Annotated in this window: 56 protein-coding genes and 1 tRNA gene (1 of these 57 cut by a window edge); 34 read left to right on the top strand and 23 right to left on the bottom strand. The window is 70.2% G+C overall.

Annotated features, from left to right (window positions below; all coding sequences use genetic code 11):
* The 3 genes from KMW22_RS06975 to KMW22_RS06965 form a co-directional block, all read right to left on the bottom strand.
* Positions 1–170, bottom strand: partial view of a VC0807 family protein gene (locus tag KMW22_RS06975; protein WP_221089317.1) — the 5' portion only. The gene continues 646 nt to the left of window position 1, outside the view; only the first 170 of its 816 coding nucleotides appear in the window; its start codon is at positions 168–170; its stop codon lies beyond the left edge, outside the window.
* A gap of 173 nt (positions 171–343) precedes the next feature.
* Positions 344–694: a YkgJ family cysteine cluster protein gene (locus tag KMW22_RS06970; protein WP_407928426.1), complete on the bottom strand. Its 351-nt coding sequence runs from the start codon at positions 692–694 to the stop codon at positions 344–346.
* Positions 691–1,758, bottom strand: a complete 1,068-nt coding sequence (locus KMW22_RS06965; RefSeq protein ID WP_221089316.1) for a pyridoxal phosphate-dependent aminotransferase — start codon at positions 1,756–1,758, stop codon at positions 691–693. The genes KMW22_RS06970 and KMW22_RS06965 overlap by 4 nt, the downstream gene beginning before the upstream one ends.
* Positions 1,759–1,928: 170 nt before the next feature.
* On the opposite strand from KMW22_RS06965, the gene KMW22_RS06960 reads away from it, so the two are divergent.
* Positions 1,929–2,525, top strand: a complete 597-nt coding sequence (locus KMW22_RS06960) for a TetR/AcrR family transcriptional regulator (RefSeq protein ID WP_221089315.1) — start codon at positions 1,929–1,931, stop codon at positions 2,523–2,525.
* On the top strand, positions 2,522–2,851 hold the full coding sequence (locus KMW22_RS06955) for a hypothetical protein (protein WP_221089314.1): 330 nt from the start codon (positions 2,522–2,524) through the stop codon (positions 2,849–2,851). Before KMW22_RS06960 ends, KMW22_RS06955 begins: the two co-directional genes overlap by 4 nt.
* Positions 2,852–2,919: 68 nt before the next feature.
* Here the strand turns inward: KMW22_RS06955 and KMW22_RS06950 are convergent, their stop codons facing one another.
* From KMW22_RS06950 to KMW22_RS06935, 4 genes are all read right to left on the bottom strand, one after another.
* A complete protein-coding gene (locus KMW22_RS06950) occupies positions 2,920–3,582 on the bottom strand; it encodes a DsbA family protein (protein WP_221089313.1) in 663 nt (220 codons plus the stop codon).
* Positions 3,583–3,772: 190 nt separating this feature from the next.
* A complete protein-coding gene (locus KMW22_RS06945; RefSeq protein WP_221089312.1) occupies positions 3,773–5,035 on the bottom strand; it encodes a cation:proton antiporter in 1,263 nt (420 codons plus the stop codon).
* 151 nt (positions 5,036–5,186) lie between these two features.
* Positions 5,187–5,486 (bottom strand): DNA-directed RNA polymerase subunit omega, encoded by a 300-nt coding sequence (rpoZ, locus tag KMW22_RS06940; RefSeq protein WP_107138482.1) that lies wholly within the window; start codon positions 5,484–5,486, stop codon positions 5,187–5,189.
* Positions 5,487–5,587: 101 nt separating this feature from the next.
* Positions 5,588–6,037: a GNAT family N-acetyltransferase gene (locus KMW22_RS06935; protein WP_221089311.1), complete on the bottom strand. Its 450-nt coding sequence runs from the start codon at positions 6,035–6,037 to the stop codon at positions 5,588–5,590.
* 74 nt (positions 6,038–6,111) lie between these two features.
* Here KMW22_RS06935 and KMW22_RS06930 point away from each other — a divergent pair, with 74 nt between their 5' ends.
* The 10 genes from KMW22_RS06930 to KMW22_RS06885 all read left to right on the top strand — a co-directional run bounded on the left by KMW22_RS06930 (position 6,112) and on the right by KMW22_RS06885 (position 17,326).
* Positions 6,112–6,753 carry a hypothetical protein gene (locus KMW22_RS06930; RefSeq protein WP_221089310.1) on the top strand — a complete coding sequence of 214 codons (642 nt, stop codon included), beginning with the start codon at positions 6,112–6,114 and terminating at the stop codon, positions 6,751–6,753.
* Between the two features lie 91 nt (positions 6,754–6,844).
* The gene (locus KMW22_RS06925; RefSeq protein ID WP_221089309.1) at positions 6,845–8,380 is read left to right on the top strand and encodes a phytoene desaturase family protein; all 1,536 of its coding nucleotides are present in this window, start codon (positions 6,845–6,847) and stop codon (positions 8,378–8,380) included.
* Between the two features lie 242 nt (positions 8,381–8,622).
* On the top strand, positions 8,623–9,012 hold the full coding sequence (locus tag KMW22_RS19305; RefSeq protein ID WP_235692740.1) for an NUDIX domain-containing protein: 390 nt from the start codon (positions 8,623–8,625) through the stop codon (positions 9,010–9,012).
* Positions 9,009–10,031, top strand: a complete 1,023-nt coding sequence (locus tag KMW22_RS06915; protein ID WP_235692739.1) for a carotenoid biosynthesis protein — start codon at positions 9,009–9,011, stop codon at positions 10,029–10,031. Before KMW22_RS19305 ends, KMW22_RS06915 begins: the two co-directional genes overlap by 4 nt.
* Positions 10,021–10,695, top strand: coding sequence for a lysophospholipid acyltransferase family protein (locus KMW22_RS06910; RefSeq protein ID WP_221089307.1), 675 nt, complete (start codon positions 10,021–10,023; stop codon positions 10,693–10,695). The genes KMW22_RS06915 and KMW22_RS06910 overlap by 11 nt, the downstream gene beginning before the upstream one ends.
* 26 nt (positions 10,696–10,721) lie before the next feature.
* Complete coding sequence (locus KMW22_RS06905; protein WP_221089515.1) at positions 10,722–11,774, top strand: glycosyltransferase; 1,053 nt, start codon at positions 10,722–10,724, stop codon at positions 11,772–11,774.
* Entirely contained in the window at positions 11,771–13,216 is a 1,446-nt protein-coding gene (locus KMW22_RS06900) for a phytoene desaturase family protein (protein WP_221089306.1), read from the top strand. Before KMW22_RS06905 ends, KMW22_RS06900 begins: the two co-directional genes overlap by 4 nt.
* Entirely contained in the window at positions 13,201–14,358 is a 1,158-nt protein-coding gene (locus KMW22_RS06895; protein ID WP_221089305.1) for a cytochrome P450, read from the top strand. Before KMW22_RS06900 ends, KMW22_RS06895 begins: the two co-directional genes overlap by 16 nt.
* A 222-nt stretch (positions 14,359–14,580) precedes the next feature.
* Positions 14,581–15,936, top strand: a complete 1,356-nt coding sequence (locus KMW22_RS06890; RefSeq protein WP_221089304.1) for a carboxypeptidase-like regulatory domain-containing protein — start codon at positions 14,581–14,583, stop codon at positions 15,934–15,936.
* Between the two features lie 175 nt (positions 15,937–16,111).
* A complete protein-coding gene (locus KMW22_RS06885; protein ID WP_221089303.1) occupies positions 16,112–17,326 on the top strand; it encodes a DUF418 domain-containing protein in 1,215 nt (404 codons plus the stop codon).
* Between the two features lie 45 nt (positions 17,327–17,371).
* Here KMW22_RS06885 and KMW22_RS06880 read toward each other — a convergent pair whose 3' ends face one another.
* On the bottom strand, positions 17,372–17,635 hold the full coding sequence (locus KMW22_RS06880) for a hypothetical protein (RefSeq protein WP_221089302.1): 264 nt from the start codon (positions 17,633–17,635) through the stop codon (positions 17,372–17,374).
* Positions 17,632–18,669 carry a hypothetical protein gene (locus tag KMW22_RS06875; protein WP_221089301.1) on the bottom strand — a complete coding sequence of 346 codons (1,038 nt, stop codon included), beginning with the start codon at positions 18,667–18,669 and terminating at the stop codon, positions 17,632–17,634. Before KMW22_RS06875 ends, KMW22_RS06880 begins: the two co-directional genes overlap by 4 nt.
* A gap of 166 nt (positions 18,670–18,835) precedes the next feature.
* Between KMW22_RS06875 and KMW22_RS06870 the strand changes: the two genes are divergently transcribed.
* Positions 18,836–19,420 (top strand): Jag family protein, encoded by a 585-nt coding sequence (locus KMW22_RS06870; RefSeq protein ID WP_221089300.1) that lies wholly within the window; start codon positions 18,836–18,838, stop codon positions 19,418–19,420.
* Positions 19,420–20,256 (top strand): peptide chain release factor N(5)-glutamine methyltransferase, encoded by an 837-nt coding sequence (prmC, locus tag KMW22_RS06865; RefSeq protein ID WP_221089299.1) that lies wholly within the window; start codon positions 19,420–19,422, stop codon positions 20,254–20,256. Before KMW22_RS06870 ends, prmC begins: the two co-directional genes overlap by 1 nt.
* 126 nt (positions 20,257–20,382) lie before the next feature.
* Here prmC and KMW22_RS06860 read toward each other — a convergent pair whose 3' ends face one another.
* From KMW22_RS06860 to KMW22_RS06850, 3 genes are all read right to left on the bottom strand, one after another.
* Entirely contained in the window at positions 20,383–21,744 is a 1,362-nt protein-coding gene (locus KMW22_RS06860; protein ID WP_221089298.1) for an MFS transporter, read from the bottom strand.
* Positions 21,741–22,631 carry a ChbG/HpnK family deacetylase gene (locus tag KMW22_RS06855; RefSeq protein WP_221089297.1) on the bottom strand — a complete coding sequence of 297 codons (891 nt, stop codon included), beginning with the start codon at positions 22,629–22,631 and terminating at the stop codon, positions 21,741–21,743. The genes KMW22_RS06860 and KMW22_RS06855 overlap by 4 nt, the downstream gene beginning before the upstream one ends.
* Positions 22,632–22,762: 131 nt before the next feature.
* Positions 22,763–23,857, bottom strand: a complete 1,095-nt coding sequence (locus tag KMW22_RS06850; RefSeq protein WP_221089296.1) for an acyl-ACP desaturase — start codon at positions 23,855–23,857, stop codon at positions 22,763–22,765.
* A gap of 232 nt (positions 23,858–24,089) precedes the next feature.
* On the opposite strand from KMW22_RS06850, the gene KMW22_RS06845 reads away from it, so the two are divergent.
* Together KMW22_RS06845 and KMW22_RS06840 are read left to right on the top strand one after the other, a co-directional pair.
* Positions 24,090–24,545 carry a peroxiredoxin gene (locus tag KMW22_RS06845; RefSeq protein ID WP_221089295.1) on the top strand — a complete coding sequence of 152 codons (456 nt, stop codon included), beginning with the start codon at positions 24,090–24,092 and terminating at the stop codon, positions 24,543–24,545.
* A gap of 2 nt (positions 24,546–24,547) precedes the next feature.
* Positions 24,548–25,549 (top strand): ParA family protein, encoded by a 1,002-nt coding sequence (locus KMW22_RS06840; RefSeq protein WP_221089294.1) that lies wholly within the window; start codon positions 24,548–24,550, stop codon positions 25,547–25,549.
* 95 nt (positions 25,550–25,644) lie between these two features.
* Here KMW22_RS06840 and bshB1 read toward each other — a convergent pair whose 3' ends face one another.
* Positions 25,645–26,373, bottom strand: a complete 729-nt coding sequence (gene bshB1 / locus KMW22_RS06835) for a bacillithiol biosynthesis deacetylase BshB1 (RefSeq protein ID WP_328774622.1) — start codon at positions 26,371–26,373, stop codon at positions 25,645–25,647.
* Positions 26,374–26,467: 94 nt separating this feature from the next.
* Between bshB1 and KMW22_RS06830 the strand changes: the two genes are divergently transcribed.
* From KMW22_RS06830 to KMW22_RS06775, 12 genes are all read left to right on the top strand, one after another.
* Positions 26,468–26,542, top strand: a tRNA-Thr gene (locus tag KMW22_RS06830).
* Positions 26,543–26,723: 181 nt separating this feature from the next.
* Positions 26,724–27,224, top strand: coding sequence for a hypothetical protein (locus tag KMW22_RS06825; RefSeq protein ID WP_221089292.1), 501 nt, complete (start codon positions 26,724–26,726; stop codon positions 27,222–27,224).
* Entirely contained in the window at positions 27,221–27,811 is a 591-nt protein-coding gene (locus KMW22_RS06820) for a nicotinamide mononucleotide transporter family protein (protein WP_221089291.1), read from the top strand. The genes KMW22_RS06825 and KMW22_RS06820 overlap by 4 nt, the downstream gene beginning before the upstream one ends.
* Complete coding sequence (locus KMW22_RS06815; RefSeq protein ID WP_221089290.1) at positions 27,804–28,799, top strand: AAA family ATPase; 996 nt, start codon at positions 27,804–27,806, stop codon at positions 28,797–28,799. The genes KMW22_RS06820 and KMW22_RS06815 overlap by 8 nt, the downstream gene beginning before the upstream one ends.
* Entirely contained in the window at positions 28,796–29,614 is an 819-nt protein-coding gene (locus tag KMW22_RS06810; protein ID WP_221089289.1) for a class I SAM-dependent methyltransferase, read from the top strand. Before KMW22_RS06815 ends, KMW22_RS06810 begins: the two co-directional genes overlap by 4 nt.
* 8 nt (positions 29,615–29,622) lie before the next feature.
* Positions 29,623–30,450, top strand: a complete 828-nt coding sequence (locus tag KMW22_RS06805; RefSeq protein ID WP_221089288.1) for a TM2 domain-containing protein — start codon at positions 29,623–29,625, stop codon at positions 30,448–30,450.
* 496 nt (positions 30,451–30,946) lie between these two features.
* The gene (locus KMW22_RS06800) at positions 30,947–32,110 is read left to right on the top strand and encodes an isochorismate synthase (protein WP_221089287.1); all 1,164 of its coding nucleotides are present in this window, start codon (positions 30,947–30,949) and stop codon (positions 32,108–32,110) included.
* Positions 32,107–33,738, top strand: a complete 1,632-nt coding sequence (locus KMW22_RS06795; RefSeq protein WP_221089286.1) for a (2,3-dihydroxybenzoyl)adenylate synthase — start codon at positions 32,107–32,109, stop codon at positions 33,736–33,738. The genes KMW22_RS06800 and KMW22_RS06795 overlap by 4 nt, the downstream gene beginning before the upstream one ends.
* A complete protein-coding gene (locus KMW22_RS06790) occupies positions 33,735–34,607 on the top strand; it encodes an isochorismatase family protein (protein ID WP_221089285.1) in 873 nt (290 codons plus the stop codon). Before KMW22_RS06795 ends, KMW22_RS06790 begins: the two co-directional genes overlap by 4 nt.
* Positions 34,604–35,908 carry a condensation domain-containing protein gene (locus tag KMW22_RS06785; protein ID WP_221089284.1) on the top strand — a complete coding sequence of 435 codons (1,305 nt, stop codon included), beginning with the start codon at positions 34,604–34,606 and terminating at the stop codon, positions 35,906–35,908. The genes KMW22_RS06790 and KMW22_RS06785 overlap by 4 nt, the downstream gene beginning before the upstream one ends.
* Entirely contained in the window at positions 35,905–36,672 is a 768-nt protein-coding gene (dhbA, locus tag KMW22_RS06780; RefSeq protein WP_221089283.1) for a 2,3-dihydro-2,3-dihydroxybenzoate dehydrogenase, read from the top strand. Before KMW22_RS06785 ends, dhbA begins: the two co-directional genes overlap by 4 nt.
* Positions 36,662–37,750 (top strand): 3-deoxy-7-phosphoheptulonate synthase, encoded by a 1,089-nt coding sequence (locus tag KMW22_RS06775; RefSeq protein WP_235692738.1) that lies wholly within the window; start codon positions 36,662–36,664, stop codon positions 37,748–37,750. The genes dhbA and KMW22_RS06775 overlap by 11 nt, the downstream gene beginning before the upstream one ends.
* Positions 37,751–37,794: 44 nt before the next feature.
* Here the strand turns inward: KMW22_RS06775 and KMW22_RS06770 are convergent, their stop codons facing one another.
* Positions 37,795–39,045: an aminotransferase class V-fold PLP-dependent enzyme gene (locus KMW22_RS06770; RefSeq protein WP_221089281.1), complete on the bottom strand. Its 1,251-nt coding sequence runs from the start codon at positions 39,043–39,045 to the stop codon at positions 37,795–37,797.
* Between the two features lie 106 nt (positions 39,046–39,151).
* On the opposite strand from KMW22_RS06770, the gene KMW22_RS06765 reads away from it, so the two are divergent.
* A complete protein-coding gene (locus KMW22_RS06765) occupies positions 39,152–39,853 on the top strand; it encodes a creatininase family protein (RefSeq protein ID WP_235692737.1) in 702 nt (233 codons plus the stop codon).
* A 112-nt stretch (positions 39,854–39,965) separates the two neighbouring features.
* On the opposite strand, the gene KMW22_RS06760 is transcribed toward KMW22_RS06765, so the two are convergent.
* Positions 39,966–41,183, bottom strand: a complete 1,218-nt coding sequence (locus tag KMW22_RS06760; protein ID WP_221089280.1) for a lipid-A-disaccharide synthase-related protein — start codon at positions 41,181–41,183, stop codon at positions 39,966–39,968.
* Positions 41,184–41,212: 29 nt separating this feature from the next.
* On the opposite strand from KMW22_RS06760, the gene KMW22_RS06755 reads away from it, so the two are divergent.
* Positions 41,213–42,211 carry an NUDIX domain-containing protein gene (locus tag KMW22_RS06755; protein WP_221089279.1) on the top strand — a complete coding sequence of 333 codons (999 nt, stop codon included), beginning with the start codon at positions 41,213–41,215 and terminating at the stop codon, positions 42,209–42,211.
* Positions 42,212–42,385: 174 nt separating this feature from the next.
* On the opposite strand, the gene KMW22_RS06750 is transcribed toward KMW22_RS06755, so the two are convergent.
* The 5 genes from KMW22_RS06750 to KMW22_RS06730 form a co-directional block, all read right to left on the bottom strand.
* On the bottom strand, positions 42,386–43,126 hold the full coding sequence (locus tag KMW22_RS06750; RefSeq protein WP_221089278.1) for a Sir2 family NAD-dependent protein deacetylase: 741 nt from the start codon (positions 43,124–43,126) through the stop codon (positions 42,386–42,388).
* A gap of 153 nt (positions 43,127–43,279) precedes the next feature.
* On the bottom strand, positions 43,280–44,041 hold the full coding sequence (locus KMW22_RS06745; protein WP_221089277.1) for a sugar nucleotide-binding protein: 762 nt from the start codon (positions 44,039–44,041) through the stop codon (positions 43,280–43,282).
* A complete protein-coding gene (locus KMW22_RS06740; protein WP_221089276.1) occupies positions 44,038–44,574 on the bottom strand; it encodes an RNA 2'-phosphotransferase in 537 nt (178 codons plus the stop codon). The genes KMW22_RS06745 and KMW22_RS06740 overlap by 4 nt, the downstream gene beginning before the upstream one ends.
* A gap of 112 nt (positions 44,575–44,686) precedes the next feature.
* Positions 44,687–45,526: an ion transporter gene (locus KMW22_RS06735; protein WP_221089275.1), complete on the bottom strand. Its 840-nt coding sequence runs from the start codon at positions 45,524–45,526 to the stop codon at positions 44,687–44,689.
* 17 nt (positions 45,527–45,543) lie between these two features.
* On the bottom strand, positions 45,544–47,376 hold the full coding sequence (locus KMW22_RS06730) for a S9 family peptidase (RefSeq protein WP_221089274.1): 1,833 nt from the start codon (positions 47,374–47,376) through the stop codon (positions 45,544–45,546).
* Between the two features lie 63 nt (positions 47,377–47,439).
* Here KMW22_RS06730 and KMW22_RS06725 point away from each other — a divergent pair, with 63 nt between their 5' ends.
* Together KMW22_RS06725 and KMW22_RS19645 are read left to right on the top strand one after the other, a co-directional pair.
* On the top strand, positions 47,440–48,936 hold the full coding sequence (locus KMW22_RS06725; protein ID WP_221089273.1) for a carboxypeptidase M32: 1,497 nt from the start codon (positions 47,440–47,442) through the stop codon (positions 48,934–48,936).
* Positions 48,933–49,781: a YDG/SRA domain-containing protein gene (locus tag KMW22_RS19645; RefSeq protein ID WP_328774621.1), complete on the top strand. Its 849-nt coding sequence runs from the start codon at positions 48,933–48,935 to the stop codon at positions 49,779–49,781. Before KMW22_RS06725 ends, KMW22_RS19645 begins: the two co-directional genes overlap by 4 nt.
* Before the next feature lie 238 nt (positions 49,782–50,019).
* Here KMW22_RS19645 and KMW22_RS06715 read toward each other — a convergent pair whose 3' ends face one another.
* Together KMW22_RS06715 and KMW22_RS06710 are read right to left on the bottom strand one after the other, a co-directional pair.
* Positions 50,020–52,245, bottom strand: coding sequence for a glycerophosphodiester phosphodiesterase family protein (locus KMW22_RS06715; RefSeq protein WP_221089272.1), 2,226 nt, complete (start codon positions 52,243–52,245; stop codon positions 50,020–50,022).
* Between the two features lie 57 nt (positions 52,246–52,302).
* The gene (locus KMW22_RS06710; RefSeq protein ID WP_221089271.1) at positions 52,303–52,977 is read right to left on the bottom strand and encodes a glycerophosphodiester phosphodiesterase; all 675 of its coding nucleotides are present in this window, start codon (positions 52,975–52,977) and stop codon (positions 52,303–52,305) included.
* 224 nt (positions 52,978–53,201) lie between these two features.
* Between KMW22_RS06710 and KMW22_RS06705 the strand changes: the two genes are divergently transcribed.
* Entirely contained in the window at positions 53,202–54,038 is an 837-nt protein-coding gene (locus KMW22_RS06705; RefSeq protein ID WP_221089270.1) for a MerR family transcriptional regulator, read from the top strand.
* Between the two features lie 28 nt (positions 54,039–54,066).
* Positions 54,067–54,453, top strand: a complete 387-nt coding sequence (locus tag KMW22_RS06700) for a hotdog fold thioesterase (RefSeq protein ID WP_221089269.1) — start codon at positions 54,067–54,069, stop codon at positions 54,451–54,453.
* 26 nt (positions 54,454–54,479) lie between these two features.
* Here the strand turns inward: KMW22_RS06700 and KMW22_RS06695 are convergent, their stop codons facing one another.
* Entirely contained in the window at positions 54,480–55,070 is a 591-nt protein-coding gene (locus KMW22_RS06695) for a DUF4384 domain-containing protein (RefSeq protein ID WP_221089268.1), read from the bottom strand.
* Between the last annotated feature and the right edge of the window lie 287 nt (positions 55,071–55,357).

Raw genomic sequence — 55,357 nt, 5'->3', positions numbered from 1 at the left:
GCCGTGCCGCCGCCGAACACCTGCTCGGCCACGCTGATGCCGCTGCCCAGAATGTTGGGGCTGAGAATGGCAATGGGAATCAGCAGGGTAAAGACCAGATCCCAGACGGTTTTGGGCACGCGCGCCTTGGCTGGGGGGACGGGCGTGGGGGTGGGGGCCGCTTGACTCATGGGGGCCATTGTCGCACCCAGGGCGGAGCGTGGGGGGTGGAACGTGGTGGCAACAGCCGCCGAGGCGTCAAGCCGTCAAGGGGCCGAGCCCCCACAGCCACCCGACCCCTCGACCTCTCGACTTTTCGACCCCTCGACCCCTGAATGCCCACCCCTCTATCAACCTTCAACCATCACCCATCCCCCTCAAGCCCGTAGATCGCCAGAAACCGCGCCACACGGGCGGCCAGGGTGGGCAGTGGGGCCACCTCGCCGCACACCCAGTCGGGCTGGTAGCTGCGGCACACGCCGGGGCGGTCCGGGTAGACCGCGCAGAGGTGCCCGGCCCCCGTGTCGGCCCCCAGGTGAAGGCAGGGCACGCCCAGCGGCTTGCCCAGGGCGTGAATATCGGGCGCGGCGCAGCAGGCCCCGCAGGCGGTGCAGGCGGTCACCAGCACGCTGCGCGGGGCCCCTCCGGGGGGCGGGGTGAACCGGGCCTGCTCGTCCGGGGTCAGGGAGGGCGGACCAGGTGGGGGAACACTCACCGCAGCTCGGTCACCGCCGCGATCAGGGCGTCGTTCTCGGCGGGGGTGCCAATGGCGACGCGCAGGCAGCCCGACAGCCCCGGGAAGCTGTCCTGGCGCCGGGTGACGATGCCGCGTGCCCGCAGGTGGGCGTAGGCCGCCGCCGCGTCTGGCGTGCGCAGCAGGAAGAAGTTGGCCTGGCTGGGCAGCGCCTGACAGGTGGGGTGGGCCGCCAGGGCCGAGAGCACGCGTGAGCGCTCCTGCACCGCTTCCTGCACGCGGGCCTGCACGTAAGCGGGCTGCTCCAGGGCCACTTCCAGGGCCGCCTGGGTCAGGGTGTTCACGTTGAAGGCAGGCACCAGTTTCTGCAGCTGGGTCGCCAGCGCCGGGCTGGTCAGGGCGTAGCCCAGGCGCAGGCCCGCCAGCCCCCACGCCTTGCTGAAGGTGCGCAGGCTCAGGCGCCCCTCGCCCGCACGGACAAGGTCGCGGTAATCGGTGCCGCTGTACTGGTGATAAGCCTCGTCCAGCACCACCACCCAGTCGCCAGCGGCCTCGGTCAGTTCGCGCACGGCGGCCTCGGCGTCTACCACGCCCGTGGGCGCGTGCGGCTGGGTGATGTACAGCACGCCCGGTTCGTGGCGCCCCAGTTCGGCCTTCAGGGCCTCCACCGGCAGGCTGAAGTCCCCTTGCAGCGGTACCTCCACCAGCCGCGCGCCCAGCAGCTGCGCTTCCAGGGTGTACACGCTGAAGGTGGGGCTGACGGTCAGCACCGTCTGGCCAATGCCGGCCAGTTCCGTGAGCAGCTTGATCAGGACGTTGCTGCCCGGCGTGACCACCACGCCATCTTCGGGCCACCCTTCAAAGGCCCCGATGCGGCGGCGCAGTTCATCAGCGTGCAGATCGGGGTACCTGTTCCACTCGCGCGCGGCCATGCGCGACAGGGCCTCAGCCTTCAGTTCGGCGGGAAAATCGTAGGGATTTTCGTTCTGGTCGAGCTTGATGGGCTCGTTCGTGGGGATAAACGGATAGGCGGGCACACGCCGCACTGCCGCACGCACGCCGGCAACAGGAGTCTGGATGGTCATGGGGTCCGTTCTACCACCCCGGCCCGGGCGCCCGTCCGCCCATGACAAACCCGCCTGCGCACCGCAGGCCCCAGCCTGCTCGGGACGAACGGGAGCGCCCAAACGCCCGTTTGGAGCGGCGTGCTACCTTAACGGGCAAGCGCGCCGCCTGCGCCGCCCAGCCCCCCACCATGAATGAACCTGCCAAACCCCGCCGCGAGCAGATTCTCGACTCGGCCAGCCGCCTGTTTTCCGAGCGCGGTTACCACGCCACCAGCATGCGCGACCTGGCCGGCGAACTGGGGATGCAGGGCGGCAGCCTGTATGCCCACATTTCCAGCAAGGAAGAATTGCTGATTGAAATTGTGAATCAGGCGTCGCGACAGTTCGACGAGGCGCTGTTTACCCTGCGCGGCCTGCCGCTGCCCGCCGACGCCAAGTTGAAAGAGGCCATGTACCGCCACATTCGCGTGGTGGCCGACAACATGGACAGCGCCACCGTGTTCTTTCACGAGTGGAAGCACCTCTCGCCCGAGGCCTACGCCCGCGTGACCGGCTGGCGCGACACCATTGACGCCTTTTACCGCGAGCTGATCGAGCAGGGCGTGCGCGAAGGGGTGTTCCGGCCAGAGCTGGACATCAAGATGACGGCCTATCTGGTGCTCTCGGCCGTGAACTGGGCGTACACGTGGTACCGCCCCGGCGGCCCGCTGGGCCCGCGCGACGTGGCCGAGCAGTTTGCCGAAATGCTGCTCTCTGGCCTGCGCCCACCCCAGGGGCAGCCATGAGCCACCCCACCGTCACCGTGCCCATCCGCGAGGCGCTGCGCTATGCCCAGGGCCGCGCCGAGCGCCTGGGCCGCACCCAGCAGCTGGAAATTGGAGAGGACCTGTTTATCCGCATTGCGCCGGGCGGGCGCAAATTCCTGCTGTTCTGCCTGGACGGCGAACCCGAGCGCTCGGCCGCCGAGGCGATTGCGAGTGCGCTGGGCCTGAAAGAGCCGCAGTACGGCTGGCACCAGGGCGCCACCCTGCGCTCCCTGACCGTGATTGAGCAGGGCGCCGAAGCCCAGCCGGAAAGCGGCCCCGCCGAAGCGGAAGACGGCACGCTGTAACCCTGGACCGACGGACTGTGCAGGCAAATTCAGGCGCGCCTGAAAATCGCCCGCGCGGAGCAAAGCACCTAATCGGCCTGTTGGGCGGCTGTGCGAGCAATAGCGAGGGTCTTCTGCACCATCGCCTCGATGTCCTCCACCCCGTCCCAGGAGATCAACTGGCCGTTCACGGCAAATGAGGGGGTGGCCCGCACGCCTTTGGCCCGGCTGCGGCGGGCGTCCGCCTGCACAAACTGGGCCTCCCGGCCCGTCGTCTGGCAGATCCAGAACTGGTGTGAAGGGACCTTCAGCTCCTGGGCCATACGCAGGAAGGTTTGCGTCGCCTCGGCGGGCGACTGCAGCCGCCACTCCTGCTGCCGGGCATAGAGGGCGTCGTGGAAGGTCCAGAACAGGGCCGGGTCCTGAACGCAGCGGGCCGCCGAAGCCGCCGCCACCGCATTCCGGTGCAACGGCAGAGGAAAGTCCGCGTACTCGAACCTCACGTTCCCGAGCTGCTTGAGTTCAATCAGAAAACTGGCCTTGTCGTACTCGACAAAATTCTGGCAACCGGGGCACTGAAAGTCGGCGTATTCCGTGACCACCACGGGGGCGGCAGGATCGCCCAGGCCGTAGCGGCCACTGGGCAGCCGGTGGGGCTCACTCGCCAGGGACGCGCTCTGTGTCAGCGCGGCGCAGGCGGTGAGGATCAGGCCCATCGTTCCAGCCAGTAGAAGTGCAAAGCGGCGGCGCACCCATGAAGTAGAGGGAGCGCTGCCGGGCCTGCAGAACGCCACTCAGAGCGAAACCCAGAGCCACCCCGGGTTTCCCTGAGTGGCTCTGGGGAGAACGAAGTGCGTCCCTGCGAAGGACAGTGGCGCTCACGGAACTGGGGGGCCGCTGTATGGGGTGGAACTGGCAGCCGCTGTCAGAACAGGGCGGCCCTTAGCGCCCCTCTCCGCCTTCCAGCGCCGCCGTGGCCTTTCTAACCACCGGCATGATGCTCAGCCCCTGCACCGCGATGGTGAACAGCACCACCGCGTAGGTGACGGTGACCACCTGAGTGCGGTACGGGCTTTCGGGCAGCCCCAGCGCGAGGCTGATGGCGATGCCGCCGCGCAGGCCCCCCCAGGTGAGCAGGCGGACGGTATAGGCGCCGTAGCCCTCGCGGGCGCGGACCAGGGCAAAGGGCAGCGCCACGCTGATCCAACGCGCGCCCAGGGCCAGGGCAATCATCAGGGCGCTGGCCAGCAGCTGCGGCGCGGTGGTTTCGGTGAGCAGCACGTCCAGCCCGATAAAGGCGAACAGCACGATATTCAGCACCTGATCCACGGTTTCCCAGAAACCCAGCACGTGCTCGCGCGTCTGGGCACTGAAAATCTGGTCGCGCCACAGGGACAGCATCAAGCCGGCCACCACCATCGCCAGTGGGCCGCTGACCCCCAGCGCCGCCGCCGCCACGTAGCCGCCCACCACCAGCGCCAGGGTCAGCAGCACCTCCACCGCGTGCTGCTCAATGCTGCGCACCAGCAGGTAACCGAGGCCGCCCAGCAGCGCGCCGAACGCCAGCCCGCCCAGCGCCTCCTGGGCAAACAGCCCCAGCACGCCCAGGGCACTGGGATCGGCGTGGCCGTGGCCGCCCAGGCCGGCGGCACTGGCCAGCGCCAGAAAGATCACCACGCCCACCCCGTCGTTAAACAGGCTCTCGCCCGCGATCAGGGTCTCGATCTTGGGGGGCACCTTGGCCCGTTTCAGCAGGTCCAGCACCGCCACCGGGTCGGTGGGGCTGATCAGCGCGCCAAACAGCAGCGCCCACATCAGGGGCACATCCAGGCCCACCAGCTGAAAGACGCCGTACGAGGCAAAGCCGATCAGCGCCGTGCTGATGATGGTGCTGAGAAAGGCCAGCAGGAGAATGCTGCGGCGCTGCGCGAGCATCTGCCGGGTGTTCAGGCTGAGCGCCCCGGCGAACAGCAGCGCGCTCAGAATGCCGTTCAGCACGAAGGTGGTGAAGTCCAGTGTTTCCAGCACGCTGGCGGCCCAGCCGCGCAGGCCCGGCAGGCCCAGGGCGTCCAGGGCAATCAGGGCAATGCTGGCCAGCGCGCCCGCCAGGGTGACGCCCACGGTGGTGGGCAGGCGCACGAAACGTTCATTCAGGTAAGCCAGCAGCGCCGTGACGCACAGCAGGACGGCAAACGCACTCCACATGGGGAACACAATAGAGGCCATGGGCCATGAGCTATAGGCCATGGGGAGGGCGCGGCGGCCGTCAGGAGTGGTCAAGGACCATAACCACAGCAAAAAGGCCATGAGCTTCGGGGGTCCCCCCATGGCTCATGGCCCAAAGCTCACGGCTCTTTTAGTCTCGTTCGCGTTCGCGCTCGGCGTTCAGCTGGGCCTGCAGCTGGGCCTGACGCTGGCGCACGTAGTCCTGCTGAAAGCGCCCCTCGTCCATCATGTTGGTGCCCACCGTCAGCTTGCCGGTGGCCAGTTCGCGCATCGCCTGGGTCACCAGGTTGCGGGTGCGCACGCGCTGCTCCACGGGCAGCACGCTGGGCGCGCCCGAACGCAGTTGCAGGGCCCGCTTGGCCGTGACCACCGAAAGGCGGTATTTGCTGTCCGTCAGCGACAACAGCTTGTCAATATCCCGTTCTGCCATACACCCACCTCCATCCGGCCGATGCGCCCCCGAAGGCGCCCGCCGGTTCAGCCCCACACTCTAGCGCATGCGGGGGCGGGGCGCCTACCACGAGTCACCCTCTACACGGTGCGGCTCAGGATCACGCCCTGCAACTCATCCACCTCGTAGCCGCAGGCGCGGTAAAAGGCCTGCGCCCCTTCGTTATCGGCGGCCACCCACACGCCCCGGATCCCCTGGGCGCGCATCTGCTCATGCAGGGCGGCCACCAGGGCGCGGCCCACGCCCCGGCGGCGCCACGCTTCCCGCACCCCGATTTCCTCGAACATCACGTCCAGCGCCTCGCCGTGACGGCGGCGGTGCACATAGGCCATCAGGAAGCCAACGGGCTGGCCCTGCCCATCCTCGGCGTGCCAGTGCCACACCTGGGGATCAGCGAGGTAGGCGCGGGCGGCTTCCGGGGACAGGGGCGGGCTGGGCGCCTCGTCGGTGAAGTCGGTCTCGTCGGCGGCCAGCCCGGCCAGGGCGGCCTCGTCCCCTGGGCCCAGGCGGCGGATGGTGAAGGGCGACATAGGGCAATCATGCCCCCGGCGGGGGCCGCGCAGATAGGGCCGCGCCCGCGCCGCCTCCCCGCTAGCGTGAACGCATGTCCTGGCCCGAAGACGCTGCCCTGCGCCGCCCCTCAACCGCTGCACCGACCAAAGCCCCCAGCATCGCGCTGAGCTACCTGCTGAATGTGCTGCTGCCCGGCGCAGGCTTTACCCTGGTCAACCGCTGGGGCTGGCACCTGGGCTGGGTCGGCCTGCTGCTGGGGCTGTATTTAACCGCGTCGGTGCTGGTCACGGTCACCGGCCAGTTCTGGCCGCTGGCCCTGCCCCTGCTTGGCTTCGTGGCCATGCTGGTTCACTTTGGCCGCGTGTACGCCGAGCAGAAGGCCCGCGCCTTTCAACCCCCTCTGGAACTGGCCGTCAAGCTGGTGCTGATCCTGGGTCACTTCCTGGTGGGGTTCATGCTGACCGGCATTCTGGCCGCCGTGCTGATTCCCAATCTGCTGTCGGCCCGCACGCGCGCCACTCAGACCGGCGAGATGGCCGTCGCCCGCGCCGTGCAGCTACAGGCCTTGGTGGTGCAGGTGGACCGGACCTTGCCAGACGGCCCATGTCCCCTGGACGGCCTGCCCCAGACGTACCGTGAGCAGATCGCCTCCTGCACTGTCACAGGCAGTAGCGGCGTGGAGCCCACGGTTGCCGTCACCTTCCACAGCGGGCGCACGATCACCCTGCCCTGAGCATCCTCCGCCCAGAAAGGGCCTGAGCGCCCCGCATTCTGTCCTCTGCCTGACCATCTGCGCTTCTTCTCCCGTGCCAGACTGACGGCACATGCCGGATTTCGACGTGATCGTGATGGGCGCGGGCCACAACGCCCTGGTAACGGCGGCCTACGCCGCCAAGGCGGGCCTGAAGGTGGGCGTGTTCGAGCGGCGGCACCTCGTGGGTGGGGCAGTCAGCACCGAAGAGCTGGTGCCCGGCTACCGCTTTGACTACGGCGGCAGCGCGCACATCCTGATCCGCATGACGCCCGTGGTGCGCGAACTGGAACTGAGCCGCCACGGCCTGCATTACCTGGACGTGGACCCCATGTTCCACTGCTCGGACGGCGACACCCCGTGGTTTATTCACCGCGACGCCGGCCGCACCGCGCGCGAACTGGAGGCCCTGTTTCCCGGTCAGGGCGAGGCATACACGCGCTTTTTAGACGACTGGACGCCCTTTGCCCGCTCGGTGGCCGACCTGTTCAACAGCGCCCCCGGGCCGCTGGACATGGGCAAGATGGTGGTCAGCAGTGGCAAGGGCCGCGACTGGATGGAACAGTTGCCCCGCATCCTGCGGCCCTACGGCGACGTGGCAAAGGAATATTTCTCAGAGGAGCGGGTGCGCGCGCCGCTGGTGTGGATGGCGGCCCAGAGCGGCCCCCCACCCAGCGACCCCCTGAGTGCCCCCTTTTTGCTGTGGCACCCCCTGTACCACGAGGGCGGCGTGGCGCGGCCCAAGGGCGGCTCGGGCGGCCTGACGAAAGCCCTGAAGCGCGCCATTGAGGCGGACGGCGGGCAGGTGTTCGTGAACGCGCCGGTGGCCGAGATTCTGGTCAAGGGGGGCCGGGCCCAGGGCGTGCGGCTGGAGGGCGGCGACACCTACACCGCCCGCGCCGTGGTCTCCGGTGCCCATGTGCTGACCACGGCAGGCGCGCTGCCCGAGCAATACGTGCCCAGCAGCGCGCGGCAGGTGCGGGTGGGCAACGGCTTTGGCATGGTGCTGCGGCTGGCCCTCAGCGAAAAGGTGAAGTACCGGCACCACACCGAGCCGGACAGCCGCGTGGGCCTGGGCCTGCTGATTAAAAGCGAACAGCAGCTGATGAAGGGCTACGGCGAATATCTGGCAGGCGAACCCACCACCGACCCGCCCCTGATCGCCATGAGTTTTTCGGCGGTGGACGATTCACTTGCCCCCCCCGGCGGCGATGTGCTGTGGCTCTGGGCGCAGTATTACCCCTACGAACTGAGCAGCGGCTCATGGGAGACCCGCACCGCCGAAGCCCGCGAAAACATCCTGCGCGCCTTTGAACACTACGCGCCGGGCACCCGCGACACGATTGTGGGCGAGCTGGTGCAAACGCCGCAGTGGCTGCACGACCACCTGGGCCTGCACCGGGGCAACGTGATGCACCTGGAAATGAGCTTTGACCAGATGTTCTCGTTCCGCCCCTGGATGAAAGCCAGTGGCTACCGCTGGCCGGGGGTGAAGGGGCTGTACCTGACTGGCGCCAGCACGCACCCCGGCGGCGGCATCATGGGTGCCAGTGGGCGCAACGCTGCGAATGTGCTGGTGCGCGACCTGACGCGGCGGCGGTGGAGATGAGGGGGGAGCGGGAGGCAGGGCGCGGGGTGCGGGAGAGGCTGAGGGGGGTCCTTTGGCGGTTGGGGTGGCGGGGGGCCCCCTCACCCCTTGCTTCGCAAGGCCCTCTCCCGCAAGGGGAGAGGGTCGATGCCCTCTCCCCTTGCGAGGCTCAGAGAGCTGCGCAGCAGAGAGGGCGCCCCGAAGGGGCGAGTGAGGGGGCCCCCCCGCGACGCTTCCGCCTTCCCAGATGGCGGCGGCGCGGCTTGAAACGCCAGGGGGCCGGCGTGGCCGTGGTGCAAGGCGGGCAGGTGCTGCTTATCCGCCGCCGGGACAACGGCCTCTGGGACGTGCCGGGGGGCGGTGCGGGCCCCGGGGAAACGCCCGAAACCACAGCGCGCCGCGAACTGCTGGAAGAAACCGGGCTGAAAGTAGGGGCGCTGAGCCTCGTGGGGAGTTTCTCCCACCCCCACACGTACCCGGACGGCAACGTGGTGCACTGGGACACGCAGGTGTTCATAGCGCCGTGGGCGGGCGGCGAGCCCCGGGCCGGGGACGACGCGGCGGACGTGCGCTGGTGGCCGCTGGACCGGCTGCCGGATGAGGTCTCGGACGCCACCACGCAGTATTTCACCGCCCTGCGGGGGCGCGCTTGACTGCCCGCCTCTCCCCCACCCTGCTGCGATTTGGGCTGGCCTTTGCCGCGCTGGGCGTGGCCTTTGCCGGGGCGCTGCTGGTGATGGCGGGCCAGGGGCTGGGCTGGGCGCTGATTGCGCTGGGGCTGCCGCTCTCCGGAGTGCTGGCGCTGGCCGGAGACGCGCTGGGGCCACAGTTTGCCAGCGTTTTCTCGGAGCGTCTGGCTGAGCTGCTGGCCCAGACCCGCCCCTGGATGGCCCTGGTCGCCCTGTACGCCGCGCTGAAAATCCCGGTGCCGCTGTGGCCCGAAGGCTTTCCGGTGCTGGGCTTAGCCAGCACGGTGGCCCTGTGTCTGGCGGCCCTAGCCTTTGTGTGGGAGCGGGCGGGCGGCGTGCGCGCGGGGCTGATGCTGGCGGTGGCCTTTCTGGTGGGGCTGGGGGTGGAGGTGCTGGGCAGCCGCACTGGCTTTCCTTTTGGGGCCTACTCCTACGCCACGGCCCCCGCCCCCACGCTGCTGGGCGTGCCGCTGATGGTGCCGCTGGGCTGGTTCGCGCTGACCCTGACCGCCACCTGCCTGTCCGGCGGGCGGCCCTGGCTGGCGGGCCTGCTGATGATGCTGTGGGACATTGGCCTGGAACCCCTGATGACCGCGCAGCGCTACTGGCTGTGGCACGACCCGCTGGGGCTGTGGGCGGGCGCCCCGGTGCAGAACTTTCTGGGCTGGTGGGCGGTGGGCACGGGCATCGCGTGGGTCTTTACGGGGCTGGCGCCGCGCCTCTTTGGGCTGCGCACCCCGGAGTGGGCCTGGGCGCTGCCGTGGTGGGCCCGGGCCTTTCCCGAAAGCCGCGAGCCGCGCCTGAGCCTGCTGCCGGGCCGCCCCCGCCGCGCGCCAGATTTCCGGGTGGCCTACCCCATTGAGGCGTTTTTTCTGCCCGGCGGGCTGGTGCTGGTGGGCCGCCCCCTGGAAGCGGCCGTGACCCTGGTCGCCATGGGCGTGGGGCTGGCGCTGGCCCGGCGGGTGACCCGGCATGACCGCTGAGCGCCCAGGTCACCACCCCTGGGCCACGGCGCTGCTGGCCCGCAGTGTTCAGGGCAGTGTGCGCGGGAACCTGGGCGGCGTGTGGGTGCGCGGCCCCGTGCCCACGGGCGGCGCGGTGCTGGCCCCGAACCACCATTCCTGGTGGGACGGCTACGTGCTGTGGGCGGTGGCCGGCTGGGCGGGCGCCGACTTCTCGGTGCTGATGAGCCCGGGACAATTGGCGCGCTTTCCCTTTCTGCGCCGCCTGGGCGCGCTACGGGCCGATGAGGTACGGGCCGGGGTGCGCCGGGCCAGGGGGGGGTGGCTGGTCGTGTTCCCTGAAGGCGCCCTGCACCCGGCGGGCCCACTCCAGGCGGCGGCCCCCGGCGCGGGCTGGACCGCGCGGCAGGCGGGGGTGCCGCTGGTGCCGGTGGCCCTGCGCGTAACCCTGCGTGGCGCGCAGTGGCCCGAAGCCTACGCGCGCTTTGGGCAGCCGGTGGCAGCGGCCGAGCTGCCGGCCGCCCTTCAGCGCGAACTCGCCGCGCTGGACCACGACCTGCAGACCAGTGACCCCGAGCGGCCCCTGGCCGGCTACCTGCGCGCGGTGCCGGGGCGCCAGAGCCGCTCGGCACGCCTGGACCTGCCCTCTCGGCTGCTGACCCTGATCACCGGGGACCGGGCGTGAAGGCCGGGCGCCTGTACGCCCAGGCCATGGGCGTGTGGCTGACCGCCAAGGCGCTGACCCTGGCGGTGAATGCCCTGACCTTTCCCCGGCTGCGCCCGGCGCCCACACCCCAGACGGGGCCGCGCGTGTCCATCCTGATTCCGGCGCGCGACGAGGCGCACAACCTCCCGCACACCCTGCCCGGCGTGCTGGCGCAGGGGGCCCACGAGGTGCTGGTGCTGGACGACGGCAGCACCGACGGGACCGCCGAGGTGGCCCGCGCCCTGGGCGCGCGGGTGATGGCCGGCACCCCGCGCCCGGACGGCTGGCACGGCAAGCCCTGGGCCTGTCAGCAACTGCTGCGGGCGGCGGGGGGCGACATTCTGATTTTCACCGACGCCGACGTGAGCTGGCACAGGGGCGCGCTGGGCGGACTGCTGCACGAAATGAACAGTTCCGGGGCCGACCTGCTGAGCATTCAGCCCCGGCAGGACAACCGCCGCCCCGGTGAGCGGCTGCTGACCCCGCTGGTGGACGCCGCCGTGCTGTCGTACTTTCCTTACCCGCTGCTGCGCATGCGCCCGCCGCACCCGCTGGCCACCATTGCCAACGGGCAGGTGATGGCCTACCGCCGCGCGGCGCTGCTGCGGGTGGGCGGGTACGCCGCCGTGCGCGCGCAGGTGCTGGAAGACACCGTGATGGCCCGGCAGCTGGGCGGCCTGGGCCTGATCGTCTCGACGGCCATGGGCCGCGAGTGCATCAGCGTGCGCATGTACCGTTCGTACCCGGATTCGGTGGCGGGCTTTGGCAAGAACGCGCTGCCCATCCACCTGAATTCGCGGGCCCTGATGACCCTCAGCATGGCGCTGCACTTCGCCGGGCACACGCTGCCGTGGCTGCTGCCTGTGCCGGGCGGCCGGGTGCTGCGCGCCGCGAGCGTGCTGGAGCGCCTCGCCGTGAACCTGATTGCCGGGCGGCGCCGCCCCGCCGATCTGGCCGAGGGCCTGCTGGGCCCGGTCACGCCGCTGCTGGCCCTGCCCGTGTATCTTCGGGCCGTGAAACGCCGCGTAACCTGGAAGGGCCGGGAGTACCGGCAATGACCTGGGGCCGCCGCACGCCCCGCCACGTGGCCGTGATTGGCGCCGGCTTCGCGGGACTGAGCGCGGCGTTGCGCCTCGCCCGGGCCGGCGCGCGGGTCACGGTGCTGGACGCCCTGGACGGACCCGGGGGCAAGGCGGCGCTGGGCTTGACCGACTTCTCCAGCGGCCCCACCGTGGTCACCATGCCCCAGGTGTTCCGCGCAGTGCACGAGCGGGTGGGCCTGCCGGTGCCCCGCTTAAGCCCCGCGCGGCCCACCACCACCTACCACGCGCCGGGCGGGCGCACTTTCGCGCCAGAGGCCCTGCACGTGGCGGGCAGCCTGGAGCCCACGCTGGCGCAGCTCTCCAGGGCCGAGGGGCAGCGCTACGCGGCCCTGCTGCGCGCGGCCCGGCGCCTGTACGAGGACGCGCAGGACACCTTTCTCTTTGCGCCGCCGCCGGGTCCACTGAAACTCGCCCGCTACGCGCTGACCCGGGGCGTGCGGGCCGCGCCGCTGACCCCGCTGCGCCGCTACGTGCGATCAGGGCCTTTCATGACCCCTTTCTGGCTGCGCTTTGCCACCTACCTGGGCGCCGACCCCTACCGCGCGCCCGCCGTGCTGCACAACATTGCCTGGGTGGAACTGGGGCAGGGCGTGTGGCACCTGCCGGGCGGCCTGCTGGCCTTCGCCCAGGCCCTGCACGCGCAGGCCGAGGCGCTGGGCGTGCGCTTTGAATTTGGCACGCGCGTGACCAGCCTCAGCAGCCACGGGGGGCAGGTGCTGGGCGCGCACACCAGCCAGGGTGCCTTTGCCGCCGACGCCTGGGTGAGCGCCGCCGACCGCGCGCTGACCCTGTCGTGGCTGGGCGTGGCCGAGAAGCCCACGCCGCGTGGGGTCAGCGGCTTTGCGCTGCAGCTGCGCCTGTCTGAGGACCGCCCCGCAGCCCACCACATCTTCTGGCCGGCGGACTACGCGCGCGAATGGCGCGACATCCGCGCCGGGCGGCTGCCGCACGACCCCACACTGTACCTGCACCTGGACGGCACCCGGGCCTTCCTGCTGGTCAATGCCCCGCCCGACCCCGGCCTGACCGAGGACCCCCTGACCTACGGCGCGGCGCTGCTGGGCCGGCTGCAGGAGCGCCTCTCGGCGACACCGGAAGGCCCGCTGCCGGTGGCGGAGTGGCACGCCCTGTCCCCCGCCGACTACGCCCGCACCGCCAAGGCAGGCGCGCTGTATGGCCGCGCGCCCCACGGGCTGAGCGGCAGCCTGCGTCCCGGCTGGCGCCTGGCCCACACCCGCAACCTCGTGCAAGTGGGCGGCACCGTGCACCCAGGCGGCGGGGTGCCGCTTTCGCTGCTGAGCGGCTGGAACGGCGCGGGCCTGCTGCTGGGTCTGGGCTACGACGACCTGGATGGCCGCCAGACCCCCGCCGGCGAGGACTTGTGGCCGTTTCTGTAAACGCCCTGCCCGAGCCGCCCACCCGCCCCGGCAATGGCCACCTGCAGGACTGGGCGCTCTCGCCGCTGACCCTGATTGAGGAGGGCGCCACGCGGGCCCGCGCCGCAGGCGGCGACCTGTTCCGGCTGCGGCTGGGCCTGCCCGCCGTGGTGGGCTTTAGCGCGGCCTGGAACCGCGCGCTGCTCACCAATCTGGGCACCTTTCGCAGCGCGGGCAGTTTCTCGCGGGTGGTGCCATACCTGTCGGGCGGCGTGATTCTCACCGATGCCCCGGGCCACGCTGGGCGCCGGGGGCTGATGAACCCCGGTTTTGGCCGCGCGCACCTGCTGGCCCTGCAGGCGCGCACCCGCGCGGCCCTGCCGCCTGTGCCGGCCGGCGAGTTTGACGCCCTGGCCTGGGCTGACCACACCGTGCTGGCGCTGCTGAACGCCGCGTACTTCAGCAGCGAGTTTGACGCAGACCTGCTGCACGCCTTTCTGGCCCCGCTGCGCCGCCCGTTTCCGGTACCGGCCCTGCCCCGCCCCCTGCTGTTCCGGCGCGTGGAGCGCGAGGTGCGCCGCCTCGCCCACGCCCGCCTGGGCCGGGGTGGCGACGACCTGCTATCGGTGCTGGCGCCCCTGCCCGGTGGGCTGGAAGAAACGCGCGTGTCCCTGGCCGCCGCCCACGACACCACCACGCACGCCCTGGCGTACGCGATCTGGCATCTGGCGAACCACCCGCGCTGGCACGCCCCCCAGCACCACCCGGCCGTTCTGAAAGAAACCCTGCGCCTGCACCCGCCCGGCTGGATGGGCAGCCGCCGCCTGAGCCGCGACCTGCTGTGGCGGGGAGTGCGGCTGCCGCGCGGGGCGCTGGCCCTGTATTCGCCGTATCTCTCTGGGCGTGATCCCGGGCTGTGGGCGCAGCCGGAAACCTTCGATCCGGGCCGCTGGGCTCACAAGCCCCCCGCGTGGGCCTATCTGCCCTTTGGCGGCGGCGAGCGCCTGTGCCTGGGCATGCATCTGGCGCAGCTGCTGATTCTGGACACGCTGGCGTCCCTGCCCCCGCTGCGCGCCGTAGGCGGCGACCCCACCCCGCAGCCCGGCCTGACCCTGGGCCCACGCGGCCCGCTGGTGGTGGCCCCGGTGCCCGCGCACGCCTGACCGCCACTCTTGAGACGCAGGGGTGAGCCTGCCCTGGGGAACCGACGCCACAAGGCTTCCCCTGCTTCCAGGCGCGCTCCTTCTCCATGCAGACCGCACTGCTGTTGGGGTGAGGCGCACCCCGCCTCCCCCCCACCCCCAGAACGTGAGTTCGACGTGAGCGGGCTGGGCGTACCCTGAAGGGGTCCACGCCCGCCCTACGCCCCACCCCCAGGAGTGACCATGACCCGTGCCCTGCTGACCCTGTTGCTGACCGCCTCACTGTCCACCGCCCTGGCCGCCGGACCCCGCTCGGCGCTGGTGGACGCCACCTTTATTGACGGCGCCCAGATGGTGAACGGCGCCCCTGAACTGGCGGAATTCGCCGGGGCCCTGCGCACCGTGGCCACCAAGGCCGGCGGCAGCTGTGTCAAGAGTGAATATGTCGTCTGGGACTCGGTGGACGGCCTGGAAGCCAGTTTCCGGCAGGTGCTGGGGTCGCTGGGCTACAGCTGGACCGAACTGGGCGCCAGCAACGACGACGGCCGCTTCGTGTCGTTCAAGGCCACCAAGGGCGCCGCCGCCCTGGCCGGCATCTGGGCCGACAGCGAAGGCACCACGCTGCTGGGCTGGTGCAGCCTGAAGCTGACGGCCGCCGCCAAGCCCCCCGCCGCCCTGACCCCGGCGGCGCCGGCCGCCCCGGCTCCCCGCCCCGCCACGCCTGCCCCAGCGCCAGCGGCCACCCGCACCCCCGCGCCCGCCGCGCCGGCGCCCACCGTCAAGCCACCCGCCCCCAAAAAGGGCTACGTGACCGGACTGGTGCTGGACACCCAGGGCCGCCCGCTGGCCGGCGCCGAGGTCTACATCGTGGGCACCACGTTCAATCAGGGCCAGCGCACCAGCTTTACCGCCGTGACCAAGGGCGACGGTACCTACGCCATTCGCGTGCCGGACGGCCGTTACCACGCCAGCGCCACGGTCAAGCGCGACCTCGCGGGCACCACTTTTGTGCTGCCGCTGCACCCCGAATCCGGCACCCTGAACACCGAAATTGATTCCAGCGAGGGCGGCAATCTGAATTTCCGCTGGCGGCTGGCCGGCGCCAAACCTGGCGGTGGCAAGGACTGGGACGACTTTTATGGCGCCAGCCTGGATTTCAGCTACTGCGGCCTGCCCGCCAAGGCCTACTGCGACGACCGCTACGCCGCCGTGGTGCCCGGCGCCCCCGAAGGCAGCACCGTCACCCTGACCTTTACCCCGCAGGGCAAACTGATTGACGGCAGCGCGGGCAAGCCTGTGGTCATGACCTTTAAAACGGCGCCGCTGGCCCCTCCCGGCGGCTACCCCTACACCGACCCGAACGGCGGCGGGCGCACCACCCTGGGCCAGGGCTGGCCGTACCACAGCTTCGATTTCAACGATATTCCGCTGGGCGTGTATACCCTGACGGCGGTGGCGACTACGCCGGACGGCCGCAAGCTGCCGCTGAAACTGGGCCTGGAGCCGAACAATGTGGAGGCCAACAGCGTGACCTTGAAGTGGAGCAGCTACGACGTGAGCGGCGCCCTGAAGCAGTTCAAGGTGTACGTGCGCGACTGAGCCGGACGGCTGGTCCCACGCCCAGCAAAGCCGATTCAGTTCCCGGCGGACATATCAGGCGGTGCCGCAGGTCCACACAGCCGCGCAGGAGAACGAACAGGCAAGGGACCGTCCCTGCGGGCGTGGCACTCAGACCCGCGCCCGCAGCTCACCGCCGCGCGCTAGCCTGCCCGGCATGACCGAGCCGCTTCCTCCCGCCGCCGCAAGCACGCCCCAGCGGGGCCCGGTGCAAGCCCGCTCCCCGCTGCCCGATGTGCTGCGCGGCGTGGCGCTGCTGGGCATCCTGATCGTGAATATGCAGGACTTCGCCGGCTTTCTGGAATGGCAGCAGCGAGGCGTGGACCGCGCGGCGCAGGTGCTCACCGACGTGCTGGCCAATGGCCGCTTTATCTCAATTTTCGCCATGCTGTTCGGCTGGGGCGCCGCTGGGCTGCTGGCGCGCCAGGGGGTGGGGACCTTTCTGCGCCGCCACCTCGTGCTGCTGGCGGTGGGCGCGGTCCACTATGTCCTGGTGTGGCACGGCGACATCATCAGCAACTACGCCACGCTGGCGCTGGCCCTGCTGCTGACCGCCGCCCTGAGTGCGCGCGCGCTGGTGGTTCTGGCCGGCGTGCTGGGCACGTGGTGGCTGGGCGTGGGGCTGCTGGACGCTGTGGCCGCCTCTGGCCGCACGGGACCGCGCTTTACCGGCCTGCCCGCCCTGGAACCCACCTACCTGGGCAACGTGGCTGACCGGGCGGGCGAATTCTGGCCGCTGCTGCTGAGTGGCAACGTGTACAACGGGACGTGGCTGCTGGCTCTGTTCTGCCTGGGGGCCGCCGCCCAGCGCACCGGCCTGCTCACCCACCCGCAGGACCACCGCCCGCTGCTGCGGCGCCTCGCCGTGGTTGGGCTGCCCCTGGGGCTGGTGCTGGGCGCGGCCCTGGCCTACCTGAACACGCGCGGCGATCAGGCGACCGGCTTTCTGGCGGTGCCGGTGCGCATGGGCGGGGGGCTGGCGGGCGCGCTGGGGTACGTGGGTCTCATTGGGCTGCTGGCGGCCTCGAACCGGCTGGGGCCCCTGCTGCACTTCGCCGCCAGCGGGCGCATGGCGATGACGAACTACCTGATGCAGAGCGTGCTGATGACCTCGTTTTTCTATCCCTATGCCGGGGCGCAGGGCTTTGGATGGGTGGGGCAGGGGCTACCCGGCCAGGGCGACGCCTTTCCGTATGCCGGCGGCTTTGTGGGCTGGGGCGCGGCCAGTGCGCTGCTGCTGGCCCTGACCCTCGGCCTTTGCCAGCTGCCGCTGAGCGCGGTGTGGCTCTCCCGCTTTCGGCAGGGGCCAATGGAAGCCCTGGTGCGCCGGCTGGTCTACGGCCGCGCGGCGCGGCGCAGGGAAGAATCATAACTACAATCTCGCTTTAATCAAGGTAGCCATATAAATCACAGTACTTCAGGGCAGCCATGTACCTGTACCAAACCAACGCCATAGATAGATCATGCCGAGGAACACATAGAGCCAGAACGGCCACCAAAACCGTGTGCGCTTAGCCAGAACCAAAAGGGCCAGGAAACCAGCCAACGGTATCCAGACGAAGAGCAGTGTTAGAAAGGCCATTGACGGTCGTGGGACACCCGGAATCCAAACTTCAGAGGCCACGATGAGGGCAAGCCCTAGACCGAGAAAAGCTAAAAATGTAACACCATATAGCGTCACACCCCGTATTTTAGAGCCACCTTCGTACATAAATTCTCCCAAATGCGGTTTTCAAGCACACTACCTTGACCCACTGTAAACTTCCATCCATTAGGAATACTGCTGAAATCAGCCGTCGGGTGAACCGTAAATTTCATTTTTTGCTTGTTCACTCGGGCTAAAGCGAAGGTGATGTATCCATTTAGAAGATGGCCTTCTTCTGTTTTAAACGTCATTGAGCTGGGCGAGCTGTTCACAACAGACACACTGTTATCCACATTTGCAGGCGGAACTAAGCTGTACGGAAATTTATGCCTCAGGCTGATATTAAATCCCTGCACCAGCTCTCCCTGTCGATTTACAACTGTATCTTTGAAATCCAGATAGGCCCAGCTCAGGCCCGGCAGCCCGGCACCCACCATATCGGCCAGGGTGTCGAAGTTGGCCACAATAGATGACATGATGTGCTCAATCTTCGCATCTGCACTGCAGTCAAACTCTACGCTAAAACTTCTGTTAACCTCCCACTTTTTACCGGGAGACTCTTTCTTTACATATCCTGGTATGGTCTCACTATTCGCTATAGTCACGACAGGCAGCTTAAGGGCAGCCGCGAATTGGCCGAAGGCCATCGGAGCCATTGCACTTACTCCGCCTTCGCCATTCTTGGCTGATGCCGCCAGATGAAAGCCTGTTTGCTGGTGATAAGCCAGAATCGTTGGCTTGTTGAGCTTTTTTCCTCGTAGATACTGGGCCAATTTGACCATCTGAACATCACGAAGCGCTTTATAGTCTCGCCGTTGAATAAGCACCATGTTGGACGAAGTCCAGTTGCTTCCTACAGAGATGACGCGCTGTCCCAAGAGGAGGCGATGAAGCAGTCTGGCCGCCTCATCCCCGTTAGTCGGCCATGGGGCGGTCTCATACCAGTCGGCCCTCTGATTTGCCTGAGCCGATGTGGCCCCACGTAGCTGTGAGCTTGCGACCTCACTCGTTTTCCCCGATGAAGCAGTTTGACGGTTAGGTTGAATGGGGCCGAGCTGACTGAGCGTCACCAACGGAGGATATGTCAGACTGCTTGTTTTAGAAGCCAACTTTGAGTCTCGGCGCTGGTGATACTCTCCGAAAACCAACTGAAAATTCCAGTCAATTTCTGACCTATCAGCTGTCCCGCGCGGAGTGTGGGAAAAGGGTGAGGAGCGGCGCGCTAGACTGAGGCGCATGGATAACCGCACGAACCTGGACGACTACCTCGCGGGGCTGGGCATCAGCGACGCGGACGAGAGCGAGCTGCCGCCGCCCGCGCCCGACGCTGCCCCCATGACGCCGCCTGCGCTGGAGGCCGCGCCAGAAACCCCCCTGGCCACCCTGGAGCGGTTTCTGCGTGGGCTGATCAGCCGCATTGACCCCGACCTGCAGGTCACCGTGCGCGAGGTTGAAGACGCCCTGGAAGCCGAGATCACCGGCGAGAACGCGGCCAAGCTGGCCGGGCGCGACGGGCGCACCCTGGGCGCCATTGAGGTGCTGGCCTACACGGTGCTGGCCAAGCACGAGGGCCGCACCAAGGAGCGCGTGCGGGTGGACATCGGCGGCTACCGCAAGCGGCAGGCCGACACCCTGACCAAGCTCGCCGAGCGCCTCGCCGTGCAGGTGGCCAAGAGCGGCGAGCCCCACGAACTGCAGCCCATGCCCGCCGCCGAGCGGCGCGTGATTCACATTGCCCTCAAGGAGCACCCCGATGTCATGAGCGAATCGGTGGGCGAGGGCGCGGCGCGGCGCCTGATCATCAAACCCCGGCACGGCTAATGGCGGTCCTGCGCGACCTGCTGCGGCAGGGCGCGGCGCAGCTGCAGGCGGCGGGCGTTCCCTCCCCGGAGGTGGACGCCCGCGCGCTGCTGGTGCTGGCCCTGAACCTCTCCCCCACCGCGCTGCTGACCCGGGGCCACGAGCCTGCCCCGGCGGACGGACAGGCCCGCTACGAGGCCCTGCTGGCCCGACGCGCCGCCCGCGTGCCGCTGCAACACCTGCTGGGTGAGGTGGAGTGGGGCGGCGTGCGCCTGCGCACCGACGCCCGCGCCCTGGTCCCCCGCCCGGAAACCGAGTGGCTGCTGCACCTCGCCTTGCAGGCCCTGGCTGGTCGGCACAAGCCGCGCGTGCTGGATGTGGGCACGGGCACGGGCGCCCTGGCCCTGGGCCTGAAAGCCGCCCGCCCCGACGCCCAGGTGAGCGCCACCGACCTCAGCGAAGAGGCCCTGTCTCTGGCCCGCGAGAATGCGGCGCTCAATGGGCGCGACGTGGCCTTCGTGGCCGGCGACCTGCTGGCGGGCCTGAGCGGACCCTTCGACCTGATCGTGAGCAACCCCCCCTACCTGCCCGAGACCGATGCCCAGGCGGCCCAGCCTGAGGTGGCCTTTGATCCCCCGCTGGCGCTGTACGGCGGGCCTGACGGGCTGGCGGTGGCCCGCCGACTGGCCGCGCAAGCGGGCGCGACCCTGGTCCCAGGGGGTGAGCTGCTCCTGGAACTTGACCCCCGCAACGCCGCGCCCTTCGCCGCAGAACTGCGTGCGCAGGGCTGGCAGGCCACCACTGCCCCCGACCTGACCGACCGCGAACGCTTCGTCCTGGCCCAGCGGCTGGCGTAGGGCGCCTTACAGCGTGGCTGGTCACGGGGTCAGGGTTCGGCCTCATCGTCGCTCAAAAAACCCGCGCCATACACGCGAACACGACCAGAAGTGTCTTTCTGCACGCGGCGCCATTCTTCATCCTGGTCACCCGCCCGGCTCCACGCTCCACCCCGCATCCTCCACGCGCCTCTTCTGCGCCAGCGCCGCCCGCATGGCCTCCAGGCGCCGGCCATGCAGCGGATAGAACAGCAGCACCCCTACCGCCAGCAGGGCGCCGGCAATGGGCGGCACGGTCATGAAGAAGCGGAAGCCCTCAGCCACGCCGTCGGGTTGCACGGGCAACTTGGGGTCGTAGCCGCTGGCCCGGGTGACGGCCCCGAATACCTGCGAGGTCAGGGCACCGCTGAGGGTGGTGATAAAGCCCGACATCCCGAAATACATGCCCTCGCGGCGCTGGCCGCTGCGCAGCTCGTCCTCGTCAATCACGTCGGCCATGATCACGTCGCCCATCAGGATCATGCCGGCCAGGGCGGCGCCGAAAAGAATGGTGGCGGCCAGGGCGCCGGGCACCGTCTGCACCAGGGCCAGGGGCAGCAGGGCGGCGGCGCTCAGGCCAAAGGCCAGCATCAGGGTGCCGCGTGGGCCCAGGCGCGGGGCCAGCAGGGCGCGCCACGGCCACAGGGCCAGCCCGGCGGTTACAAACGCGGCGGCCAGCAGCCCGGTGGTCACCGCGCCGCCCGCCTGCCCCAGGCTGTAGCGCACAAAAAAACCCATGCCCGTGGCCAGGGTGCCGGTGGCAAAGAACCGCAGCGTCTGGGCCGCCACCACGGCCAGAAACGCCCGGTGGCTGAAGGTGGCCCGCAACGCCGCGCCAAAGCCCAGCGGCGACTGGGCTGGCCCTGACTGCTCGAACAGCGCGCCCAGCCCGAACACGATCGCCCCGGCCGACAGAACCGCGAACAGCACCCCCATTCCGCCCCAGCCAATCCAGCCGGCCAGCAGCGGCGGCAGCGCCAGCCCGAACAGCAGCCCCAGCGTCTGCACCAGATTCATGCGCCACGCCACGGCCGTGCGCTCGGCGTAGGTGCGGAACATCTCGGGCAGCAGGGCCAGATACCCGGTCCCCACGGCCGTGCCGAAGGTTTCCCACAGCACCCACACCACCACGAGGTAGCTCAGCAGGGCCACGGGGCTGTCCACGCCGTTGAAGGGGGTCATGAACAGCAGCGCAAAGCAGATCAGACTCGGTAGCCAGCCAAAGCGCACATAGGGAATGCGCCGCCCCCAGCGGCTGCGGGTGCGGTCCGACAGGTAGCCGATCAAGGGATTATTCGCCGCGTTGTACAGGGCAAAGATGGTCATGGCCGCTGCGGCCCAGCCGGGGTCCAGCTTGCGGTCATCCACGTAGTACAGCAGCAGAAAACTGCCCGCCTGCGCCGGAATGGTCAGGCCAAAATTCATGACCGAGTAGCGCCAGCGCACGGCGGACGAGGGTTCAGCGCTCATCGGCGGCCCAGCAGGGCGCGCAGGGGACGGTAGGTGGTGACCTTCACCCCACTGCGCGCCAGGACGCCCGGCAGGCGCGGGTCCAGAAACGCCTCGTAGTTCGCCACCCGCCCCGCCCAGTCGCCGGCCACCGCGCGCAGTTCGGGGGTGTCGCGCGCTGGGTGCAGGATGAAGTGGGTAAGCCCGGGGCCCAGACCGGCCAGCAGCTCTTCAATCAGCGGCACCTGATCGCCACCGCTTTCCAGCGGCAGCATCACGATCTGGTCCACCAGCGGCACGCCCCGGCGTTCCAAGGCACCCAGTGCCAGCGTAACCGCCTGGGCCTGCGCCGGCCCCAGCCCATGCGCCCGCCAGCCGGCGACACCCAGCCGGGGCAGCAAGGGCAGGACACCGCGCTTCAGGGCGGCGCGCACCGCATGCGGCAGCAACGCCGGGTGGGCGGCGGTGCCCATATGACCGTCCGCGTGTGAGATGTTCAGGCCCCAGGCCAGCGCCCGGTCCAGTTGTGCGGCCATTTCGCGCCCGGCCGCCCCCGGCTTGGCCTGCGTCCACACGCCTTCCGAGGTGGCGTGAAAGTAACCCTGGGCGTCGGTCAGGCCACCGGCCACGCCCCGGGTCAGCGGGGCCCAGCGGGCGGCGGGCCATTCGCTGGTCAGGGTCAGGTGCACGCCCAGGTCCACCTCGGGCCACTCCTGGGCCAGCCGGGCGGCGGCCGGGGCCCAGGCACAGGGCATCATCAGGGCCGCCGAGCGCAGCGTGCCCGCCGCGAACAGGTCGGCGGCACCCGAGACGGTGGCCTCGCACATGCCCAGATCGTCGGCGTGGAAGATCACCACGCGGTCCTGGGGCGCGTAGCCCAGCTTCAGCAGCGCCGGATTGGGGGGCATAGGGCACCGTCCTTGAAAGCGCGGGGGAGGAAGGGGGAGCGGAACCCGCCCAGGATGGCACAGGCCACCGCGTGGCCGCAAAAAAGGGCTGCGCGCCGAAGCGTGCAGCCCTTGGCCTGAGGCCTTTTCTCTCAGTCGTCGGCGGCGGGCGTGTCCTGCACCGGCACTTCCGGGTTCACCACGAACTCGGTGGGATCGTACAGGTCGAAGCCAATTTCTTTCTCGTAGTCCTGAATCTTGACGTGCAGGCGCTTCACGTCGCCTTCCACAGCCCCGTAATCGAAAGTCTCGAAGATGGCGGTGGTCTTGAAGTTGCCGCCGTCAAAATCCGGGACCTCACGCGTCTTGCGAATGCCTTCTTCCAGGGCCTTGCGGCTTTCAATGCCCATGTTGCGGAAGGCCACCTGCATCACGTCGCGCTGGAAGTCGCGCGGGCCGTAGATGCCAGCGCGGTACACCGTCTCGAAGAACTGTTCCCAGTCGGGCACCAGCGTGGCGGCGGGCATGGAGAACTGCCCAATCACGTTCTTGATGGCGGTCAGGGTGCGCTCGGGGTAGTAGTACAGGTACATGCGCACGCCTTCCAGGAAGAAGTTGTAGTGCGCGGCCTCGTCCACGGCGATGGTCTGGGCCACCTTGGCCAGCACCGGGTCCGAGAAGCCCTGCAGGTGCGGCTTGTCGCTTTTGCCCTGGGCGATTTTCATCATGTTCAGGTAGTTCAGCTGGGTGGCGCGCTCCTGAAACACGGTGTACACGAGGTTGTGAATCGCGTCGGGGAAGGGCAGCTCCCAGGTCTGGGACTTCAGGCGCTCCTTGTACTCCTCAATCCACTGCGGGCTGCGCTGGCCGCTGAACAGCACGGCGTTTTCCCAGGCGTCGGCGTGCTTTTCCTCTTCGCTGCCCCAGCGCAGCTGAAAGTGCGAGCGGCCGTGGCTGCGCCGGACCAGGTGCACGAGGCTGCTGGTGAAGTCCGGCGCGTACTGCTCCACAGCAAAGAAGCCCTGCAGCACGGTGATAATTTCCGGGGGCATGTCCTGGCGCAGCTGGCGCCATTCAAAGGAGCGGTCGGGGTTCCAGTTCCGCGTTTCCTGGCTGCGGGCGGTGTACCAGCGGTACAGGCCCAGAAACCCACGTTCAATCAGGCGGTCTTTTTCGGCATTGCTGAGCAGGCCGGCGGGGGTGCGCGGGCGCTCGTGCAGCATGTTGGGGGGCATCACATCGGCCATGGGCGTTCCTCCTCAGGGGGCCCCGCCCCGGCAGCGGGCTTGCCGGCACACGCGGGGGACGGTACCCACCCAGGGTAGGCCCGCAGGCCCCCGGCAGGCGTGAAGCGGGACGCAGTTCAAGCTGAAGGCTTCCTTCAGGCGGCGATCAGCTCCGGGTCGGCGCCTGGCCAATTTCCGTACCCGTCGTCCTTTCCGGCCCGCCGGGCCGCGGCCCTGCTCTACACTGCCCGGTATGAGCCTTGTGGGACAGCCCGCCCCCGACTTCACCCTGCCGGCCTCGACCGGCGAGCAGATCACCCTGAGCAGCTACCGGGGCCAGCAGCATGTGGTGCTGGTGTTCTACCCGCTGGACTTCAGCCCGGTGTGCTCCATGCAACTGCCCGAATACTCCGGGCGCCAGGACGACTTTGCCGATGCCGGCGCCGTGGTGCTGGGCATCAACCGCGACTCGGTGCATGCCCACAAGGCCTGGGCCGCCGAATACGGCATTGAGGTGCCCCTGCTGGCCGACATGAAGCTGGACGTGGCCCGGCTCTACGGCGTGGCGATCGACGAGCGCGGCATCAGCGGCCGGGCGGTCTTTCTGATTGATAAAGCGGGCGTCGTGCGCTACCAGCACGTCGAGGAAACCACCGGGGCCTACACCGTGCGCCCCGAAGTGGTGCTGGCGAAACTGCGCGAGCTGTAGCCATGAGCCCCACTGTCCTGTCGTTTATCAACCTGAAAGGCGGCGTGGCCAAGACCACCGCCACCGTGCAGCTGGCCGACACCCTGGCCTTCTTGAAGCAAAAACGGGTGCTGGTGCTGGACCTGGACCCCCAGACGAACGCCACCCTGGCCCTGATGGGCGAGGAGCGCTGGGCCCAGGCGGACGAGGCCGGGCAAACGCTGGCCCATCTGTTCCTGGACCTGCTGCGCGGCACCCAGGGCTTCGACCCGGCGCAGGCCATAGTGCGCGGGGCCAGCAACCTCAACCGCGTGCCCGCCGAGGTGATGGCCCGCCTGCCCGAAGGCAGCCGCTACGGCCGGGTGGACCTGCTGCCCAGTTCCATTCGCCTGATTGACGTGCAAGACCGCATGCAGGACATTGCCGCGCGCACGCACTACGCGGTGAACCCCATGGAGGCGGTCAAGCGCTACGTGGCGCCGCACTTTGCTGAATACGACTACGTGCTCATTGACTGCCCGCCCAACCTGGGCTTCGTCACCCAGAACGGCCTGGAGGTCAGCGACCACTACCTGATTCCCACCATCCCCGACCGCCTGAGCACCTACGGCATCGGCCAGATTGCGGGCCGCATTGCCGAACTGCGCCGCGCCCGGGGCCTGCGCCTGACCTGCCTGGGCGTGCTGATCACCAAGTACCAGGGCAGCAGCACCCAGCACCGCCAGGGCCTGTCGCGGCTGCCCGGCGACCTGGCGCGCGCCTTTGAGGCCACGGGCGAGCCCACCCCGCCCATTTTCGACACCCGCCTGCCCCAGACCAACGCCATGGCCGAAGCCATGAGCCACGACCGCCCGGCCGCCACCTACCGCGACAAATACGGCAGCAATGTGGTGGGGGGGCAGGCGGCCTACAAGTACGGCCTGGACCTTGCTGACGAATTGGAAGACCGCCTGCGCGGGCAGGTCAAGGGCAGCGCCAGCCCCTTTGGAACGTGGCTGAGCAGCCTCACCCAGAGCGAGGGCTAATACGACTTCCGAAAAACGCCGTCACGTGTGACGGCGTTTTTCCGACCGAAGGAAGAAAAACGAATTTCCGGAAATGGACGGAATTCGTCTAACCCCTACAGCGCCAGCGGGTCCACCAGCAGCGGGTCCTCGGCTTCAAAGGCCTCGGCGTAGCGGGCGCGGGCCAGGGTGCCCCAGTATGTCAGGCGGGCGCGCCGCCGCTCCACGATTTCGGGGGTCACGGTTTCGGAGATGGGCTCGCCGCCAAACTGGCTCCCGTGGGCCAGCACCGCCTGCGCCCAGGTGTCCTGCACCGCTTCCACGTCAATGAGCAGCGTGGGCCGGATATCCGAGTTGCCCTGGTACAGCAGCACCCGCGCGACCCGGTGAGGTTCGCCGGTCAGGTCTGCCTTTTTCAGCTGCGCCAGATGCACGGCGCGCTTGGCCAGGTGGTAGGTGCCAAAGTGGTCCGGGTGGCGGTCGTGGTGGTGCGGCACCACCAGCACGCGGGGACGCACCGCCCGCAGCGCGGCGGCCAGGGCGTGGGCGCCCTGTATGGTGTCGCGCAATTCACCGTCGGGCAGCCCCAGTTGCCCGCGCCACGCCAGTCCCATGATGGCGGCGGCCTGCACGCATTCGGCCACCCGCCCCTCCGGGGTGCCCTGGGTGCCGCGCTCTCCGCGCGAGAGTTCCAGGATGCCGGTGGCCCGCCCCGCGTGCGCCAGCCGAATGAGGGTGCCGCCTGCGCCAATCTCGGCGTCGTCGGGGTGGGGGGCGAGGCACAGCCAGTCCAGCGGCTGCACGGCGCCAAAGATGGTCTGGAAGGAGGCGGAGGGCAGGCTCACGCCCGCCAGCATAGGCCGCCTGAGGCGCGCCTTGACACCCCCAGGCGCCCTTCCTATACTCTTTGAGCTTCCCTGGAAGCCCGCGCTTTCATTTGCCGATGTAGCTCAGGGGTAGAGCAACTGATTCGTAATCAGTAGGTCGTCGGTTCGAATCCGACCCTCGGCTCCAGAGACAAGACTCCGCCCTGTGCGGAGTTTTTGTTTTTGGCCCGGGGCAGGGGTCTGGCGACCTGTGGGCACGGTGCAGGCATATCGTCCGCAAAGCGGATGCCTTCTCCCTGCGCCGCCTGACATGATGGCCTCACCATGCACCCCCGACCCTCTGCCGCTCCCACGAGAAGGCCTTCCCCATGACGCCGGACTGGCTGGACACCCTCTTCCCCCCGAAGGCCGAACGCACCGTGCCCTGGCCCCCGGTGGGCGACACCGTGACCCTCTACACTGGCCTGCAGGAGCTGCGCCTGGTGGCCGAACGTGGCTGGCGCGCGTGGCCGCCGCGCCTGCCGGACCAGCCCATTTTCTACCCGGTGCTGAATGCGGAGTACGCCGAGGAGATCGCCCGCGACTGGAACGCCAAACGCAACGATCCGCCTGTGGGTTTTGTGACGGCTTTCGAGGTGCAGGCCGAGGTCGCCACCCGTTACGAGATTCAGGTGGTGGGCGCACAAGACCGCCACCAGGAACTGTGGGTGCCCGCTGAGGAGCTGGACACCTTCAATGCGGCGATCATTGGGCCCATTCGCGTGCTCGCGCATTTTGCAGGCGCTGGCTACAGCGGGCACATTGACCCAGAGACGCATCTGCCCGAAGGCCTGTGGCCTGTGGGACACAAACCCGGGGTGACTCCATGACCCTCTTTGGCCTCTCCATCCCCACCCTCGCCCTGGACCTTGCAGGCGGCCTGTGCGTGCTGGTCAGCTTGTACCACCTGTGGTCCAAGCGCAGCACCTACTGGCACTGGAGCAACGCCTCGCTGCTGCCCTACTTCCTGCTGTTTCTCGCTGGCGGGCAGTGGATGTTCGCGGGCTTGCAGGTCACATACTTGCTGTTCGGCCTTCACGGCCTGTACCTGTGGCACCTGGAAACGCGCCGGGCCAGGGGCGAGATCCGTTTCAACGAGCCCGCGTGGTACGGCGTCACCTGGGCCGCCAGCCTGCTGATTTTTGCCTACACCGTGGCCGTGACGGATTTCAGCGCGGTCTGGAACTGGGTGCAGTTCGCCGCCGTGACGCTGGCCCTGGTCGCCAACTTCGGCACCACCCGCCGCTGGGCCTGGTCGTGGCCGGTGTGGATCCTGGTCAATGCGGTGCAGGCGGTGTACTTCTGGCATACCCAGTATTGGGTGCTGTTTGGCCTGCAGTTCGTGCTGGCGGCCATGAGTGTGTATGGCTGGCGGCAGTGGCGGCGTGACGAGGCGCGGGCGGTGGCCTTTGCCTGAATTCCGCCACGGCCTGGTGATTGGCAAGTTTGCGCCGCTCCACCGGGGCCACCTGCACCTGCTGGACCACGCACTGGCCCGCTGCGAGCGCCTGAGCGTCTGGATGTATTCCCGCCCGGACTTTCCAGAGATGCCCTCGCCGCTGCGCCGGGGCTGGCTGCGCGCGCTGTACCCGGCGCGGCTGTCTCCGGGCCTGCACCTGCTCCCCGACGCCCCGAATCCGCCGATGAACGACGAGCCCGACGTAGTGCACCGCGCGTATGTGCGTTCGGTGCTGCGGGGCTGGGGCGTCTTCCCCGACGCGGTGTTCACCTCGGAGGCCTACGGGGACGAGCTGGCGGCGGACCTGGGCGCGGCGCACGTGTGCGTGGACCGGGCGCGGCAGACGGTGCCGATCAGCGGAAGCGCCCTGCGCGCCGACGTGCATGCCCACCGGGCCTTTCTGGACCCCGTGGTGTATGCCCATTTCGTGCGCCGGGTGAATATCCTGGGCGCCGAGAGCACCGGCAAAAGCACCCTCACTCGCGCGCTGGGCGAGGCGCTGGGCACAGCCTGGGTGCGCGAATACGGCCGGGATGTCTACGAGCGCGAGCAGGGGCAGCTGAACCCGGCCCATTTTCTGGAAATCGCCCGGGGCCAGCGGGCCCTGGAAGCCGAGGCCGCCCGCACCCCCGGCGTGCACCGCTGGGTCTTCTGCGACACCGACGCCGCCACCACCCTGATGTGGTCCCACCTGCTGACCGGCACGGCCCTGCCCGAACTTCAGGCCCTGGCAGACAAGTGCCGCACCCGCTACGCCCACACCTTCGTGTGCGACACCGACCTGCCCCACGAGCAGGACGGCTGGCGCGCCAACACCGAGGTCCGCGCCGTGCAGCAGGCCTTTATTCGCCAGGATCTGGAGACGCGCGGGGTGGCCTACACCGTGCTGCGCGGCAGCGTGGCCGAACGGGTGGCGCAGGTGCGCGCCCGGTTGGGGGCCGGATGAGCGGCGAGCGCGAGCAGGCCAATGCCCGCCTCTTTGACGCGGTGGCCGCCACCTACGACGAGGTGGGCTTTCTGGCCCAGGCCGCGCGTTTCGTGGCAGAGGTTGCGGCGGTGCAGCCCCACGAGGCCGTGCTGGACGTGATGACCGGCACCGGCACAGTGCTGCGCGCCCTGCCCCACGGGGGCAGCGGGGCGCGGGTGGGCACTGACCTCTCGGCCGGGATGCTGGCCGTGGCCCGCGCGGGGCTGCCCGGCGCGACCTTCGTGCAGGCCGACGCCGCACGGCTGCCCTTTCCAGACGCCCAGTTCGACGCCGTGATCTGCGCCGCTGGGCTGTTTTTCATGCCGGACATGGCCCTGACCGTGCGTGAGTGGGCGCGGGTGCTGCGCCCCGGGGGCCGGCTGGTGGTCTCAAGCTTTGGGGCGGGGCTGCTGGGCGACTTGCCAGGCCTGTGGCGCGCGGCACTGGGGGCGCATGGCCTGAAACCCGGCTCGCCCCCCCTGGGCCGCCTGCCCACGCCGCAGGCCCTGGCCGACGTCTTGCGCGCGGGCGGCCTGCAGGCCAGCGCCGCGCTGCACCCCCTCTTTTACACGCTCCCCACCCCGCAGGCCCGGCTGGCCGATATTCAGGCCGGCTTGGAAGGCGCGCCCCTGGCCGGACTGCCGGCGGCTCAGCGCGCCGGGCTGCTGGATGAGCACCGCGCCGCGCTGGCGCCGCTGTTCGCCGCCGGGCCCCTCAGTGTGCCACTGCCGGTCATCGTGGGCACGGGCATGCATCTTCCGGGGGACGCAACGGCGGGTTCGGGCATCGCGTAATGTGAAGCATGACGAACCCCGAAGACAACACGTCCGGCACGCCCAGCGCCGCGCCCTCCTGGGTGGACGAGGTGCTGGGGCCCGCCCAGAGCGCGTCCAGCCCGGCCTCGGGGGACCTGCGCATTCCCGAACCCCAGCGCCCCGCCGCCGCCCCGGCCCCCGCCTGGGTGGACGAGGTCAGCGCCCCCGGCCGCGTTCCTGCCGACCCCGGCCCGGCCCCTGCGTCCCCAGCGGCCCCCGCCTGGGCCGACGAGGTCACCCGGCCCGCCCACACGGCCCCCGCTTCCTCACCCTGGCCCGAGGACCGGCCGGCGGTGGCCCCGGCGGCCCCCACGGGCGCTCCCCAGGACGACTGGGTGACCCGGGCGACGGGTGGCGCGCGCAATCCCACCATTCCGCAGGGCCCGCCCACGGGCTACGCCGAGCCGGCGCCCGCCCGCCCCTTTGACCACTTTGGCGACCCGGCCCACCAGATGACGCCCGCCTACGGCCAGGGCAGCCACAGTTCGGGCTTTCTGTCCAGCGACGTGGCCCAGAAAAAGCTGTTTGCGGGCCTGCTGGGCATCTTCCTGGGCAGCCTTGGGATTCACAAGTTCTATCTGGGCAATACGACCGCTGGCCTGATGATGTTGGGGCTCAACATCGGTGTGTGGGTGGTCGCGCTGCTGCTGGGCCTGCTGACCTTCGGCGTGGCGCTGTTCGTGACCGTGCCGCTGGCGGGGCTGGTCAGCAGCGGCCTGGGCCTGCTGGGGCTGGTGGAAGGCATTATCTACCTCACCAAGAGCGACCCCGAGTTCCAGCGCGACTACGTGATTGGCAAGAAACCCTGGCTGTAAGGCCCAGGGGTCGGCCTCTGACCGCCGTCCTGCTGATTTAAGGGCGGCGGTTATGCATAGGGGTGAGGGTGAAGGGGACGGCGACAGGCTGGCATTCCTCTGCACCCAGGGGGCGGCAAGGAGAGTTTCGGGTCTCGACGAACGCGGGAAGAAGCCGTGCCGTGAACTCCTGTCCCTAGCCCCTCCGACGCTCCAACTTTTGGACTTAACTTGACTATTTTGATCGGATTTGTCAGATTCTGACGGGGCGATGTGAGGTTGACCGCTGGTCGCCCAGGTCTTGCCTTTGTTTAGTCGCTAGGCCCTGGATGTGCTCTTGCATCAGCGTTGACGGCTCAGACACTCAAATGACCGCTGAAGCCGCCATTGCCTTCCCCTGCTGAGCAATTCCCCCGTTTTTATCCCCCAGGGCCTGCGCCCTCTGATCCCCGCTGCTGGTGCGCCGCGCTGCGGGCGCCGCCGTCCTTCCGTCTTGCCTTCGCCCCCAGGAGACCCCATGACCCTGCTTGCTCCGCCCCGGCCCGGCGCTGCCCCGGCCCAGACACCTGCTCTGCCCCCTTTCATCTGGCAGGCGCCCGCCACGTCCTTTTTTGCCGCCGAGCTGCAGCCGGCTGCCGCCACGCCCGGCCCCCCGGCGCAGCAGGCCCGGGCGCTGCTGCGGGCCGCTCAGCAGGCGGGCCACCTCCACCCACGCGTGGTGGGCGCCCTGCCGTTTGACCCCACGCAGCCCGCCACCCTGTACGTGGCGCCGCAGGTCACCCCCGGCTACCCGGACTGGGCCGCCAAGCCAGTCCCCAGCGCCAGCGTGCGCCGCGTGAGCGCGCGGCCAGGGCCAGCGCACTTCGAGGCCCTGGTGGCCCAAGCGGTGAGCACCATTCGGGCGGGCGGGCTGCACAAGGTGGTCCTGAGCCGCCTGCTGGAATTAGAGCTGCGCGAGCCGCTGGCCCTGGCGCCAGTGCTGGGCCGGCTGGCCGCGCGCCACCCGGGCGGCTACACCTTTGCACTGCCGCTGGACCCGGCCGGCGAGCGCACGCTGATTGGCGCCAGCCCGGAACTGCTGGTGCGCAAGGCGGGCCCCCACCTGTGCCTGCACCCGCTGGCAGGCACCCGCCCCCGCCAGGCCGGCCCGGACGCCGACGCCGCCCAGGCGGCCGAATTGCTGGCCTCCGCCAAGGACCAGGAAGAACACGCGCTGATGGTGGAGGCCATCCGGGCCACGCTGGCGCCGCTGTGCCGCGAACTGCACCTGCCGCCCCGGCCCCAGCTGGTGCAAACCCCCACGCTGTGGCACCTGGGCACCCCCATTCAGGCCCAGTTGCGGGACCCGGGCCTGTCGGTGCTGGACGTGGCCCAGGCCCTGCACCCCACCCCGGCGGTGTGCGGGGTCCCGCAGAGGGCCGCCCGGCAGTTCCTGGCCGCACATGAACCCTTCGCGCGGGGCCTCTTTGCCGGGGCGGTGGGCTGGTGCGACGCGGCGGGCGACGGCGAGTGGGCCGTGACCATCCGCTGCGCAGAGGTGGGCCCGGAGCAGGTGCGGCTGTTCGCGGGGGCCGGGGTGGTGGCGGCTTCAGACCCCGCGCAGGAACGGGCCGAAACCGCCGCCAAGTTCCGCACCATGTTGCAGGCGCTGGGCCTGGACAGCCTGGGGACGGCCCTGTGAGCCCCGGGGACACGGCCGACTTCACCCCCTGGCCCGACAACCTGGCCCGCACCTACCGCGAGGCGGGGTACTGGCAGGGCGAGACCTTCAGCGCATGGCTGGCCGGACTGGCTGCCCAGTACGGCGACCGCACCGCCCTGATCGCCGGGCAGACGCGCCTGAGTTACCGCGACCTGGACGCCCGCGCCACCCGCATGGCCGCGCATCTGGCCGCCCACGGCCTGCAGCCCGGCGAACGGGCCGTGGTTCAGCTGCCCAACGTCCCCGAATTCTTTGACGTGCTGTTCGGCCTGCTGCGGCTGGGCGCGCGGCCCATCCTGGCGCTGCCGGCCCACCGCCAGCGGGAAATTGGCTTTTTCTGCACCCATGCGGACGCGGCGGCCTATCTGGTGGCCGACCAGCACGCCGGCTATGACCACCGCCTTCTGGCGCGCGACGTGCAGGCCCAGGCGCCGGGCCTGCGCCGGGTGTTCGTGCTGGGCGAGACCGCCGAATTCACGCCGCTGCAGCCGGCCGCTGGCACCCCACCCTTCTCCCCGCCCGCAGGGAACGCCGCCGAGGTCGCGCTGTACCAGCTGTCGGGGGGCAGCACCGGCACCCCCAAGCTGATTCCGCGCACGCACGACGATTACCTGTACAGCATCCGGGCCAGTGCGGCGATCTGCGCGCTGGGGCCGCAGACGGTGTATCTGGCCGCCCTGCCGCTGGCCCACAACTTCCCGCTGACCTCGCCGGGCACGCTGGGCATGTTTCACGCGGGGGGGCAGGTGGTGCTCTCGCCCGCGCCCACGCCCGACGTGGCCTTTCCCCTGATCCGCCAGCATGGGGTGACCCACACCGCCCTGGTGCCCGCGCTGCTGCAGGTGTGGCTGCAGGCGGCCGAGCAGGCAGGCGGCCCGGGCCTGTCCTCGCTGCGCTGCGTGCAGGTGGGGGGCGCGCCCCTCAGCCCGGACACCGCCCGGCAGGTGCCCGCGCGGCTGGGGGCCGAGGTGCAGCAGGTGTTCGGCATGGCCGAGGGGCTGGTGAACTACGTGCGCCCTGGCACGCCACTGGAACGCGCCGCTTGCACCCAGGGCCACCCCATCAGCCCACACGACGAGGTGCGGGTGGTGGACGACGAGGACCGTCCGGTGCCCGACGGCACGCCGGGGCACCTGCTCACGCGCGGGCCCTACACCATCCGGGGCTACTTCCGCGCGCCAGAGCACAATGCCCGGGCCTTTACCCCGGACGGCTTTTACCGCACCGGCGACCTCGTGACCCGCTGGCCGGACGGCGCTCTGACCGTCACCGGGCGCCACAAGGACCAGATCAACCGTGCGGGCGAGAAGATCGCCGCCGAGGAGATCGAGCACGCCCTGCTGCTGCACCCCCAGGTGCGCGGCGCGGCGCTGGTGGGCGTGCCGGACCCCTGGCTGGGCGAACGCAGCTGCGCCTTTGTGCAGCCCGCGTCCCCCACGCCGCCAGGGCTGGCCCTGACCCTGCGGCGGCACCTGCAGGCCCTGGGCCTGGCCGCCTACAAGATCCCCGACCGCATTGAGCTGCTGGACGAGCTGCCCCGCACCGCCGTCGGCAAGCTCGACAAACCCGCCCTGCGCGCCCGCATGGCCCCAAGGAGCACCCCATGATTCCCCGCCTGGCCCCCTACCCCATGCCTGACCCCGCCACCTTTCCCCAGGGCCGCGTGACCTGGACGCCCCAGCCTGGGCGCGCCGCCCTGCTGGTGCACGACCTGCAGAGCTACTTTCTGAACTTCTACGACCAGACGCAGCCGCCCATTCCGGCCCTGCTGGCGCAGGTGGGAACCCTGGTGGCGCACGCCCGCGCCCTGGGCATACCGGTGGTATACACCGCGCAGCCCGGTCAGCAAGACCCCCAGGACCGCGCCCTGCTGAGCGACTTCTGGGGCCCCGGGCTGGGCAGCGACCCCGGGCAGACCTGCATTCACCCCGCCGTGGCCCCGCACCCGGACGACCTCGTGCTGACCAAGTGGCGCTACAGCGCCTTTCAGCGGTCGCCGCTGGAGGAGTTGCTGAAGGGCTGGGGGCGCGATCAGCTGCTGATCTGCGGGGTGTACGCCCACATTGGCTGCCTGCTGACGGCGGCGGACGCCTTTATGCGCGACGTGCAGCCGTTCCTGATCGGCGACGCGCTGGCCGACTTTTCCGAAGCCGAGCACCGGCAGGCCCTGGCCTACGGCGCGGGCCGCTGCGCGCAGGTGCTGGGCACGGCGCAGGTGCTCTCGGCGCTGGGTGACCGCCCGGCCGCCGCCTGGACCCCCGACCACCTGCGCCAGACGGTGGCGGCGCTGCTGGAGGTGCCCGCCGCCGAGCTGCACGATGACGACGACCTGCTGCTGCTGGGCCTGGATTCCATTCGCCTGATGCTGCTGGTGGACGGCTGGCAGCGGGCCGGGCTGAGCATCACGTACGCCGACGTGGCCGCGCGGCCCACCCTGCGCGCCATCGCCGCGCGGCTGGCCCCGGAGCCTGTATGAGCGGAGCACACGGCGCCCACAGCGAACCCGCGCTGGGCCTGACCGGGGCGCAGCTGGGCCTGTGGCACGACCACGAGGCCGACCCCCAGAGCACCCTCTTCAACACCGCCGAGGCCCTGGACCTGCACGGCCCGCTGGACGTGCCCCGCTTCACGGCGGCGGTGGCCCGCCTGCTGGCCGAGGTCCCCGCCCTGCACGCCCGCTTCGAGGCGCGGCCCGGGGGCGCGCGGCAGTGGCCCGGCGCCGCCGCCCCGCAGCCGCTGACCGTGCGTGACCTGCGTGGTCACCCCGACCCCCACGCCCAGGCCGACCAGGAAGCGCAGGCGTGGCTGGACACGCCGCTGCGCCCGGAAGCCGGCGAACTGTACCGCCACGGTCTCTTTCTGCTGGGCCCGGCACAGGCACGCTGGGTGCTGGTCACGCACCACATCGCCCTGGACGGCTACGGCCTGTCGCTGTGCCTGCAGCGCGTGGCGGCACACTACCGCGCGGGCGCTCCCCTGCCCCCGGCATTCGACCCGCTGGCGCCTGTGGTGGCCGAGGACGAGGCCTATCAGCGCTCACCGCAGCGCGCCGTGGACCGGCAGGCCCTGATGGCGCTGTACGCGGGGCTGCCGCACACGCCCGCGCCCCTGCTGGAACGGGGCCTGCGCCGGGGCCACCGTGCCCGGGGCACCGCCGCCCCGGCCCTCACCCGGGCGCTGGCCGAGCAGGCCCAGGCCCTGGGCACCGCGTGGCCCACCCTGCTGTTTGCCCTGAGCGCGGCGTTCTGGCACGCGCACACGGGCGAGCAGGCCACAGTGCTGGCCGTCCCCGTCATGAACCGGCTGGGCCGCGCCTCGGCGCGGGTGCCCACGATGGTGATGAATCTGGCACCGCTGCGGCTGGACGTGACCCCGGCGCTGAGCCTCGCAGCCCTGACCCGGCAGGCCCACGCGGCCCTGGGGGCCCTGCGCGCGCACCAGCACTACCGCTACGAGCACCTGTGGGCCGACCTGAACGGCCACCGCCTCTTTGGCCCGGAGGTGAACGTGATTCCCTTCCAGGCGCCGCTGGACTTTGGCCCGGGGCTGGAGGCTCGCCTGGAGAATCTGGCCTCTGGCCCGGTGGAGGACCTCGCGCTGACCTTCACCGGCTGGGGCCCTGCGCTGGAGCTGACGCTGGACGGCCACCCCGCCCTGTACACCCCCGCCCAGGTGCAGGCCCTGCACGGGCGCCTGCTGGCCGCGCTGGCGCGTGGCGTGGCCCACCCGCACACCCCCGTGGCCGACCTGTGGGCCCCCGAGCAGGCGCCCGCATGAGCCTGCCCCCATTGCCCGCCCTGGCAGGCCGGGTGGCCCTGGTGACCGGCGCGGCCCAGGGCATCGGCGCGGCCGTGGCGCAGGCCCTGGCAGCGGCTGGCGCCACCGTGCAGGCCACTGACCTGGCGCCCCTCCCCTGGACCGCCCCGCGGGTGCACGCCGCCCAGCTGGACGTGACCGACGCCGCCGCCGTGGAGGCCCTGGTGGCCCAGACCGAAGCGGCCCTGGGCCCCATTGACCAGCTGGTGAACGTGGCCGGGGTACTGCACCTGGGCCCGCTGACCGAGCTGAGCGACGAGGCCTGGGCGCACACCTTCGCCGTGAACACCACCGGGCCCTTTTACATGGCGCGGGCCGTGGGCCAGCGCATGCAGGCCCGCCGCAGCGGCGCCATCGTGACTGTCAGTTCCAACGCGGCCCACGTGGCCCGCGCTGGGATGGGCGCCTACGCCGCGTCCAAGGCCGCCACCACCCACCTCATGCGCTGCCTGGGGCTGGAACTGGCGCCGTATGGGGTGCGCTGCAACGTGGTGGCCCCCGGCTCCACCGACACACCGATGGGGCGGCAGCTCTGGACGGGGGACACGGGGCCCGCGCAGGTGATCGCGGGGGACCCCGGCCAGCACCGCCCCGGCATTCCCCTGGGCCGGATCGCCGACCCCGCCGACATTGCCCAGGCCGTGCTGTTCCTGCTTTCGGACCACGCGCGGCACATCACCATGCAGCACCTGACTGTGGATGGAGGCGCCACCCTTGGACACTGAGCTTTTAAGCCCCGAACCCCTGGATCTGGACCCTACCTCCTTACAACCGGTGCTCTCGCCGCAGGCCCTGCTGGCGCAGCTGCCCCGCTCGGCCCAGGCCGCGCAGACCGTGGCGGGGGCCCGGCGGCGCATTGCAGCCATTCTGCGCGGCCAGGACCCCCGGCTGCTCGTGGTGGTGGGGCCCTGCAGCATCCACGACGAGGCGCAGGCGCTGCGCTACGCCCGGGGGCTGGCCGGGGCACGCGCCCGCTGGGGCGACGCCCTGGAACTGGTGATGCGCGTGTACGTGGACAAGCCCCGCACCCGGCTGGGCTGGCGCGGCTTCCTGCTGGACCCGGACCTGGACGGCCGCCCCAACCTGAACGCGGGGCTGGTGCGCGCCCGGCGCCTGATGGCCGCCATCAACGAGCTGGGCGTGCCGGTGGCCACCGAACTGCTGGCCCCCCAGTTGCCCCCTTACCTGGCCGACCTGCTGAGCTGGGGCTGCCTGGGCGCGCGCACGGTAGAAAGCCAGACCCACCGCGTCATGGCCAGCGCGCTGCCGTTTCCGGTGGGGTTCAAGAACGGCACGGGCGGCTCGGTGGGGGTGGCGGTGGACGCGGTGGTGGCGGCCCAGGCCCGGCAGATGTGCTGGACCACCGCCCCAGACGGCACAGGCGCCCTGACCCTGACCCCCGGCAATCCGCACGGGCATGTGGTGCTGCGCGGCGGCCACGCGGGGCCCAACGCCGACCCGCAGGCGGTGGCCCAGGCCGCTGAGCAGTTGCGTGGGGCGGGCCTGACTCCCAGGCTGCTGGTGGACTGCGCCCACGCCAACAGCGGCGGCGACCCCGCGCGGCAGGCAGCGGTAGGCCGCGCGGTGCTGGCCCACTGGCACCCCGCCAGCCCGGTGCGCGGCCTGATGCTCGAAAGCCACCTGCACCCCGGCCGCCAGCCCTTCCCCGCTCCCGGCGAGTGCCCCGCCTACGGCCTCAGCCTGACCGACCCCTGCCTTGGCTGGCCCGACACCGAGGTCCTGCTGGCCGAGGCCGCCGCCACCGTGCGCCAGCACGAAACCCTGCTCTCCTGCCCGGTCTAACCCCCAAAGCAACCCCACGCCATCTGCTATCCGCCATCGGCCCCCTACAGCGCCTGCTCAATATCCGCCTGCAGGTCGCCCAGGGCCTCTACGCCCACGCTCATGCGGATGGTGGTGGGGGTCACGCCGGCGGCAAAGCGCGCCGCTTCGGGCACGCGGCCGTGGGTGGTGGTCCAGGGGTGCACCACCAGGGTACGCACGTCGCCCAGGTTGGGGGCGATGCGCAGCACCCGCACCCGCGACAGGAAGGCAGCGGGGTCCGGCACCTCGAAGGTCAGCACCGCGCCCTGCCCGCCGCGCAGGTAGGTCTGCGCGAGGTGGTGGTGCGGGTGGCTCTCCAGGCCGGGGTAACTCACCTTGCCCACCTGGGGATGGGCCGAAAGCCAGCGGGCCAGGGCCAGGGCGGTTTCGCTCTCGCGGGCCAGGCGCAGGGCCAGCGTTTCCAGGCCCTGGGCGATCAGGAACGCGGAGTGGGGAGCCAGCGTCATGCCCAGCTGGTGCGCGCCCAGCCAGCGCTGACGCCACGCCAGGGCAGCGGCCCCACGCACGCTGAGAATGCTGTTCTCGCCGCCCTCGGTAAAGATGGGGCTGCGCGTGAGGTCGTGCCCGGCCCCCACCGTCACCGCGCCGCCCAGCACGCTGCCGTGGCCGCCCGCCCACTTGGTCAGCGACTGCGCGACGATGTCTGCGCCGTGTTCCAGTGGCCGGCACAGAAACCCGGCGCCCCCGCAGGTGTTGTCAATGGCCAGCAGGGCGCCCTGGGCGTGCGCCAGGTCGGCAAAGGCGCGGATGTCTGCCACGTCCCCGGCCGGGTTGCTGATCATCTCGGCCCAGACCAGCCGGGTGTTCGGCTGCAAGGCCGCGCCAATGGCCTGCGCCGTGTTCTCCACCAGCGTCGCCGAAATGCCCATCAGCGGCAGGATGTTGTTCAGCAGGCCCGTGGTGCCCCCAAACAGGCTGGACGCCGAGACCACATGGTCTCCTGCCCGACACACACTGAGGATGGCGGTCAGGGTGGCCGCCTGCCCGCTGGCCACCGCCACGGTGGCGCTCCCGCCTTCGAGGGTGGTCAGCCGCTCTTCCAGGGCACGCACGGTGGGGTTCTGCAACCGGGCGTAACTCAGGCCGGTGTTCTGCTGAAACTCGCTCTGGGCTTCGTCCAGCGAATCAAACTGAAAAGCGGCAGCCGCATGAATAGGAAACCCGATGGTCTGGCCCAGGCCGCGCGGAATGGCACTCTGCACGGCGGCGGTTTCATAACTCCAGGGCTGGTCGGGGCGGGCGGCGTCGCTCATGGGCTCACGCTACGCTGCGGCTTTCCCGCGCGGGCAGGCCTTGTCCGAACCGGGTGGATGAAGGGGGGTGAAAAATCTAGGGCCCAGGTCTGCGCTAGCGTAGCCCATGCGCATTCAGGAGATGAACTGGCAGATGGTCGAGGCGTATCTGGCCCAGGATGACCGCTGCGTGCTGCCGCTGGGCTGCACCGAGCAGCACGCCACCCTGAGTCTGGCCACCGATACCCTGCTGGCCGAGCGGGTGGCGCGCGAGGCGGCCGAGGACCTGGGCGTCCCGGTGTTTCCCGCGCTGCCCTACGGCATCACGCCCACCTTCAGCGCCTACCCAGGCACCCTGAGCGTGCGCACCACCACCTACCTCGCCCTGCTGGACGACCTGCTGGGCGGCCTGTATGCGCAGGGCTTCCGGCGCCTCCTGGTGGTCAACGGCCACGGCGGCAACGCCCCGGCCCAGGGCTGGCTGGGCGAATGGTTGGCCCGGCACCCAGCCGCGCGGGTGCAGTGGCACAACTGGTGGAACGCGCCGCGCACCTGGGCCGCCGTGCAGGCCACCGACGAACTGGCCAGCCACGCCAGCTGGATGGAAAGTTTTCCCTGGACCCGCCTGGAAGGGGTCAGCGCCCCCGAGGAGCGCAAGCCGATGGTGGATCTGGGGGCCCTGCGCCAGTTGCCGCCGGCCGAGGTGCGTGCCCGCCTGGGCGACGGCAACTTTGGCGGCCTGCACCGCCGCCCCGACCGCGAAATGCAGCGCATCTGGCAGGAAGCCGTGGCCGAAACGCGGGCGCTGTTGCAGAGCGGCTGGGCGTAAGAGGGGCGATTCCCGCTCCACGCCATCGCCAAAAGCGCCCCGTGGTTGAGGTTGTTGCCCTCTGGGTCGCTTACCGCAGAGGGCTTCTCCTGTGGTCACCTGGAATCCGCCCTCAGTTCAGTTCTTCCAGCTCTGCTGCCACCGCTGCCAGGGCTCCGGGCGCGCCAATGCGCTCCTGGCCGTCGCGGGCCGCCGCTGCGAACAGCCGGGGCCTCGTCAGCAGGTGGCGGGCGGCCTGGGCCACGGCCCCGGGGTCTGGGGCCACCACGGTCAGCGCGCGCCCCAGCAGCCGGCCCTGGCGGCGGGCAAATCCCGCCACGTACTGCGGCCCCGGCGTGGGAAAGCCAATCACGGGCACACCCAGCCCAGCGGCCTGCTCAGCGGCGGTGCCAGCGGTACCCAGCGCCAGGGCCGCGCGGCGCACCACAGCGGCAAAGGCCCCGCGCACCACGAGCACCCGCACGGGGCCGCGCGACAGCCACAGGGTGGCGTCGTTCACCGCTTCTACCGTCCAGCCAGGCAGCGGCGGCAATTCCGAGAAGGGCTGGGCGAAGGCCACCACGCCCTGCAGCTCGGGCAGGGCAGCGGCGGCCTCCAGCATGATGGGGAGGGAAAAGGCCGCGTCGCCACGCTGGCCGGGCAGCAGGGCCAGCAGAGGGCGGCCATCCAGCAGTGGCGGAAGGTCGCGTTCCGGCGGGGGCAGGATGTCCATGGCAAAGCTGCCCCGGTACACGGCGTTTACCCCGCGCCGGGCCAAGTGCGCCGCCGAGGGCTGGTCGCGGGTGTAGACCCGGCGCGCCTGCCGGGCCAGCGCCACCTCCCAGGGCATAAAGAGGTTGGCGCCCAGGGCGTTGAGTTCGCGCAGGTGGGCGCCCCAGGACATGCCGCGCGCGTAGTGCACCGAGACCAGCGGCTGCAGGTGGGTCAGGGGCAGGCGCGCGCCGGGGGGCACCGGCTGGGCCCGCGCGGCCAGGGTACCCACCAGCAGGGCGTAGGTGTCACCCACCACGATCACCTGCCCGGCCTGGGTGCCCAGGCGCCGCGCCGCCGCCCACTGCCGCAGCGACACGGTCAGCAGCCCCGCGCGCAGGTCGGCGCGCAGGTTCGCCACGCTGCCAAAGGGAAAGCCGCCAGACGGCAGGCTGAGGGGAGGGCCCTGCACCTCGGCGGCGCCCACGTAGGCGCGGCCCTCGCCCACCAGGGGCAGGGCCAGCACGGGCCCCCGCCCGGCCCGCACCAGTTCGCGCGCCAGGGCCGCCCCGATCAGGTCCTCGGCGTACCCGTTGGAGACGATCAGGATGGCGTTCCCCCGCCGAAAGTTGGTCGTCACGCCCCGCAGGCTAGCGTAGGGTGGGCGCCATGAACCTGATGGCACTGCGCAAGGTGTGGGGCACCCGCCCCCTGGTGGGCGCCGCCGTGGGCGTCCTGCTGCAGGATGAACAGGGCCGGGTGCTGCTGCAGCGCCGGGGCGACGACGGCCTGTGGAGCGAGCCCGGCGGCGCCCTGAACCCCGGCGAGGACTTTCTGAGCGGCGCGCGGCGCGAGCTGCTCGAAGAAACCGGCCTGCACTGCGAGAACCTGCGCCTGCTGCCGCTGCCGGACGGCCTGCAGAGTGGCCCGGAGCTGTACCACCGCTACCCGCACGGCGACGAGATTTACGTGGTGGGGCTGCGGGCCCACGGCACCCTGCCCGCGTCGGCGCTGGACCGCGCCCAGCCCGACGACAGCGGCGAAACCCTGGAGCTGCGCTGGTTTCGGCTGGACGAGTTGCCCCCGCTGAGCAGCAATGCCAACCGCGCGTCCATGACCTTGCTGCGCGGCTGGGCGGGCCTGCCTCCCCTGCCCCTAACCCCCACCCCGCCGCCGCCCCCAGCCGGCCACTTTCTGCTGGACCTGCGCCGGGTGATCGGGCCACGGCCCTGGCCGGCCCCCGGCGCCAGCGTGCTGGTCACCGATGACGAGGGCCGGCTGCTCCTGCTGCGCCACGGCCACACCCGGCGCTGGACCCTGCCGGGCGGCTTTCTGGAACCCGGCGAGCACTTCGAGGAGACGGCCGCGCGCGAGTTGCTCGAAGAAACCGGCCTGCGCGCGCAGACCCTGACGCCCCTGGACATGTTCGCTGGGCCCGAATACCGCTTCACCTACCCCAACGGGGACATAGTGGACAACGTGTCGGTGCTGTACCGCGCCCAGGGGGTCAGCGGCGAGCTGGTGCCGCAGCCCGGCGAGGTGCTGGAGGTGGGCTGGTTCGGCGTGAACGAACTGCCCGCCGCTGACGCCCTGAGTGGCCCACTGGTCCAGGCCCAGGTGAACTGGTGGCACCGGGCCCAGGATGCCGCGCGGGCACCCGCGAGATAGGAGAACCCAGATGCATTGAAGGGCCAGTCCTCTGTGGATCTGGGGCGAACGATGGGCATGTTCTAGAAAGACAGCGGCCCAACGGCGTCGAAGGGCCGTCGTTTGGCCCGTGGGTGGAACTGGCGGCCATTGTGCCCGCAGCGCCCGGAGTGGCCGGGCCCCGGGCCACCCGCTTCAGGCCGGGCCCATCAGGGTGTCCAGGCCGCGCGAGGCCACGTCGCGCAGGCTGAAGGTGACGTGGGGGGTCAGTTCGGTGGGTTCGGGGTTGAGTTCAATGACCACGCCGCCCCGGTTCAGGGTTTTAAAAGCCAGCCCCGCCGCCGGGTACACCACGCCGCTGGTGCCGATCACCAGCGCGACCTCGGCCTGGGCAAAGGCCAGCTGCGCGTCGGCCAGGGCGTCTTCGGGCAGGAATTCGCCAAACCACACCACGTTGGGGCGCATGCGGTGGCCCCGGGGCGAGGTGGGCGGCGTGACCAGTTCATCCGGCGCGGGCAGGGGAAAGACTTCGCCCGTCACCTCGTCGCGCCCGCTGACCAGATTGCCGTGCAGTTCGACCATGCGCCCACCCCCCTGGCCGCTCCCCGCGCGCCCGTGCAGGCCGTCCACGTTCTGCGTGGCCAGGAAAAAGCCCTGGCCCTTGCGCCGTTCCAATTCGGCCAGCCGCACATGGGCGCCGCCCGGCTGGGCGGCCAGCACATCGCGGTAGCGCCCGGCGTACCACTCCCACACCAGCTCGGGATTCTGAAGGTAGGCCCCGGGGCTGGCCAGATCCTCGGGGCGAAAGCGGGCCCAGTGCCCGGTCTGGGCGTCGCGGAAGGTGGGAATACCGCTCTCGGCGCTCACGCCCGCGCCGGTCAGCACGGCCACGCGGGAAGCGGCATTCAGGGCGGCGCGGGCCTGTTCGGGCGTCATGGCCCCAGGCTAGCGTCTGCCGCCGGCCAGGGCAGGCGCACCTGGGGCGGCCAGGGCGTGGGGCTCCACCGGATCAGCCGCCTGGAACGCGGAGCCGCTGGTGGTGTCCCCTTTGCTGTTCACGTCGCCCGTCTCAACTGCAGGGCACTGGGCTCAGCGCACTAGGCTCAACCGTTCGGACAACCGGGGCAGCCGCTCTACTGGATCCAGAAGCCGCTGATCGTGGTGGTAATCCTCGGTCTCCTCCACCTCCCAGGACAGGTTCAGGGTGTGGGCCAATCGCCGCACCACCTCCGGAAAGGGCAGGGCGTCGTGGGCGTTGCTGTCCAGATGCACCGGGCCCGAAGCACCTTCCTGTGCCAGGGCCACCAACGCGCGGGCAGTGTCAGCCATCAACGAGCAGGCTGGAATCCAGTGACGGCTGGCACGAATTCGGCCGTGCTCAGCGTGCTGGGCGTCCAAGTGGGCCACCATGTTGTTGCCCTGGCCGCCTGGGTCCATCTGCCAGCCAATGCGGGCCAGCACCGCGCGGGGGTTGGCGGCCTGCACCGCGTCCTCGGTGCGAATCTTCAGCTGGCCGTAGCCCTCCTGGGACGTGCGCGGGTCGTGTGGGCGGTGCGGCCCGTTGGGGTCGTGGTGAAACACCATGGCGGTGCTCGTCAGCACGAACGGCACCCCATGATCCGCTGCGTGGCGTGCCAGTTGCGCCGCCCAAGCCTCACTGCCGATGGCCAGATGAAAGATGCCCTGCGGGCGGGTGGCGGCCAGGAACGCCCCGGCGGCCAGTGCGTCGTCGGGCGGGGTGAGGTGGCGGCCCCAGGCCACCACCGCCTGCCCCTGTTCGCCCAGCACCCGGGCCACATGCGGCGCCAGGGTGCCGTTCAAGCCGGTGATCAGCCAGGGAGAAGAGGTCATGGTGGCCCAGTGTAAGCGGCTGACTGGGCCAGAAATTCAGGCGGCACCCGGTCCACCAGCCACACCCCGTTCTCGCTGCAGTAAAAGACGTGGCCGGCGGCGTGCATGGCCCCGGCGCGCACGGTCAGGACCACGGGCTTGCCCCGGCGCGCGCCCACGCGGACAGCGGTTTCGCGGTCAGCCGAGAGGTGGACATGGTGACGGCTCATGGCGCGCAGACCGCCCTGCACAATGGCCGCCAGGGCGGCGGGATGGGTGCCGTGGTAAAGGACTTCTGGGGGCGTCTGGGGCAACAGGTCCAGGTCCACGGGCACGCTGTGGCCCTGGTTGGCGCGAATCTGGTCGCCGCGCAGGCTGAACCGTTGTTTGTCGTTGCCGGCCACCACGCGCTCCACATCGGCGCGGGTCACGCGCAGGTGGGCCAGCAGGGGCTCCAGCGGCACCCAGCCGCCGAGGGCCAGGGTCAGGCCGGCTTCGTGCGGGGCGTGGCGCAGCAGGTACGAGAGGCGCTTGGAGAGGGTGCGGTCGTTCATGGCGCCAGTGTGACGGGGCAGGTGGCCGGGGTCATCCGCCAGATGGGCACCTCCGGGTCCGCCGTGGGGCGCAGGCGCCAGAGGACCTTCACCCTCTCCCCCAGCCCCTCCGTCAGGTGGGCAGCCCCTCGCCACAGCGGCGGCAGTACCGGGCGTCAGGCTCGTGGGGCGAGAGGCCACAGCGCGCGCAGGTCACGGCCGGCGCGGCTTCACGGCGGGCGCTGCGCTGCGCCTGGGTCAGCCCCACAGTCACAATGCCGGTGGGCACCGCAATGATCCCGTAACCCAGAATCATCACCAGCGAGGCCAGACCCTTGCCCAGTGGCGTCTTGGGGGCAATGTCGCCGTAACCCACGGTGGTGAGCGTGACAATCGCCCAGTAGATGCTGGTGGGAATGCTGGTAAAGCCGTGCTGGGGGCCTTCTACCACGTACATCAGGGTGCCCAGAATCACCACCAATGTCAGCACCACTGCTAGAAACACCGTGATCTTGGCGAGGCTGGCCTGCAGCGCCCGCGTCAGCACACTGGCCTCGCTGAGGTAGCGCACCAGTTTCAGCACCCGGAAAATGCGCAGCAACCGCAGCACGCGGATAATCAGCAGGTACTGGGCGCCGGGCAGAAGCAGCGCCAGGTAGGCCGGCAGAATAGACAGCAGGTCCACCACGCCAAAGAAACTGCGGGCGTAATGCCACGCCCGGCGCGCGGTAATCAGCCGCAGCAGGTATTCCAGGGAAAACAGGCCCGTCAGCGCCCACTCCACCGCGTCCAGCGCCGCCGCGTGCCGGGCCCGGAAGGGCGCCACGCTGTCCAGCATGACCGCCAGCACGCTCACCAGAATGGCGGCGATCAGAAACAGGTCGAACAGCCGCCCAGCGGGCGTGTCGGCGTTGTAGATGATGTCGCCCAGCGCGGCCCGCCACGGAGCGCGGCGATCTGCAGTGTGGCTCACAGGCCCAGTGTAGCGCCCTAAAGTCGCCGCCCCAGATAGTCGGCCAGCAGCCGGTAGCTGCGCGTTTTGCCTTCAATATCGGCGGTGCCGTGCCCCTGGTCCGCGAACTCGATGTACTCGAAATCCTGGCCTTCCTGCTTCCCGGTGGCCAGCAGGGCATCCCGGAAACCGCGTGCCTGATTGACCGGACAGCGGGGGTCGTTGGCGCCGTGCATCATGAAGAGGTGGGCCTTCAGGGCGTGCGCGTGGGTCACCGCGCTGCGGTCGCGCCACAGTTCGGCGTCCTCGACCGGGTCACCCATCATGGTGCGGAAGTAATAGCCCAGTTGCGGCATGTCGCGGCTGTTGTCGGCGTGCAACTGGTGCAGGTCGGTGATGCCCACGATGGGCACGCTGACCTTGAACAGGTCCGGGTACTTCACCGGCGCCAGGTACGACAGGTAGCCGCCGTAGCTGACCCCAAAGAGCCCAATTCGCGCCGGGTCCACATGGGGCAGCCCACGCAGGTACTGCGCCCCAGCCGCAATGTCGGCCAGGTCGCGCCCGCCCCAGTCTTTCAGGTTGGCGTCGCGCCACGCCACGCCGTAGCCGGTGCTGCCGCGCACGTTGGGGCACAGGATGGTGTAGCCCAGGCTGGCCAGATACTGGAGTTCGGCGTTGAAGGCCCGGAAAAACTGCGCGGTGGGCCCGCCATGTGCGCAGATCAGTGCGGGGTGGCGCGCTTCCGGGCTCAGGCCCTGGGGGGTGTACAGGATGGCGGGGACCTCCAGCCCATCCGTGGTGGGGTAATGAATGTACTGCCCCGGCGTGAAGTGCGCGGGGTCCAGGGTGCCGTGCCCGGCCGCCATCAGCACCTCAAAGGTATCGGTTTCCAGGTCGTACAGCAGGGTATCGGGGCGGGTGGTCGTCGTGGTGTGGCGCAGCAGCAGCGCCCGGCCCCCCAGGGCAAACTGGCCGCCCACCGTCAGGCCGGGCGGCAGGTGCAAGGTGCGCGCCTCTCCACCTGCCGTGGCGTACAGCACGGGCAGCGCGGCACTGTGTTCGCTGCGGGTGACCAGTAACCACTGGCCGTCTGGCGAGAAATGCCCGGGCGTTTCCTCTGTCTGACCATCGGCCGGGGTCAGCCACCGCACCTCACCGCTGCCCAGCCTCAGAATGCCGGCGCGGCTGTGGCCGTCGGCGTCGCTGCTCACGGCCAGCTGCTCACCCTGTGGGTGCCAGTGCCCGGCGCTGTCGCGGCTGCCCTCGCGTACCTGCCACACCCGTCGCGGGCTGGCCGCACCCTCGTCCAGCACATAGGCGTCCAGGTTCCGCAGGTTGGGGCTCTCGTTGGTGTTCAGGCTGATCCGGGTGCCGTCCGGGCTGTAGGCCACGGCCTGCGTGGTGTTGGGGAGCTGGGTCAGGGGGGTCCAGGCGGCCTCGCCCTCTGCCCGCAGGTCATAGCGCCACACGTTCAGCTGCCCACCCCGCGTGGAGTTGACCAGCAGGTGCGCGCCGTTCGGGTGCGCCTGAACGGGGTAATCCATGCTGCCCGGCGCGTGGAACAGCGGGCGGACGGCGCCGCCCTCCAGAGGGAGCTCAAACAGGGCGGTGCGCTCATCGCCGCCCTCGTCACGGGCAAAAAACAGGCGGGCGCTGTCGGCGCCCCAGACCGGCACGGTGCGTGGTGTGCGCGGCAGCTCGCCGTTGGTGTGCTGGCGCTGCTCGCGGGTGCCCAGATGCAGGGTATACAGCTCAAAGCGGCCCGTCCAGTCGGCGTAAAAGGCCACCTGCTCGCCGTCAGGGGACACGACCAGGCCAAGGATGGTGGGCAGGGCGGCAAGTTCCTCCAGCGGCAGGGGGGTGGGCATGAAGCAGTGTGGCATGGACGAAAACGCAGCGCTGCCCCGAATCAACGCGCTACCCTGAACCCTATGACACAACCGGAGACCTGGACGGCCCTCACGCGCCACTGGCAGGAGCTAGCGGACCTGAATGGCATAGGCGCCCTGCTGGGCTGGGACCGCAGCACCTACCTGCCGCCCCGCGCGGCGGCGAGCCGCGCCCGGCAGAGCGCGCTGCTTTCGGGCCTGCGCCACGAACGCGCCACCAGCGCCGCCTATGGCCGCCTGCTGGACGAAGCGGAGGCCCTGGGCGACCTGAGCCCCGTCCAGACCCGCATGCTGGCCGTGGCGCGGCGCAACTTTGACCGGTCTACGCGGCTGCCCAGCGCGTTCGTGCAGACCTTTTCCGGCCACGCGGGCGAAACCTATTCCACCTGGACCCAGGCCCGGCCCGCCAACGATTTTGCGCGCGTGGCCCCGCTGCTCGAAAAAACCCTGGACCTCAGCCAGCAGATGGCCTCGTACTTCCCGGAATTCGCCTCGCCGATGGACTACTTCATTGACGCCGCCGACGAGGGCATGACCGCCGCGCAGGTGGACGAGGTGTTTACCGCCCTGCGCCAGGCCCTGGTGCCGATGGTGGACGAGGCCGCGCAGGCCCAGGTGCGCACCGACTTCCTGGCCCGCCACTACCCCGTGCCCACCCAGCTGGCGCTGGGCGAGGCCATTGCGCGCGATTACGGCTACGACACGGCCGCCGGGCGCCAGGACCTGACCGCCCACCCGTTCATGACCCGGCTGGGCGCCCACGACGTGCGCATCACCACCCGGGTGCGCGAGGACGACCCCACCGACGCCCTGTATTCCACCTTGCACGAAGCCGGGCACGCCATGTACGAGCAGGGCGTGGCCGAGGAATTTCTGGACACCCCGCTGGGCGGCGGCGTGAGTGCGGGCGTGCATGAAAGCCAGTCGCGGCTGTGGGAAAACCTCGTGGGCCGCTCGCGCGCCTTCTGGGCGGGGCAATTTGGCCGTTTCAAGGACGCCTTCCCCGAGCAACTGGCGGACGTGACCGAAGACGAGATGTTCCGCGCCGTGAACGTGGTGCGCCGCAGCCTGATCCGCACAGACGCCGACGAATTGACCTACAACCTGCACGTGATCACCCGCTACGAACTGGAGCGCGAACTGCTGGTCGGGCGCCTCGCGGTGCGCGACCTGCCGGAGGCGTGGCACGCAGCCTACGAAACCAACCTGGGCCTGCGGGCCCCCAGCGACGTGGACGGCGTGCTGCAGGACGTCCACTGGTACGGCGGCGGCATCGGCGGGGCCTTCCAGGGCTACACGATTGGCAATGTGCTGAGCGCGCAGTTCTACGCGGCGGCCGAGCAGGCCACGCCCGGCCTGGACACGGATATTGCGCGCGGCGATTTCTCGCGCCTGCACGCTTGGCTGCGCGAGCATGTGTACGCCCCGGGCCGGCGCTATGCCCCCGGCGAACTGGTGGAGCGTGTGACCGGCCAGCCCATGACGGTGGAACCCTACCTCGCCTACCTGCGCCAGAAGTACGCCGATCTGCGCGCGTGAAGGCGGCGGCCCCGCCGGTGGGCGAGCTCCCCGGCTGCCCACCCGGCACCCTCTTTGAAGGGCGGCGGGCGCTGAGCGAGGCGGGCGTGCACCGCCCCCTGCAAGCGGGCATCGCGGGCACGGCCCTGGGCGGCGCGGTGTCGGTGGTGCTCTCGGGCGGGTACGAGGACGACCAGGACAGCGGCCACCAGATTCTGTACACCGGCGAGGGCGGGCGCGACCCCCGGACCGGGGCCCAGACCGCCCACCAGCTGCTCACACGCGGCAACCTCGCCCTGGCGCGCAGCCACCTGCTGGGCCAGCCGGTGCGGGTGGTGCGGCGCGTGGCCGGGGCCACCTACCGCTACGACGGCCTGTTCCTGGTCACAGCCTGCTGGCACGAGGTGGGGCGGTCGGGCTACCGCATCTGGCGCTTTCTGCTGGAGAGTGAGGCGGCCCTGGAAAGCGAGGGGACGACAGCGGCCACGGCGGCGCCTGAACGGCACGCCACCACCCGCCTGCGCCGCCTGAGCCGTCACGGCGCCCAGGTCAAGGCATGGCACGACCACACCTGCCAGCTGTGCGGGCTGCGCCTGCTCACGCCCGCCGGCCCCTACGCCGAGGCCGCGCACATCCGGCCCTTGGGTCAGCCCCACGGGGGCCCAGACACCCCGGAGAACCTGCTGTGCCTGTGTCCCAACTGCCACGTGCAGTTTGACCTGGGCGGCGTGGGCGTGGCGCCCGACCTGACCCTCCTGGGCCGCCCCGGTGCCCTGCGGCAGGCCCGCGCCCACCACGTGGACCCCGCCCAGCTGGCCTACCACCGCACCCACATTTACAGCGAGGAGCCTGGGCCGATGGCTTGATAAGGATTCCCGGGAATTTTTCGGAAGCCCTAGACGCGCCACAGGACAGGGCCGCGCTCAGAGGGGGAACACCTCGGCGCGGCCCTTGCAACAAGAGGAAAAAGGGGTGCGGGCACTTCGGCCCACCTGCGGGAGAGAGGCCCTCAGTGTGCGCGGCAGGCTCTGACAATGCTCTGAAACCAAGCGCCGCCGCGAGGACAGAAGAAAGTCTTAAACGTGTGGGGGTGGGGCTTGACCGTTACCGGCGGCCCACACCGGGCGCCAGGGTCAAAGGCGCATCCAGCTTCAGCCACAGGAACTCGGTGGCGTCCTTGGTATCGGCGCCGCGCCCGCCGGTGCCCGGGTAGTTGTTGTCGTTGGCGACCAGAATGGTGTTTGCGTCCAGCACCAGCAGGTTTTCAATGGTCACGTAGGGGAACGTGAACACGCCGCCCTGGGTGCTGGGGGCCAGGCCCTGGGGGTCTTTGACATTCATCAGGTCGGCCACCAGGGTCTTTTTCAGGGTGCCGTCGGCGTTCTTCTCGTTCAGGCTGACGAGGTACACGCGCTTGGTCCTGGCCGCCGCGCCGCTGGCGTTGTCGCGCTCCAGCACCAGGGCCTGCGAAGCATTCACCGGGGTCAGGTCGCCAATGGCGTGGGCGGCGTCGTCCAGGGCATAGCGGCCCGCCAGGGTCCACTTTTTGCCCGCCAGGTCGTAGGCGTGCAAGCGCAGCTGGCCGGGCAGGTCACCCGTGACGGTCTTTTCCAGCAGGGCGTACATGGTCTTGCCGTCGGGGCTCAGGCTCAGGCCCTCGAAGCCGCCGCTGCCGCCCACGTTGGCCGCCGCACTGCTGCCCCCCAGCGCAAAGGCCGGGTTCTGGGGGCTGCGTACCTCGGGGGCGGTGTACTGGCCCACCACGCGGGCGCCGGTGGCAGGGAAATCCGTGAAAAAGCCGTCCACACCGGCCAGCAGGGCCTGACGCATCTCGGCTTCGGGGTCATTGGCGTAGCCGGGGAGCAGGTACGTGGCCTCGTTGCGGAACGTCCAGGGGTGCACCAGCAGGCCCGCCGCGTGGGCGCGGGTCACGAAATCGGTGGTCTGCCCCTTGTCGGTGATGATCCAGCGCTTGTAGGCCCCCACGCCACTGGCGTAGCTGGCGATCTCTTTCAGGCCGGCGTCGCTGGCCAGGGCGTCGTACTTGCGCGTGTCGCCCTTCGCCGCCCAGTCGTAAGGCGCCTCATCGGGGCTGCTGACCAGCTGCACCAGTGGGAGGTTCACCCCAGCCTTCGGCATGATGTCGGTTTTCAGGGCCTTCAGGTTGGCGGTCTCGAAGGACTGGATGAACACGCGCGCCGGGTCGGTAAAGCCTTCCTTTTTCAGCGTGTCGATCAAGAGCTGCGAGGTGTTCATGCCCATCTGCTGAAAGTAGGTGGGGTGCTTGGTCTCGGGGTAGATGCCGATCTTGCGCCCGGTTTTCGCTTCCACGTCCCTCACCAGCGCAATCACTTCCGCCAGCGTAGGAATCTGGAACTGGCCGTCGTAGGCCTTGCCGCGCAGCGCGGGCAGGCGCTCCACGGCCTTCAGGGTCTTGAGTTCCGCCAGGGTGAAGTCCTCGGCGAAGTAGCCGCGCACCTCCACACCGTCCACCTTCTTGGTGGTCAGGCGCGAGGCGAATTCGGGGCGCGAAGCCACGTCGGCGGTGGCTTCCAGCACCTTGCCGCTGGCGTCCACCACGGCGATCACGGGCTCGTGGCGGGCAATCAGCACGCCGTCTTTGGTCACCACCAGGTCCGGCTCCACGAAGTCGGCGCCCGCTTCAATGGCCACCCGGTAGGCTTCCAGGGTGTGCTCGGGGCGAGTGCCACTGCTGCCCCGGTGCCCGATCACAATGGGCGCCTGACCGCGCAGGGTGGGCAGGCCCGGCAGGTTGGGCGTGGCGATGGGGGCCTCCAGCAGGCGGCCGTCGGCGCTGAAGTGCAGCAGGTAGGGCCCAAACTCGTCGCCCACCCACAGCGTGCCGTCGGGGGCCACCACAAAGCCTTCCACGTCAAAGTCCGCGCCGGTCAGCAGGCGCTCGGGGCTGGCCTCGTTCACGATCACCCAGGGCACCTTGCGGTCCGGGTCGCGCAGGCTGACAAAGGTGCCCACCTCCACCTTGTCCTGGCCGGTGGGGGCCGTTTTGGCGTTCAGGTTCAGGGTGTACAGGCGCAGCAGGTAGTCGGCGCTGTTGGCCTTGCTGCCAAAGCCGTTGTCGCTGAGGAACAGGTAGCCCCCGTTCTTGCCGAACTGCACCCCCGAAAACCCCTGTACCGGCTGCGACGGGAAGCGCGCCTGACCGCGCAGCCCCGCGCCGCTGTAGGCCCCACTGGCGGGCCCGGCCGCGAAGGTGTCGGCGGGCAGGTGTGCGTAGCCCACCAGCGTGGCGGCATGAACAGATGAAGCGAGGCTCAGCAGGGCCGTGACACCAATCAGGAGTGTTCTCACACTCTGTACGGTGCCGCGCGTTCGTCAGGCTGGGGTGCGCCCCGCGTCAGGGGCCGGTCAACCGCGCGCGCCCAGCAGGGCGGTGGGGTCGTCCCCGATCAGGCCGTCCACACCCAGGGCGCTCAGCCGCTTGACCTCGGCGGGGTCGTTCACCGTCCAGGCATGGACCCGCCAGCCCTGCGCGCGGGCCAGGGCCAGCAGGCGCGCGTCCACCGTGCCCACCTCCGGGTGCAGGGCCGCGCTGCCGGTCCAGCGCATCCCGGCCTGCAGCAGGGGGGGCGGATACGCGCGGTGCACTAGCAACCCACGCTCGATCTGCGGGGCCAAGTCCCGGGCAGCCCGCAGCAGCGTGGGCAGAAAGGAACTCACGATCACCCGCCGCGTCAGGCCGTGGGCGGTGACCGCACGCAGGGTGCTGGCCACCCGGTCATCGGGCCAGGGGCCCTCAAACTTCAGTTCCACGTTCACGAACGCGCCCGTATCGGCCGCCCAGGCCAGCGCCGCCGGCAGGGTGGGCACCTGCGGCGGCAAGTCGGCCGCCGTGAGCGCCGCCAGCCGCCGCCCACCGGGGAGCGCCGCGTCGTGGTGCACCGCCAGCGTGCCGTCTGCCAATCGCCGCACGTCCAGTTCCACGCCGTCCAGCCCGGCCGCCAGCGCCGCCTGAAAACTGGCCAGCGTGTTCTCTGGCGCCAACCCCGGCGCGCCCCGGTGGCCCAGCAGGAGGGGGGTCATAGGGCCAGGGTAGCGCAGGGGGCGGCGGGGGCGCCGCCGCCGAGAGGTCTAAAGGTCGAGCAGTCGAGAAACCCTTTGCCCCCCTCAACGCCTCGACCCCTTGACTTCTCGACCCCACCCTCACCCCCTTAGACCCTTTGACTCTTCGACCCTTAGACCCCTAGCCCCCTTGACCTTCCCCCAGGGGCAGGGCCCACCCTGGGCTCACCTCCGGAGGCCCCCCTATGCTCACCCCTGCCCCACCCCTCATGACCATCGGCGCGTTTGCCGGCGCCAGTCGCCTGAGCCCCAAGGCCCTGCGGCTGTACGACGAACTGGGCCTGCTGCGGCCCGCGCAGGTGGACCCCCAGAGTGGCTACCGCCGCTACACGCCCGCCCAGCTGGCCGACGCCCGCCTGATTGGCCGGCTGCGCCAGGCCGACATGCCCCTGCCCGCCATCGGGGCGCTGCTGGCCCTGCCGGCGGGCGAGCGCCCAACCGCCCTGCGCCTGCACCTCGCCGCGCTGGACGCCGAACACCGTCAGCGGCGCGACCTGACCCGACACCTCATTCAGCACCTCGAAGGAGAAACGCCCATGTCCCTGTCCACCCCTCAGACCCGCACCGTGCCGGCCCAGAACGTCGCCACCCTGACCCGACAGGTCTACGTGGACGGCCTGTCCGCCGCCATCTCGCAGGGCATGACCACCTTGCTGCAGACCCTGCGCGACCAGGGCGCGCAACCCGCCGCCGCGCCGTTCGTGATCTACCACGGCGAGGTGAACGCCGACAGCGACGGGCCCATTGAGATCTGTGTGCCTTACAGCGGCACGCTGCACCCGGCCGGCGAGGTGGCCCTGCGTGTAGAACCGGCTCACGCCGAGGCCTTTGTGAGCCTCACCCGCGCCCAGTTCGAGTTCCCCGCCATCCTGGCCGCCTACGACGCCACCTGCGCCGCCGCCCAGGCCCAGGGCACGTGCGGCGACCTCAGCCCCCGCGAGGTGTATCCCCACGACTGGGACGCGGCGGGCGCGGGCGACCCGGCCGGCGAGGTGGCGTGGCCCTACCACCCCCACGCATAGCCCCCGCCTTCTCCCCTACCCTGGGGTCATGAGCTACGCCGACCACCTGGGCATGACCGTGCAGGAGGCTTTACCTGAATTGACCCGCGTCTCCCTCACCGTCGGAGACGCGGGCCTGAACCGGCGCGGCAGCGCGCACAACGGCGTGGTGTTTGGCCTGGCCGAGGAGGCCCTCTTTATCATCAGCAACCTGGGGGCGCAGGCGGTGGCCATAGATACCCACATGACCTTCGTGCGCCAGGCCCGCGCGGGCGACGCCCTAGTGGCGCTGGCCACCCCGGAGCGCGTGGGCCGCACCCTGGGCATCTACCGCGTAGAGGTGCGCCGCGAAGCCGACTGGGAACTGATGGCGCTGTTCCAGGGCACGGTCAGCCGGAAGGAAAAGCCAGCCGAACCGGCAGACCAGGGGTCGTAATCCCCAGTCTGCCGGTTCGGTTAAGCTCAGTAATCCACGTTGTAGGCGGCGGTGTCGCTGGTCCAGTCCTGCTGGGGAATAGGTCTCTCCACGGGGTTCACCACAATGCTCAGGGCCTGGGCAAAGCCGGGGGTCGTGGTGGGTTTCACGGTGGCAAAGTCCTGCCCCGCTGCGTACGAGCTGAGTTCGTTCAGGTTCAGCGGCCGGCGGCTGGCCACCACCAGCACGCGGTTCAGGCCCTCGGGGCCCGCCACGTCAAAGGTAAAGCGGTCGCGGCTGCTGGGAAACGCGCGGGTCTGCCCGGCGCGCAGGTAGGTGCTGCCCGAGAAGCGGTTGGGCAGAATCTGGTCCACGGTGCCGTCAGGGTTGATGTTGAACAGGTACACGTAGGCGTTCTCGTTCACCGTGGCGTACAGCGTGATGCGGTCGCCCACGCGGTAGTTCGGCACCGCGTTGCCGCTGCGGTCGCGGTCCACCCACACCCGGGCCTGCAGGGTGGTGGGCACCGGGTTCACGATGATGCTCTGGGCGCTCAGCTGCGGCGCGGCGGCGGCGGGCGCCGATAGGGCGCCCAGCAGGGAGGCGGTCAGGAGGACGGGCAGGGCAAGCTTTTTCATGATGGACTCCCGGAAGGCACCGTGTGGGCCGCCGCGCGGCCTTCAGACCGTGCAGGGCGGGCCAACTGTGCCTCTGTCACCAAAGTAGGCCGCGCCGCCTGACGCACGGTGAAGGCCAGCTGACGCAAGATGAGCCCGGTCGCGCTTTGTCTCATGAGGCGGCCGGCTAGGGTCTGTCTGGCTGAATTTGGCAGGATAACGGCATGGGACGGACGGATTTGACGGAGCAGCAGTGGGCCATACTGTCGCCGCTGCTGCCGAAGAACCCGAAGCGGGGGCACGCCTAC

Source organism: Deinococcus aquaedulcis (assembly GCF_019693445.1).
GTDB classification, from domain to species: domain Bacteria; phylum Deinococcota; class Deinococci; order Deinococcales; family Deinococcaceae; genus Deinococcus; species Deinococcus aquaedulcis.
Note: the sequence above shows the minus strand (reverse complement) of the source record. Positions and strands in the feature narration are given on the sequence as shown.

Bases quoted from the DNA above. Each gene is read 5' to 3' on its own strand.
- KMW22_RS06965 (WP_221089316.1), bottom strand. From the start codon at position 1,758: ATGACCATCCAGACTCCTGTTGCCGGCGTGCGTGCGGCAGTGCGGCGT.
- KMW22_RS06960 (WP_221089315.1), top strand. From the start codon at position 1,929: ATGAATGAACCTGCCAAACCCCGCCGCGAGCAGATTCTCGACTCGGCC.
- KMW22_RS06955 (WP_221089314.1), top strand. From the start codon at position 2,522: ATGAGCCACCCCACCGTCACCGTGCCCATCCGCGAGGCGCTGCGCTAT.
- KMW22_RS06945 (WP_221089312.1), bottom strand. From the start codon at position 5,035: ATGTGGAGTGCGTTTGCCGTCCTGCTGTGCGTCACGGCGCTGCTGGCT.
- rpoZ (WP_107138482.1), bottom strand. From the start codon at position 5,486: ATGGCAGAACGGGATATTGACAAGCTGTTGTCGCTGACGGACAGCAAA.
- KMW22_RS06935 (WP_221089311.1), bottom strand. From the start codon at position 6,037: ATGTCGCCCTTCACCATCCGCCGCCTGGGCCCAGGGGACGAGGCCGCC.
- KMW22_RS06930 (WP_221089310.1), top strand. From the start codon at position 6,112: ATGTCCTGGCCCGAAGACGCTGCCCTGCGCCGCCCCTCAACCGCTGCA.
- KMW22_RS06925 (WP_221089309.1), top strand. From the start codon at position 6,845: ATGCCGGATTTCGACGTGATCGTGATGGGCGCGGGCCACAACGCCCTG.
- KMW22_RS06910 (WP_221089307.1), top strand. From the start codon at position 10,021: ATGACCGCTGAGCGCCCAGGTCACCACCCCTGGGCCACGGCGCTGCTG.
- KMW22_RS06905 (WP_221089515.1), top strand. From the start codon at position 10,722: ATGGGCGTGTGGCTGACCGCCAAGGCGCTGACCCTGGCGGTGAATGCC.
- KMW22_RS06900 (WP_221089306.1), top strand. From the start codon at position 11,771: ATGACCTGGGGCCGCCGCACGCCCCGCCACGTGGCCGTGATTGGCGCC.
- KMW22_RS06890 (WP_221089304.1), top strand. From the start codon at position 14,581: ATGACCCGTGCCCTGCTGACCCTGTTGCTGACCGCCTCACTGTCCACC.
- KMW22_RS06885 (WP_221089303.1), top strand. From the start codon at position 16,112: ATGACCGAGCCGCTTCCTCCCGCCGCCGCAAGCACGCCCCAGCGGGGC.
- KMW22_RS06870 (WP_221089300.1), top strand. From the start codon at position 18,836: ATGGATAACCGCACGAACCTGGACGACTACCTCGCGGGGCTGGGCATC.
- prmC (WP_221089299.1), top strand. From the start codon at position 19,420: ATGGCGGTCCTGCGCGACCTGCTGCGGCAGGGCGCGGCGCAGCTGCAG.
- KMW22_RS06860 (WP_221089298.1), bottom strand. From the start codon at position 21,744: ATGAGCGCTGAACCCTCGTCCGCCGTGCGCTGGCGCTACTCGGTCATG.
- KMW22_RS06855 (WP_221089297.1), bottom strand. From the start codon at position 22,631: ATGCCCCCCAATCCGGCGCTGCTGAAGCTGGGCTACGCGCCCCAGGAC.
- KMW22_RS06850 (WP_221089296.1), bottom strand. From the start codon at position 23,857: ATGGCCGATGTGATGCCCCCCAACATGCTGCACGAGCGCCCGCGCACC.
- KMW22_RS06845 (WP_221089295.1), top strand. From the start codon at position 24,090: ATGAGCCTTGTGGGACAGCCCGCCCCCGACTTCACCCTGCCGGCCTCG.
- KMW22_RS06840 (WP_221089294.1), top strand. From the start codon at position 24,548: ATGAGCCCCACTGTCCTGTCGTTTATCAACCTGAAAGGCGGCGTGGCC.
- KMW22_RS06825 (WP_221089292.1), top strand. From the start codon at position 26,724: ATGACGCCGGACTGGCTGGACACCCTCTTCCCCCCGAAGGCCGAACGC.
- KMW22_RS06820 (WP_221089291.1), top strand. From the start codon at position 27,221: ATGACCCTCTTTGGCCTCTCCATCCCCACCCTCGCCCTGGACCTTGCA.
- KMW22_RS06810 (WP_221089289.1), top strand. From the start codon at position 28,796: ATGAGCGGCGAGCGCGAGCAGGCCAATGCCCGCCTCTTTGACGCGGTG.
- KMW22_RS06805 (WP_221089288.1), top strand. From the start codon at position 29,623: ATGACGAACCCCGAAGACAACACGTCCGGCACGCCCAGCGCCGCGCCC.
- KMW22_RS06800 (WP_221089287.1), top strand. From the start codon at position 30,947: ATGACCCTGCTTGCTCCGCCCCGGCCCGGCGCTGCCCCGGCCCAGACA.
- KMW22_RS06790 (WP_221089285.1), top strand. From the start codon at position 33,735: ATGATTCCCCGCCTGGCCCCCTACCCCATGCCTGACCCCGCCACCTTT.
- KMW22_RS06785 (WP_221089284.1), top strand. From the start codon at position 34,604: ATGAGCGGAGCACACGGCGCCCACAGCGAACCCGCGCTGGGCCTGACC.
- dhbA (WP_221089283.1), top strand. From the start codon at position 35,905: ATGAGCCTGCCCCCATTGCCCGCCCTGGCAGGCCGGGTGGCCCTGGTG.
- KMW22_RS06770 (WP_221089281.1), bottom strand. From the start codon at position 39,045: ATGAGCGACGCCGCCCGCCCCGACCAGCCCTGGAGTTATGAAACCGCC.
- KMW22_RS06765 (WP_235692737.1), top strand. From the start codon at position 39,152: ATGCGCATTCAGGAGATGAACTGGCAGATGGTCGAGGCGTATCTGGCC.
- KMW22_RS06755 (WP_221089279.1), top strand. From the start codon at position 41,213: ATGAACCTGATGGCACTGCGCAAGGTGTGGGGCACCCGCCCCCTGGTG.
- KMW22_RS06750 (WP_221089278.1), bottom strand. From the start codon at position 43,126: ATGACGCCCGAACAGGCCCGCGCCGCCCTGAATGCCGCTTCCCGCGTG.
- KMW22_RS06745 (WP_221089277.1), bottom strand. From the start codon at position 44,041: ATGACCTCTTCTCCCTGGCTGATCACCGGCTTGAACGGCACCCTGGCG.
- KMW22_RS06740 (WP_221089276.1), bottom strand. From the start codon at position 44,574: ATGAACGACCGCACCCTCTCCAAGCGCCTCTCGTACCTGCTGCGCCAC.
- KMW22_RS06730 (WP_221089274.1), bottom strand. From the start codon at position 47,376: ATGCCCACCCCCCTGCCGCTGGAGGAACTTGCCGCCCTGCCCACCATC.
- KMW22_RS06725 (WP_221089273.1), top strand. From the start codon at position 47,440: ATGACACAACCGGAGACCTGGACGGCCCTCACGCGCCACTGGCAGGAG.
- KMW22_RS06710 (WP_221089271.1), bottom strand. From the start codon at position 52,977: ATGACCCCCCTCCTGCTGGGCCACCGGGGCGCGCCGGGGTTGGCGCCA.
- KMW22_RS06705 (WP_221089270.1), top strand. From the start codon at position 53,202: ATGCTCACCCCTGCCCCACCCCTCATGACCATCGGCGCGTTTGCCGGC.
- KMW22_RS06700 (WP_221089269.1), top strand. From the start codon at position 54,067: ATGAGCTACGCCGACCACCTGGGCATGACCGTGCAGGAGGCTTTACCT.
- KMW22_RS06695 (WP_221089268.1), bottom strand. From the start codon at position 55,070: ATGAAAAAGCTTGCCCTGCCCGTCCTCCTGACCGCCTCCCTGCTGGGC.